General features: G+C 54.8%; 42 protein-coding genes and 1 pseudogene. 31 read left to right on the forward strand and 12 right to left on the reverse strand.

Annotated features, from left to right (window positions below):
- Positions 1-316: 316 nt before the first annotated feature.
- Genes tauA through tauD form a run of 4 tightly spaced genes read left to right on the forward strand, consistent with a single transcriptional unit; the run spans position 317 to position 3735 of the window.
- Positions 317-1282, forward strand: a complete 966-nt coding sequence (tauA, locus tag KCR01S_RS18910) for a taurine ABC transporter substrate-binding protein (protein WP_061284622.1) — start codon at positions 317-319, stop codon at positions 1280-1282.
- Positions 1283-1292: 10 nt separating this feature from the next.
- Positions 1293-2060, forward strand: coding sequence for a taurine ABC transporter ATP-binding subunit (gene tauB, locus KCR01S_RS18915; RefSeq protein ID WP_061284623.1), 768 nt, complete (start codon positions 1293-1295; stop codon positions 2058-2060).
- Positions 2057-2884, forward strand: a complete 828-nt coding sequence (tauC, locus tag KCR01S_RS18920) for a taurine ABC transporter permease TauC (protein WP_061284624.1) — start codon at positions 2057-2059, stop codon at positions 2882-2884. Before tauB ends, tauC begins: the two co-directional genes overlap by 4 nt.
- Positions 2881-3735 carry a taurine dioxygenase gene (tauD, locus tag KCR01S_RS18925; protein WP_061284625.1) on the forward strand — a complete coding sequence of 285 codons (855 nt, stop codon included), beginning with the start codon at positions 2881-2883 and terminating at the stop codon, positions 3733-3735. Before tauC ends, tauD begins: the two co-directional genes overlap by 4 nt.
- Before the next feature lie 160 nt (positions 3736-3895).
- On the opposite strand, the gene olsF is transcribed toward tauD, so the two are convergent.
- Positions 3896-5614, reverse strand: a complete 1719-nt coding sequence (gene olsF, locus KCR01S_RS18930; RefSeq protein WP_061284626.1) for a bifunctional ornithine lipid synthase OlsF — start codon at positions 5612-5614, stop codon at positions 3896-3898.
- Between the two features lie 119 nt (positions 5615-5733).
- Positions 5734-6708, reverse strand: a complete 975-nt coding sequence (hemB, locus tag KCR01S_RS18935; RefSeq protein WP_035895610.1) for a porphobilinogen synthase — start codon at positions 6706-6708, stop codon at positions 5734-5736.
- A gap of 499 nt (positions 6709-7207) precedes the next feature.
- Between hemB and KCR01S_RS18940 the strand changes: the two genes are divergently transcribed.
- On the forward strand, positions 7208-7834 hold the full coding sequence (locus KCR01S_RS18940) for a helix-turn-helix domain-containing protein (RefSeq protein ID WP_061284627.1): 627 nt from the start codon (positions 7208-7210) through the stop codon (positions 7832-7834).
- Here the strand turns inward: KCR01S_RS18940 and ampH are convergent.
- Positions 7831-8988, reverse strand: coding sequence for a D-alanyl-D-alanine-carboxypeptidase/endopeptidase AmpH (gene ampH / locus KCR01S_RS18945; RefSeq protein WP_061284628.1), 1158 nt, complete (start codon positions 8986-8988; stop codon positions 7831-7833). The genes KCR01S_RS18940 and ampH overlap by 4 nt on opposite strands.
- 332 nt (positions 8989-9320) lie before the next feature.
- Between ampH and sbmA the strand changes: the two genes are divergently transcribed.
- Together sbmA and KCR01S_RS18955 are read left to right on the forward strand one after the other, a co-directional pair.
- Positions 9321-10544, forward strand: coding sequence for a peptide antibiotic transporter SbmA (gene sbmA / locus KCR01S_RS18950; RefSeq protein WP_061284629.1), 1224 nt, complete (start codon positions 9321-9323; stop codon positions 10542-10544).
- Between the two features lie 38 nt (positions 10545-10582).
- On the forward strand, positions 10583-11683 hold the full coding sequence (locus tag KCR01S_RS18955) for a DUF1615 domain-containing protein (RefSeq protein ID WP_112203368.1): 1101 nt from the start codon (positions 10583-10585) through the stop codon (positions 11681-11683).
- Here KCR01S_RS18955 and KCR01S_RS18960 read toward each other — a convergent pair.
- Positions 11680-11982, reverse strand: a complete 303-nt coding sequence (locus tag KCR01S_RS18960; protein WP_061284631.1) for a DUF2755 family protein — start codon at positions 11980-11982, stop codon at positions 11680-11682. The genes KCR01S_RS18955 and KCR01S_RS18960 overlap by 4 nt on opposite strands.
- A 251-nt stretch (positions 11983-12233) precedes the next feature.
- Here KCR01S_RS18960 and KCR01S_RS18965 point away from each other — a divergent pair, with 251 nt between their 5' ends.
- On the forward strand, positions 12234-12431 hold the full coding sequence (locus tag KCR01S_RS18965) for a DUF2754 family protein (protein WP_052283929.1): 198 nt from the start codon (positions 12234-12236) through the stop codon (positions 12429-12431).
- A 91-nt stretch (positions 12432-12522) separates the two neighbouring features.
- Here the strand turns inward: KCR01S_RS18965 and ddlA are convergent, their stop codons facing one another.
- A complete protein-coding gene (gene ddlA, locus KCR01S_RS18970; protein ID WP_061284632.1) occupies positions 12523-13623 on the reverse strand; it encodes a D-alanine--D-alanine ligase in 1101 nt (366 codons plus the stop codon).
- A 275-nt stretch (positions 13624-13898) separates the two neighbouring features.
- Between ddlA and KCR01S_RS18975 the strand changes: the two genes are divergently transcribed.
- The 4 genes from KCR01S_RS18975 (at position 13899) to KCR01S_RS18990 (ending at position 17592) form a co-directional block, all read left to right on the forward strand.
- Positions 13899-15098: a multidrug efflux MFS transporter gene (locus KCR01S_RS18975; protein WP_061284633.1), complete on the forward strand. Its 1200-nt coding sequence runs from the start codon at positions 13899-13901 to the stop codon at positions 15096-15098.
- Positions 15099-15388: 290 nt separating this feature from the next.
- Entirely contained in the window at positions 15389-15649 is a 261-nt protein-coding gene (locus tag KCR01S_RS18980) for a sigma-S stabilization anti-adapter protein IraP (RefSeq protein WP_061284634.1), read from the forward strand.
- A gap of 99 nt (positions 15650-15748) precedes the next feature.
- The gene (gene phoA, locus KCR01S_RS18985; protein ID WP_061284635.1) at positions 15749-17158 is read left to right on the forward strand and encodes an alkaline phosphatase; all 1410 of its coding nucleotides are present in this window, start codon (positions 15749-15751) and stop codon (positions 17156-17158) included.
- A 95-nt stretch (positions 17159-17253) separates the two neighbouring features.
- A complete protein-coding gene (locus KCR01S_RS18990) occupies positions 17254-17592 on the forward strand; it encodes a PsiF family protein (protein ID WP_061284636.1) in 339 nt (112 codons plus the stop codon).
- 55 nt (positions 17593-17647) lie between these two features.
- Here the strand turns inward: KCR01S_RS18990 and proC are convergent, their stop codons facing one another.
- Positions 17648-18457, reverse strand: a complete 810-nt coding sequence (gene proC / locus KCR01S_RS18995; RefSeq protein WP_061284656.1) for a pyrroline-5-carboxylate reductase — start codon at positions 18455-18457, stop codon at positions 17648-17650.
- A 136-nt stretch (positions 18458-18593) separates the two neighbouring features.
- On the opposite strand from proC, the gene KCR01S_RS19000 reads away from it, so the two are divergent.
- The 4 genes from KCR01S_RS19000 (at position 18594) to ppnP (ending at position 21301) form a co-directional block, all read left to right on the forward strand.
- The gene (locus tag KCR01S_RS19000) at positions 18594-19046 is read left to right on the forward strand and encodes a YaiI/YqxD family protein (protein WP_061284637.1); all 453 of its coding nucleotides are present in this window, start codon (positions 18594-18596) and stop codon (positions 19044-19046) included.
- 272 nt (positions 19047-19318) lie between these two features.
- Positions 19319-19843, forward strand: a complete 525-nt coding sequence (aroL, locus tag KCR01S_RS19005; RefSeq protein WP_061284638.1) for a shikimate kinase AroL — start codon at positions 19319-19321, stop codon at positions 19841-19843.
- Positions 19844-20261: 418 nt separating this feature from the next.
- Complete coding sequence (locus KCR01S_RS19010) at positions 20262-20939, forward strand: AroM family protein (RefSeq protein WP_061284639.1); 678 nt, start codon at positions 20262-20264, stop codon at positions 20937-20939.
- 77 nt (positions 20940-21016) lie between these two features.
- Complete coding sequence (gene ppnP, locus KCR01S_RS19015) at positions 21017-21301, forward strand: pyrimidine/purine nucleoside phosphorylase (RefSeq protein ID WP_061284640.1); 285 nt, start codon at positions 21017-21019, stop codon at positions 21299-21301.
- Between the two features lie 40 nt (positions 21302-21341).
- On the opposite strand, the gene rdgC is transcribed toward ppnP, so the two are convergent.
- Entirely contained in the window at positions 21342-22253 is a 912-nt protein-coding gene (gene rdgC / locus KCR01S_RS19020; RefSeq protein WP_052283951.1) for a recombination-associated protein RdgC, read from the reverse strand.
- Positions 22254-22340: 87 nt separating this feature from the next.
- Here rdgC and mak point away from each other — a divergent pair, with 87 nt between their 5' ends.
- Positions 22341-23243 carry a fructokinase gene (gene mak / locus KCR01S_RS19025; RefSeq protein ID WP_061284641.1) on the forward strand — a complete coding sequence of 301 codons (903 nt, stop codon included), beginning with the start codon at positions 22341-22343 and terminating at the stop codon, positions 23241-23243.
- A gap of 65 nt (positions 23244-23308) precedes the next feature.
- Here the strand turns inward: mak and sbcC are convergent, their stop codons facing one another.
- Together sbcC and sbcD are read right to left on the reverse strand one after the other, a co-directional pair.
- Complete coding sequence (gene sbcC, locus KCR01S_RS19030; protein WP_061284642.1) at positions 23309-26449, reverse strand: exonuclease subunit SbcC; 3141 nt, start codon at positions 26447-26449, stop codon at positions 23309-23311.
- Positions 26446-27648, reverse strand: coding sequence for an exonuclease subunit SbcD (gene sbcD, locus KCR01S_RS19035; protein WP_061284643.1), 1203 nt, complete (start codon positions 27646-27648; stop codon positions 26446-26448). Before sbcD ends, sbcC begins: the two co-directional genes overlap by 4 nt.
- A 190-nt stretch (positions 27649-27838) precedes the next feature.
- Between sbcD and phoB the strand changes: the two genes are divergently transcribed.
- The 5 genes from phoB to malZ all read left to right on the forward strand — a co-directional run bounded on the left by phoB (position 27839) and on the right by malZ (position 35043).
- A complete protein-coding gene (gene phoB, locus KCR01S_RS19040) occupies positions 27839-28528 on the forward strand; it encodes a phosphate response regulator transcription factor PhoB (RefSeq protein ID WP_061284644.1) in 690 nt (229 codons plus the stop codon).
- A gap of 21 nt (positions 28529-28549) precedes the next feature.
- Entirely contained in the window at positions 28550-29845 is a 1296-nt protein-coding gene (gene phoR / locus KCR01S_RS19045; RefSeq protein ID WP_061284645.1) for a phosphate regulon sensor histidine kinase PhoR, read from the forward strand.
- Positions 29846-30256: 411 nt separating this feature from the next.
- Entirely contained in the window at positions 30257-31576 is a 1320-nt protein-coding gene (gene brnQ, locus KCR01S_RS19050; protein WP_061284646.1) for a branched-chain amino acid transporter carrier protein BrnQ, read from the forward strand.
- 140 nt (positions 31577-31716) lie between these two features.
- Positions 31717-33069 (forward strand): proline-specific permease ProY, encoded by a 1353-nt coding sequence (proY, locus tag KCR01S_RS19055; RefSeq protein ID WP_052283905.1) that lies wholly within the window; start codon positions 31717-31719, stop codon positions 33067-33069.
- Between the two features lie 159 nt (positions 33070-33228).
- Positions 33229-35043 carry a maltodextrin glucosidase gene (gene malZ / locus KCR01S_RS19060; RefSeq protein WP_061284647.1) on the forward strand — a complete coding sequence of 605 codons (1815 nt, stop codon included), beginning with the start codon at positions 33229-33231 and terminating at the stop codon, positions 35041-35043.
- On the opposite strand, the gene KCR01S_RS19065 is transcribed toward malZ, so the two are convergent.
- On the reverse strand, positions 35037-35939 hold the full coding sequence (locus tag KCR01S_RS19065) for a LysR family transcriptional regulator (RefSeq protein ID WP_061284648.1): 903 nt from the start codon (positions 35937-35939) through the stop codon (positions 35037-35039). The two genes, malZ and KCR01S_RS19065, sit on opposite strands and share 7 nt — an antisense overlap.
- Before the next feature lie 272 nt (positions 35940-36211).
- Here KCR01S_RS19065 and KCR01S_RS19070 point away from each other — a divergent pair, with 272 nt between their 5' ends.
- The 3 genes from KCR01S_RS19070 to KCR01S_RS19080 are packed head-to-tail and all read left to right on the forward strand — an operon-like array spanning position 36212 to position 39341.
- Positions 36212-36853: a hydrolase gene (locus tag KCR01S_RS19070; RefSeq protein WP_052283902.1), complete on the forward strand. Its 642-nt coding sequence runs from the start codon at positions 36212-36214 to the stop codon at positions 36851-36853.
- Positions 36854-36909: 56 nt separating this feature from the next.
- A complete protein-coding gene (locus tag KCR01S_RS19075) occupies positions 36910-37452 on the forward strand; it encodes an antibiotic biosynthesis monooxygenase (RefSeq protein ID WP_061284649.1) in 543 nt (180 codons plus the stop codon).
- A 20-nt stretch (positions 37453-37472) separates the two neighbouring features.
- Positions 37473-39341, forward strand: a complete 1869-nt coding sequence (locus KCR01S_RS19080; RefSeq protein WP_061284650.1) for an amidohydrolase — start codon at positions 37473-37475, stop codon at positions 39339-39341.
- Between the two features lie 87 nt (positions 39342-39428).
- Here KCR01S_RS19080 and KCR01S_RS19085 read toward each other — a convergent pair whose 3' ends face one another.
- Positions 39429-40031: a peroxiredoxin C gene (locus KCR01S_RS19085; RefSeq protein WP_052283898.1), complete on the reverse strand. Its 603-nt coding sequence runs from the start codon at positions 40029-40031 to the stop codon at positions 39429-39431.
- Positions 40032-40202: 171 nt separating this feature from the next.
- On the reverse strand, positions 40203-40784 hold the full coding sequence (gene acpH, locus KCR01S_RS19090; protein WP_061284651.1) for an ACP phosphodiesterase: 582 nt from the start codon (positions 40782-40784) through the stop codon (positions 40203-40205).
- Between the two features lie 91 nt (positions 40785-40875).
- On the opposite strand from acpH, the gene queA reads away from it, so the two are divergent.
- From queA to yajD, 6 genes and pseudogenes are all read left to right on the forward strand, one after another.
- Entirely contained in the window at positions 40876-41946 is a 1071-nt protein-coding gene (queA, locus tag KCR01S_RS19095; protein ID WP_061284652.1) for a tRNA preQ1(34) S-adenosylmethionine ribosyltransferase-isomerase QueA, read from the forward strand.
- Positions 41947-41999: 53 nt separating this feature from the next.
- Positions 42000-43127, forward strand: coding sequence for a tRNA guanosine(34) transglycosylase Tgt (tgt, locus tag KCR01S_RS19100; RefSeq protein WP_052283895.1), 1128 nt, complete (start codon positions 42000-42002; stop codon positions 43125-43127).
- 22 nt (positions 43128-43149) lie between these two features.
- On the forward strand, positions 43150-43482 hold the full coding sequence (yajC, locus tag KCR01S_RS19105; RefSeq protein WP_061284653.1) for a preprotein translocase subunit YajC: 333 nt from the start codon (positions 43150-43152) through the stop codon (positions 43480-43482).
- 27 nt (positions 43483-43509) lie between these two features.
- On the forward strand, positions 43510-45357 hold the full coding sequence (gene secD / locus KCR01S_RS19110) for a protein translocase subunit SecD (RefSeq protein ID WP_072277189.1): 1848 nt from the start codon (positions 43510-43512) through the stop codon (positions 45355-45357).
- A 10-nt stretch (positions 45358-45367) separates the two neighbouring features.
- Positions 45368-46339 (forward strand): protein translocase subunit SecF, encoded by a 972-nt coding sequence (secF, locus tag KCR01S_RS19115; RefSeq protein ID WP_061284655.1) that lies wholly within the window; start codon positions 45368-45370, stop codon positions 46337-46339.
- Between the two features lie 113 nt (positions 46340-46452).
- Positions 46453-46610: pseudogene (yajD, locus tag KCR01S_RS24415) on the forward strand (HNH nuclease YajD); the annotation flags it as partial.

A 46610-nucleotide genomic window follows, 5' to 3' on the forward strand; every position in this document is an offset into this window, starting at 1 on the left:
ACCGCGGGGCCGCGGGGATTATTAAGGGGGGCGCGGCGTCCCCCTTAGCCCGTTCACTGGGGAAGTTATTTCATTTTCTGCCAAACATAAAGTGAACGGAATTTTGCGCTTAACTGACATAAATTAAGCCTAATAGCCCCAACTTTTACCGCAATTCCCCCACCCAAAAACAGCCCGCGAAATCCCACGCCACGACTATCCTTTGCCGCTTTTTTTCTAAAAACGAAATGGAATTAACAAGCACTTTTAATTCCTTTATCAACCCCCCTTTGCCACGAAATACTGCCCACATAACAAGACATGGGAGCAGGACATTATGGCAATCGCATCGCGTTTCACCCTTATCGCCGCTACGCTGGCGCTGTTGGCTTTCCAGGCGCAGGCCGTGGACGTCACTATTGCGTATCAAACCTCCGCAGAGCCGGCCAAAGTGGCCCAGGCGGATAAAACTTTCGAAAAGCTCAGCGGGGCGAAACCGGATTGGCGCAAGTTTGATAGCGGCGCCAGCATCGTGCGGGCGTTGGCCTCCGGCGACGTGCAGATTGGCAACCTCGGCTCAAGCCCGCTGGCGGTCGCCGCCAGCCAACAGGTGCCGATTGAAGTCTTCCTGCTGGCCTCGCAATTGGGGAATTCCGAAGCGCTGGTGGTGAAAAAAGCGATTACCAAACCGGAAGATCTGATCGGCAAGCGCATCGCCGTGCCGTTTATCTCTACTACCCACTACAGCCTGCTGGCCGCGCTCAAGCATTGGGGCATCAAGCCGGGCCAGGTACAGATTCTGAACCTTCAGCCGCCGGCGATTATTGCTGCCTGGCAGCGCGGAGATATTGATGGAGCCTATGTGTGGGCGCCGGCCGTCAACGAGCTGGAAAAAGACGGCACCGTGCTGACCGATTCGGCGAAAGTGGGCGAGTGGGGCGCGCCGACCCTTGATGTATGGGTGGTACGTAAAGCCTTTGCCGAGAAACACCCTGAGGTGGTGAAAGCCTTCGCCAAAAGCGCAATTGATGCGCAGCGCGGTTATATCGATAACCCGGATAAATGGTTGGCCCAGCCGGAGAACATTAGCAAGCTGTCGCGTCTGAGCGGCGTCCCGGAGTCCGACGTGCCGGGGCTGGTGAAAGGCAATACCTATCTGACCGCTGAACAGCAGGCACAGGCGCTGAATGGCCCGGTCAACAAGGCGATTGTCGATACCGCGCAGTTCCTCAAAGAGCAGGGCAAAGTGCCTAACGTGGCGACGGACTACAGCCAGTACGTTACCGACCGTTTCGTGAAGTAAGGGGGCTGTGATGCTGCAAATCTCGCATCTTTCCGCCGATTACGGCGGTAAACCGGCGTTGGCGGATATCAATCTTACCGTCGACAGCGGCGAATTGTTGGTGGTGCTGGGGCCGTCCGGCTGCGGCAAAACCACGCTGCTGAACCTGATTGCCGGATTTGTGCCTTACCAGCACGGCAGCATCACCCTGGATGGTAAGCGCGTGGATGGACCGGGCGCTGACCGCGGCGTGGTCTTTCAAAATGAAGGGCTGCTGCCGTGGCGCAACGTACAGGACAACGTGGCGCTGGGATTACAACTGGCCGGCATCGGCAAGGCTGAGCGCCGGGAAACCGCCGCGCAGATGCTGAAAAAAGTCGGTCTTGAAGGGGCGGAAAAACGCTTTATCTGGCAGCTTTCCGGCGGCCAGCGTCAGCGCGTCGGTATCGCCCGTGCGCTGGCGGCTAACCCGCAATTGCTGCTGTTGGACGAACCGTTTGGTGCCCTAGACGCGTTTACCCGCGAACAGATGCAGACGCTGCTGCTTAAGCTGTGGCATGAGACCGGTAAAAAGGTGCTGCTGATTACCCACGATATTGAAGAAGCGATTTTTATGGCCACCGAACTGGTACTGCTGTCACCGGGTCCGGGCCGGGTGCTGGAGCGTTTGCCGCTCGATTTTGGCCGGCGTTTTGTCGCCGGAGAGGCCTGCCGCAGCATTAAGTCCGATCCGCGTTTTATCGAACAGCGCGAGTACGTGTTAAGCCGGGTGTTTGAGCAACGGGAGGCCTTCTCATGAGCGTGGTGATTAACGATAAACCGCGTCAGCGCACGCTGAAGCTGCGCTGGCCTTTTTCGCGTCATTTGACGCTGAGCCTGACTACCCTGACGGTATTGTTGGCTATCTGGTGGGCGGTGGCCGCCGCCCAGTGGATTAGCCCGCTGTTTCTGCCTGCCCCTGGGCAGGTGCTGCAAAAACTGATTGCCATCGCCAGCCCGCAGGGCTTTATGGACGCCACGCTGTGGCAGCATCTGGCGGCGAGCCTGGCGCGTATCGTGGTGGCGCTGCTGGCGGCAACGATTATCGGCATCCCGGTGGGAATTGCCATGGGTTTAAGCCCAACGGTGCGCGGCATTCTTGACCCGCTGATCGAGCTGTATCGTCCGGTGCCACCGCTGGCTTATTTGCCGCTGATGGTTATCTGGTTTGGCATTGGCGAAACCTCAAAAGTGTTGCTGATTTATCTGGCGATTTTCGCGCCGGTTGCCATGTCGGCGCTGGCTGGCGTGAAGAGCGCACAGCAGGTGCGCATTCGCGCGGCACAGTCGTTGGGCGCTAGCCGGACGCAGGTGCTGTGGCTGGTAATTTTGCCGGGCGCACTGCCGGAAATTTTAACCGGGCTGCGCATTGGTTTGGGCGTGGGCTGGTCAACGCTGGTGGCCGCCGAACTTATCGCCGCCACTCGGGGTTTAGGTTTTATGGTGCAATCTGCCGGGGAATTTTTGGCCACCGACGTGGTGCTGGCAGGGATTGCGGTGATTGCGATTATCGCTTTCGGTCTGGAATTAGGGCTACGCGCGCTTCAGCGCCGTCTGACCCCCTGGCATGGAGAAGTACAATGAGTGAACGTCTGGCTATTACCCCGCTGGGGCCGTACATTGGCGCGCAAATTTCCGGGGCGGATTTAACCCGCCCGCTGAGCGATAACCAATTTGAACAACTGTATCATGCGGTACTGCGTCATCAGGTGGTGTTCCTGCGCGAGCAGTTGATCACCCCTGAGCAGCAGCGCGAGCTGGCGCGCCGCTTTGGCGACCTACACATTCACCCGGTCTATCCGCATGCGCCGGGCGTGGAAGAGATTATCGTGCTGGATACCCATGACGATAATCCGCCGGATAATGACAACTGGCATACCGATGTCACCTTTATCGATACCCCACCGGCGGGGGCGATTCTGGCGGCCAAAGAGCTGCCGTCAACCGGCGGCGATACGCTGTGGACCAGCGGAATAGCCGCCTACGAGGCGCTCTCCGCACCGTTTAAAGCGCTGCTTGGCGGCCTGCGCGCCGAGCACGATTTCCGTAAATCATTCCAGGAATATAAGTACCGGAAAACGGAAGAAGAGCATCAGCGCTGGCTGGAGGCGGTGGCGAAGAACCCGCCGCTGTTGCATCCGGTGGTGCGCACGCATCCGGTGAGCGGCAAGCAGGCGCTGTTTGTGAATGAAGGTTTCACTACCCGAATTGTGGACGTCAGCGAGAAAGAGAGCGAGGCGCTGCTGAGTTTCCTGTTTGCCCATGTCACCAAACCAGAGTTCCAGGTACGCTGGCGCTGGCAGCCGAACGACGTGGCTATTTGGGATAACCGGGTGACGCAGCACTATGCCAACGCCGATTATCTTCCGCAGCGGCGCATTATGCACCGGGCGACGATCCTCGGAGATAAACCTTTTTACCGCGCGTCATCATGATGATCCTCTCTCCCAAATTGGGAGAGGGAAAAGCGCCGCTATGCTTCACATCGTGAGTTTCAGATTGAGATACCCGGGCGACCACCGGGTTTGGCGTCCCTCCAGGAACCCAATCCCGGCGTTTATTCTCATCGCATGGCTTACGTGAACGGTGTTATCGCTATGCTGACTTTGCTTCGTCCAGATGCGTGCCAATATAGCGCTGATAGCGGTTGGCCTTCAGATAAGTTAAATCCACCAGTACCAGCCCATCTACGCAGTTGTTGAAATCCGGATCGCTACCAAAATCGATAAACTGCACGCCGCCCGGTTCGCACACTTCGGAGTATTGTTTATACAGCGGGGGAATACCGCAGCCGAGGTTGCCGAGCAGCGACTTCAGCCGCGTCAGATCTTCGCTGTAATCTTCACCGCCAAACTGCGCTAATACGTCGGGCAACGACGCTGGGTACGGGCGACGTGATTCCGCCAGCGGGTGGCTGGCGGGGAACCATAGACGATAAAAGGCGACCAGCAGATCCCGCGCCGCAGGCGGCAGGCCACCGGAAATCGACACCGGGCCGAATAGATAGCGATAGTGCGGATAGCGCGCCAGGTAGGCCCCAATTCCGGACCATAAATAATCTAGCCCGCGACGTCCCCAGTAGCGTGGCTGAATAAAGCTACGTCCTAGCTCAATGCCGTGCTGGAGGATATCGTCCATGCGTTCATCGTAGTGGAACAGGCTGTAGCTATAAATGCCGTCCAGCCCGCGCTTTTCCAACTGCATAGCGGTAGGCATAAAGCGGTAGGCACCCACAATTTCCAGGTCCTCTTCATCCCATAAAATCAGATGCAGGTAGTCATCATCGTAGGCGTCGACGTCGCGGCGTTTGCCGCTACCTTCGCCTACTGCCCGAAAGGCGATCTCCCGCAGACGCCCCAGCTCGCGCAGCAGCGGTGCATCATCCTGACCATTGCGCTGCCATAAATAAATGACTTTACCGTCCGCCGTGCGTCCCAGACATTCGGCCTGATTCAGCTCACGCTTGACCTGCGCGCGGGGCTCGGGGCGGGCGATGGCGCTTTCGGTTCGAAAGATGCCCGGCAGATTTTTGCCCAGCAACAGTACGTGGCGGTAGCATTTGTCAGCCATCTCGCGGGGCGTAGATTGCGGGTTAAACCAGGCGGACCATGCGATCTGCTGGCCAATATTCACCGGCAGGCTACCGTTGCGGCGGCGGAACATTTGCTGCATCAATAACAGCAGCGGCAGATGCGAGGATACCAGCGTACTGGCATAAAACAGGGCGCTATTGCGTGCGTCAATCCACGCGGGCAGCAGCGGGGCGCGATATTTGGCGGCGAGCTTAATAAAGCCAGAGTGCCATTTTTTATCGCGAATACCGCGTCGGGTCAGCCGCGAGACCTCGCCCGCAGGGAAGAAGATCAGCACGCCACCGTTTTGAAGCTGGTGGTCCATTTGCTGGAGCGCTGATTTTGCCGTGCGGCCATTAATGTTATCGACCGGGATAAACAGGGCGCTCAGTGGTTCAAGGTGGGTCAGCATGCGGTTAGTGACGACTTTTACGTCGCGACGTACGCGGGATACCGCGTAGAGTAATGCCAATCCGTCGAGTGTGCCGGTGGGGTGGTTGGCAATGATGACCAGCGGGCCCTGTTCGGGGATCTGTTCCAGATTTTGTACCGCAACATCACAGTGGATATTCAGGTGCTCCAGAACCTGTTCGACCGCATCTAAACCCTTTAGATGACGATGCCGCGCAGCAAACTGTTGAAACTCTTCTTCATGCAGCAGTTTTTTGAGTAGTTTTTTTTGCCAGGGGGTTGGCCTTGCCTGAGGCCACAGGTCATCGATGACATTGTCGAGACTAAACATAGCAGCTCCTCCTCTGTCCTGCTTTGACAGTAGAAGGGGGATATGTCGGTTATATGGCGGTTTGGTGACGTTTTGTGAAAGATGAAAACGCCCCGCGAGCGCAGGGCGTTGAGAGGCGATTAACGTAGGATTTTTTTCTCGGCCAAATCGAGGGCGAAATAGCTGAAGATGAGGTCGGCGCCGGCGCGTTTGATGGCGCCAAGGCTTTCCAGTACCACTTTTTCTTCATCAATTGCCCCGGCCTGAGCGGCAAATTTGATCATCGCGTATTCACCGCTGACCTGATAAGCGCCAATTGGCAGCTCGGTGCGTTCGCGAATATCGCGCAGGATATCCAGGTACGCGCCAGCAGGTTTCACCATCAGGCAATCTGCGCCCTGAGCTTCGTCCAGCAGCGACTCGCGAATCGCTTCACGGCGGTTCATCGGGTTCATCTGATAGGTTTTACGGTCGCCTTTCAGCGCCGTTCCCGCCGCTTCGCGGAATGGGCCGTAGAAGGAGGAGGCGAATTTGGTGGAGTAGGACATGATCGCGGTGTCGGTGAAACCGGCTGCGTCCAGCGCCTGACGAATTGCCTGAACCTGACCGTCCATGGCGGCTGAAGGCGCGATGAAGTCCGCACCGGCGGCGGCCGCAACCACTGCCTGCTTGCCGAGATTCGCCAGCGTCAGGTCGTTATCGACGCCATGATCGCACAGCACGCCGCAGTGGCCGTGAGAGGTGTATTCGCAGAAACAGGTATCGGACATGACGATCATTTCCGGTACGGTTTGTTTGCAGATACGGGACATACGCGCCACCAGGCCGTCTTCTTTCCAGGCGTCGCTGCCGGTGTCATCGGTATGGTGGGAGATACCAAAGGTCATCACCGAGCGAATGCCGGCGTTGGCAATACGCTCAATTTCGCGTGCCAGATGTTTTTCCGGAATACGCATCACGCCTGGCATGGCTTCGATAGCTTTGTAATCGTTGATCTCTTCTTCAACAAAGATCGGCAACACCAGGTCATTTAAGCTCAGTGTTGTCTCTTCAAACATAGCGCGCAGCGCAGGGGATTTGCGCAGGCGACGGGGGCGATGGAGTAAGTCTGTCATGGTATGCCTGATTTTTGTGAAACAAGGAGGCGTATTGTAACTGAATCATCGGCTGAATGTTTTACTAAAGTGGTGGTTAAGGTATTGGCCGGTGAGAGTCATCGTCGTCGAATTTAACCATCCGCCGGGATAACGGCAACAGCGGAGATAAATTAATTCAGATGATTGTTTGCGGTGAATATCGTGATGTTCTCTGGAGGGACGAAATGTCTTTAAAATAAATTTGTTGAATGTGTCGGTGATAATTATATATTTGACGGTATGTTCTGTCTCGCGAAATCACAGTTAACGGGCATCGTATATTGCCGGTGTTAGAAATCCTGAAACGAATATTTAATAAACTATAATTGAACTGCTTATTATGCTCGTTGCATACTCCTTGCGCTCAGTATGAAGGTTCTTGTTGAATCCCCTCGTATGCAGGGACGGTAACTTCCCTGTATGTTTTCTTCTCAATGCTCATCATGATGACGAGCATTTTTTGCACGGATTGCATAGCATGCCCACTTTGAGTAAACCGCTCAGTGAGTTTTATTCGCTCGACAAAGAGCTATCTCAACAGGGGACAAGATTTACTCTGTCCGCCGGTGCCACGTTTCTTCCCCCGAACCGCATATTAAATGACGCCACGATTGTGATTCAGCACGGCACGGCCTCTTTGCATCGCAATAATAATCACATTCTGTATGGCATCGTCCAGGGGCCGGTGATTTTTGGCCTCGCGGCGGGGGTTAGCCAAATTCACAATGAATATATGCTGACCGCAGAAAGCGATTGCCGAGGGTATTATCTTGCGGCCAATGAGACGTTGGAGTGTCTTGAAAATCACCAGCTTTGGCGCGAGGCGTTTTATTGGATGGGCTGGCAAACCCGCATGTTAGAACTGCGCGATAAACAGCTGATTGGCACTAACCATTATCACCAGATTCGTTCAACCCTATTTATGATGATGGAGTGGGACGCGGAAATCCGTGAACGTATCGGTGTCCTGAATTATATCCAGCAGCGAACGGGAATTTCTCGCTCGGTGATTGCCGAGGTGCTTTCCGCACTGCGGAAAGGGGAATATATCCAGATGAATAAAGGCAAACTCGTCAGCGTGACGCGTTTGCCTGATGATTATTAAGACGCCGGAATCACCGCGGATTTATTGCCACTGAGTTCGGTCACCAGATCGTTAATACCATCGCTCATATTCACGAAGCGGGTCAGCGGTGAGCGCGTAATCACCACGAATGCCCCCACGTTTGACTGCGGGATCATCGCCATATAGGTAATAAAGCCGCCGCCGCCGCCGGTTTTCTGAATAATGCCCGGGCGACCATTTTTCGGTGCCATATAAACCCAACCGAGGCCCAGCGCATCAGCGCGGCCCGGCACATCCATACCGATGACGCGGGTAAGCTGGCTGCGTTTGTAGACCAGCGTCTGCATCCGGTCAGCCTGATTGCTACGATGATAGAAATCGGATGAAAGATACTGCTGCATCCAACGCATCATATCGCCAGGCGTGGAGTAGACCCCACCGCTGCCCATCGCCGCCAGCGTGTTATTGCACGGACTCGCACCTTTTTCTGCCACCATCAACCGCCCGCACTGATCGGGAGACGGCGTAAAGGTGGTGTCCTTCATCCCCAGCGGACGGGTTATCTGTTCTTCAAACAGCTGCGGATAGGGCTTGCCCGCGGCATTGCCCAGCGCATCGGCAAGCAGATCGAACGCTAAATTAGAGTAGCTGGCCTGAGAGCCCGGAGCGGCATGCAGTTTTGCCGTTGAGAGGTAGTTCCAGCGCTGCGACTGTGTCGGCCAGACGAAAACCGGGCGATGCGCCGCGCCGCCGGGCTGCTCGCGAGGCAGGGCACTGGTATGAGTCGCCAGATTCACCAATGTAATTGGGGTGCCGTTATATGTCGGGACGCGGGAGCCAGGCGGCGCATATTTACTGAGCGGATCGTTGAGCTTCACCACTCCCTGATCGAGCAGCTTCACCAGCATTTCGCTGGTCATCAGTTTGCTCAGCGAGGCAATGCGGATGACTGAATCAAGCTGCGGGTGAACATTGTTGCCTGGTCGGGTTTCGCCAAAGCTGCGGAACACCCGCTGGTTGCCATCAATAACGACCAGGGCCATGCCGGTTGCGCCGCTGCCGTAAAAAATATGGTTGGCATAGCGGTCAGCGATATCGGACGCAAACGCCGGGCTGGTAATAGGCTGTGCAGCCTGCACCGAGGTCAATGACGCCACGCAGAGCGCGGCAGAAAAAAGCAGACTACGTTTCAACGGAGGCATCCATGAATTGAAATGGGAAAGTAACGCGTATTTATACTAAAAATACAACGAATCGGCACCTGGCGCAGCGCCATTAAACGGTATGATAGCGGGAAAAACGTAACCGGGCGTAAATGCGAGGATTATTCATCAGCGGGATTGCACGCTTTTGTGATCCAGCGCGTATGATAAGCCAGGTGGCGTTGCCGCGAACTCTGCCAGAATTTTCCGGTCTGATTGCCCAGAAACATTGCCTAATACCTCTTTACGGTAAAAATTTTCCGTAACGGTATTCTGTGGTCACAGCATGAAACAAAACCATAAGAAGTTAGCAGGAGAGCACTATGTTTAAGTCTTTTTTCCCAAAGCCAGGACCTTTTTTCCTCTCGGCGTTTATTTGGGCACTGGTCGCCGTCATTTTCTGGCAGGCAGGCGGTGGGAGTTGGCTGCTGCGTTTGACTGGGGCAAGTCACGATATTCCGATTAGCGCTGCCCGATTTTGGTCGCTGAACTATCTGGTTTTTTATGCTTATTACCTGATTTGCGTCGCGCTGTTTGCCGGATATTGGTTTATCAGCAGCCCGCATCGCTGGCAGTATTGGTCCATTCTGGGTACCGCGCTAATTATCTTTGTCACCTGGTTTATGGTCGAAGTCGGGGTAGCGATAAACGCCTGGTATGCTCCATTCTACGATCTCATTCAGACGGCGCTCGCGTCGCCGAACAAAGTCTCGATTAACCAGTTCTATCAGGAAATTGGCATTTTCCTCGGCATCGCGCTGATTGCCGTTGTCATTGGCGTACTGAATAATTTCTTCGTCAGCCACTATGTGTTCCGCTGGCGTACGGCGATGAACGAGCATTACACGGCCCATTGGCAGCATCTGCGCCACATTGAGGGTGCCGCTCAGCGTGTGCAGGAAGACACCATGCGCTTTGCTTCGACTCTAGAGGATATGGGTACCAGCTTTATTAACGCCATCATGACCCTGATTGCGTTCCTGCCGGTGCTGGTTACGCTCTCCGCACATGTCCCCAATTTGCCGATTATCGGTCACGTTCCTTACGGTTTGGTGATTGCCGCTATCGTCTGGTCGCTGATGGGGACCGGGATGCTGGCGGTGGTCGGGATTAAGCTGCCGGGGCTGAACTTTAAAAATCAGCGCGTTGAAGCCGCCTACCGTAAAGAGCTGGTTTACGGTGAAGATGATGCCAACCGCGCCACACCGCCAACGTTGCGTGAGCTGTTCAGCGCGGTGCGCCAGAACTATTTCCGCCTCTATTTCCACTACATGTACTTCAATATCGCGCGTATTTTGTATTTGCAGGTAGATAACGTTTTCGGTTTGTTCCTGCTGTTTCCGTCAATTGTTGCCGGTACGATTACGCTTGGTCTGATGACGCAGATAACCAACGTTTTCGGCCAGGTGCGCGGCTCTTTCCAGTATCTGATCAGCTCCTGGACCACGCTGGTGGAACTGATGTCTATCTACAAACGTCTGCGCAGCTTCGAGCGTGAACTGGATAATAAAGATCTGCAAGATGAAGTCGTGCAGCCACAGAGCTAAACGACAACCGTTTATTTTGATAAGGACAGCTCATGGCGATGGCCAAAACGCGTTACTGCGCTTTACCCCTTACGTTGTTGGCGGGGGCATTGCTGAGCGCCTGTACCAGCCAGCAGGCCCCGCAGATGAAAGCGGGAGAGAAGCCGGTGGATGTGGCAAGCGTGGTGCGGCAGAAGATGCCCGCTAGCGTGAAGGACCGGGACGCCTGGGCGCAGGCGCTGGCGAAAACCTTCGAAAGTCAAAAGCTGGCTCCGACCGAGGAAAATATCTGTTCGGTGCTGGCGGTCGCGCAGCAGGAGTCGAACTATCAGGCTGACCCCGCGGTGCCGGGGTTGAGTAAAATCGCCTGGCAGGAGATCGACCGCCGCGCTGAAAAGATGCATATCCCGGTCTTTCTGGTTCACACCGCGCTGAAAATCAATTCACCAAACGGCAAAAGCTACAGCGACCGCCTGGACAGTGTGAAAACGGAAAAACAGCTCAGCGCGATTTTTGATGACTTTATCGGCATGGTCCCGATGGGGCAGAAGCTGTTTGGTTCCTTGAATCCGGTGCATACCGGCGGGCCGATGCAGGTGAGCATTGCCTTCGCTGAAGGGCATCAGGACAACTATCCGTGGAAGATGGACGGTACCGTGCGTCAGGAAGTCTTTACGCTGCGCGGTGGCCTGTGGTTTGGCACCTATCATCTGCTGAACTATCCGGCTAACTATACCGCGCCGCTCTATCGCTTTGCTGACTTTAACGCTGGCTGGTATGCCAGCCGTAACGCGGCATTCCAGTACGCGGTGAGTAAAGCCACCGGCGTGAAGCTGGCCCTGGACGGCGATGTTGTGCTGTACGGCAGCGATGAGCCGGGAAGCACCGAAACGGCGGTCAGAAAGCTGGCGGATAAACTGTCGCTGAGCAACAGCGAAATTCATAACCAACTGCGCAAAGGCGACAGCCAGGCGTTTGAAAATACGGCTCTGTACAAAGGGGTTTATAAGATTGCCGAGCAGAAGGCGGGTAAGGCGTTAGCCAGAGAAATGTTGCCGGGAATTCAGTTAGAAAGCCCGAAAATCACCCGTAAGTTAACGACCGCATGGTTCGCAAAACGGGTTGATGAGCGTCGGGCTAAGTGTATGGCTATCCATTAATTCCGATGACGCAGGCGGCGCACCAGCGATACCACACCAAGGATTGCGCAGCCTGCCAGGAAAGGCACAACGCCGAAAAGCGTGCCCACACCTAAACCAATTTCCACCCGCGGACGGCCGCTATCCTGCATTTGCATCAAATGTTCATATACGCCGGGCGCGTGTGCGACCAGAGATAACAGCTGCGCGCCCACTGAAAAGCAGAGTAAGACAAATAGCGCGTAGGCCAGGTTGCCAGAGGTGGAGGACGTCCTCTTCTTCCCGGTAAAAATGCGTTTTGAGAAAGTGAAATCTGTCATGGGTACCTCCAGATAACGTGATTGCGACGATTTCGTGATACAGAGGGAGTGTGGCAGTAGAAGGGTGTTGTCAATATCGGATTTATGCTAAATTTTGAGCAGGAATAATCCTGGTTTTTAAGCGTAACGTGGTTCGGCATTGGTCTCATTTTTACTTCTGCCGCCAATCACGTTCACCTCCGTAATTGTTGTTTACCCCACAGACGCCGCCGAGGGTTTATGGCATCATCATTTTTTTTACTGGAGCCGCTATGAACCTGCCTGCAAAAATTCGCCGCGATTGGCACTATTACGCGTTTGCGATCGGTCTGATTTTTATTTTAAACGGGATTGTGGGCCTGCTTGGCTTCGAAGCAAAAGGTTGGCAAACCTATGCGGTAGGGCTAGTGACTTGGGTCATCAGCTTTTGGTTGGCGGGCTTTATCATTCGCCGTCGGGAAGAGGATTAATGCTTTTACGAAACGACCCGGTAACGTCATACGATGCCGGGTCGCGGTCCGGTTCTGCCTGGTCGCCAAATGCGAACCAGGCTGAGGTTATTTACCCGTTCATCGATGTTTTCAGCGCTTTATCGGCCTGATGACGCTCCAGCGCCAGTTCAATCAGTCGGGTAATCAGTGAGGTGTAGTCCAGCCCGCTGGCCTGCCACAGTTTTGGATACATGCTGATGTTGGTAAAGCCTGGCAGGGTGTTGATTTCATTAATCACCACCTCGTTTTCAGCGGTGAGGAATACATCAACGCGTGCCATCCCGCTACAGCCCAGCGTCTGATAAGCGTCAATTGCAACCTGGCGAATTTTATCGTTCACATCGGCGGCGATCGCCGCAGGAACCACGACTTTGGCCCCATTGTCGTCAATGTATTTGGTGTCGTAAGCGTAGAACTCGCTGTTCAACACAATTTCACCGCAGGTACTGGCTTCAGGGAAATCATTACCCAGCACCGCGCACTCGATTTCACGGCCTTTAATCCCCTGTTCCACCACGACTTTATGGTCAAACTCGAAGGCCAGCGCCACCGCTTTTTGGTACTGTGCGGCATCGTTGACTTTGCTGACGCCAACGGAAGACCCCTGGTTTGCCGGTTTCACAAACAGCGGCAGGCCGAGTTTTGCTTTTAATTCATCAAAGGTGAAGCTGTCGCGGTTGCGGCGCGTCAGGGTGACGAACGGGGCGATGGCAAGTCCCGCGTCGCGCAGCAGACGCTTGGTCACGTCTTTATCCATACAGGCGGCGGAACCTAACACGTCAGACCCGACAAACGGCAGGTTAGCCATGCGCAGCATGCCCTGCAGGGAGCCATCTTCGCCTAGCGTACCGTGAACAATCGGGAAAATGACGTCAATGGCGTCCAGCGGCTGTCCGCTGGCGGCGTCGATCATTTGATGATGTTCTTTGCCCGGAATATGGGCCAGCGTCGTGTCTGAAGGGCGCAGGGCGATACGGGCAGGATCCTGTGCGTTTAACAGATAGTTCTGCGCATCGCTGATGTGCCATTGCCCTTGCTTATCGATACCCAACAGCACAACATCGAAGCGCGTTTTATCGATCGCTTCGACGATATTCTTAGCCGACTGTAGGGAGACTTCGTGCTCCGCTGATTTACCACCAAAAACAATGCCCACCCGCAACTTCGCCATTTCTATTTCCATCCGTTCCAAACGCAAAGCACATAACATACCACGGGCATGATAGGGCATCTGCCTTTTCCATCCCGTATGACGTGAATAACCCGTAGAGTGTAAGCATAACTCACCGCAAGATGGCTTTTTTATCGTGATATATGTCACACAAATCGCTTAGCTGGCTTATAAAATTCTGAAATAATCGATTAAGCATCTCTGACAATACTGAGAGAAAGGCATCTTGCTAACCTGTCTACCTGTTCCCGTAAACTGAATGAATGCGCGTAGTGATGGAATCCTGGAAGGTTAATCTTATTTCGGTTTGGCTCGGTTGCTTTTTTACCGGCCTGGCGATCAGCCAAATTTTGCCGTTTTTACCGCTGTACGTTGCACAGCTGGGGGTGACATCGCATGAGTCGCTCTCGATGTGGTCTGGGTTAACCTTTAGCGTGACCTTTCTGGTATCGGCGATTGTTTCGCCGATGTGGGGGAGCCTGGCGGACCGTAAAGGGCGCAAGCTGATGCTGCTCCGTGCCTCTTTAGGGATGGCGATTGCCATTTTGCTTCAGGCTTTTGCGACCAACGTCTGGCAACTGTTTATCCTGCGCGCGGTGATGGGCTTAACCTCCGGTTATATCCCCAATGCGATGGCGCTGGTGGCTTCACAGGTACCGCGTGAGCGCAGCGGTTGGGCGCTGAGTACGCTATCGACGGCGCAAATCACCGGGGTGATTGGTGGGCCGCTGCTCGGTGGTTTTCTCGCCGATCATGTCGGCCTGCGAATGGTCTTTTATATCACCGCATTCTTGCTGCTGGTAAGCTTCCTGATCACGCTTTTTCTGATTAAAGAGGGGCCGCGCCCATCGTTCAATAAAAGCGAAAAACTCAGCGGTAAAGCCGTATTTGCCTCTCTACCGTATCCGGGATTGGTGATCAGCCTGTTTGTTACCACTATGGTTATTCAGCTGTGCAATGGCTCAATTAGCCCAATCCTCGCGCTGTTTATTAAATCGATGTCGCCGGACAGCGGTAATATTGCGTTTTTAAGCGGTATGATTGCCGCCGTGCCGGGCGTGTCGGCGCTCATTTCGGCGCCCCGTTTGGGCAAACTTGGCGATCGTATTGGTACCGCGCGCATTTTATTAGCGACGCTGATTTTTGCAGTTGTGCTCTTTTTTGCCATGTCATTTGTCACCACGCCGCTGCAGCTCGGTATTCTGCGCTTTATTCTTGGCTTCGCTGACGGCGCAATGCTGCCGGCGGTACAGACGCTGCTGCTAAAATATATTAGTGAGCGCGTCACCGGGCGCATTTTTGGCTATAACCAGTCGTTTATGTATCTCGGCAACGTGGTTGGACCCTTAATTGGTGCTTCAGTCTCGGCAATGGCCGGATTCCGCTGGGTGTTTATTGTGACTGCGGTGATTGTCCTGATTAACCTTTGGCAATTGGCGGTGATGCTGCGGCGGACTCAACCGGTACGCCAGTAATATCCAGCCAGCAAGGGAATAAATACCGTCGTGTTTATTCCCTCTGGCTGGCGGTATTATCTATAATTTAATGTAATATTATGCGAGCAAAACGTTTCGCTTGCGATTTTCGCAAGTAATTCCATGATATCAATAAGGATTATATTTTTATCTGTTTCTCTTGCAGAATTGTCTGGATATTGTAATTCTATTCTTGGTTGCTACAGGGGAATGGAACCGTATGTTTTATCGGTCTATTTAATTTCAGGGCCTGCGTCCTGCCCATCGCTGTCATACAAGGAAAACGCGCGATGAAAAATTTCATTGCAGAACTGCTGGTGAAGCTGGCTGAAAAGGAAGATGAAGCAAACGCATTGCGTATTCAGGTCGATGCGCTGGAAGTGGTGGTTACCACGCTATTACAGCATATGAAACACAACCCTACGTCGGCGCTGGACAGTGATATAGCGGCCACGCTGAATAAGCTGAAACCCTCAGAGCATGCGCCCGATGATAATAACGAATTATTATATAATCATGTGAAGCGGTTATTTTTATCCCCCAAAGATTAGTAGGTATTACGTTTTTTAGCGCTGTCATTAAACTGTCACGCTCTTTTCTTACAGTCTCCGTGTTTCATTTTTTAAGTATTTGTACATGGAGAAACTAACGTGAAATACAGCGCAATCTTTGCCGCATTATTACCTCTGTTATGCCTACCTGCCGCTCAGGCAGAAACTTCTGCTAGCGTGTTAGATAACCGCGCCGCGCACGGGGATATTACCCAGCCGGGCGGTGCCCGCCGTTTATCCGCCGATCAAACGGATGCCATTCGCGCTTCGTTAAATAATAAACAGGCGAAAAACGTTATTTTGCTGATTGGCGATGGAATGGGCGATTCCGAAATTACCGCGGCACGTAACTACGCCGAAGGTGCGGGCGGTTTCTTTAAGGGGATTGATGCATTGCCGTTGACCGGCCAATACACCCACTACGCGCTGAATAAAAAAACCGGTAAGCCTGATTATGTCACCGACTCTGCGGCGTCGGCCACTGCCTGGAGCACCGGGGTGAAAACCTATAACGGTGCGCTTGGCGTCGATATCCATGAAAAAGACCATCAAACAATCCTTGAGCTGGCAAAATCCGCTGGGCTGGCGACCGGCAACGTTTCGACAGCTGAACTGCAGGATGCGACTCCCGCTGCGCTGATTTCGCACGTGACCTCGCGAAAATGCTATGGCCCAAGCGTGACCGCGGAAAAATGCCCAACTAATGCGCTGGAAAAAGGCGGTAAAGGATCCATTACCGAACAGCTCCTGAACGCGCGGGCAGATGTGACGCTGGGCGGCGGGGCAAAAACCTTTGCTGAAACAGCAACCGCAGGCGAATGGCAGGGGAAAACCCTGCGCGAACAGGCGCAGGCGCGCGGCTACCAACTGGTGAACGACGCGACTTCACTGGCTGCTATTTCTCAGGCGAACCAGGATACACCGCTGCTGGGCTTGTTCTCTGAAGGTAACATGCCGGTGCGCTGGGAAGGGCCAAAAGCCACGTACCACGGTAACATCGATAAAGCCGCCGTCACCTGTACGCCTAATCCAAAGCGTGATTCCAGCGTGCCGACGCTGGCGCAAATGACGGATAAAGCCATTTCACTGCTGAGCAGCAACGAGAAAGGTTTCTTCCTGCAGGTTGAAGGGGCATCCATCGACAAACAGGATCACGCGGCAAACCCATGCGGCCAGATTGGTGAAACGGTTGATCTGGATGAAGCGGTACAAAAAGCGCTGGAGTTTGCCAAGAAAGAGGGCAACACCCTGGTCATCGTCACCGCCGACCATGCTCACTCTAGCCAGATTATCCCACCGGAAACCAAGGCTCCTGGGCTAACGCAAGCGCTGAACACCAAAGATGGCGCGGTGATGGTGATGAGCTATGGCAACTCGGAAGAAGAGTCGATGGAACACACCGGCACTCAACTGCGTATTGCGGCTTACGGTCCACATGCGGCGAACGTGGTGGGGCTGACTGATCAGACCGATCTCTACTACACCATGAAGGCGGCTCTCGGGCTGTAATCATTCACCACCCGATGGCATTTTTTTGCCGTCGGGTTGGTAAAATCCCTGCCAGCGACCAGACTTACCGTGATCTCTCACAAAAGGATGGTGTTATGAAAACAACATTAATGGTCACTTTGCTGTGCGGTTTGTTTGCGGCGTCCGCGGCTTCTGCGGCGACCACCGCGGCCACGGCGGCGGAGAAAACCCTGACTCCGCAGCAGCAGCGTATGAGCAGCTGTAATCAACAGGCAACCGCCAAAACCCTGAAGGGCGATGAGCGTAAAACCTATATGAGCACCTGTCTGAAAGGCGCAGGGGCCGGTGCTGACGGTAAAACGCTAACGCCTCAGCAGCAGAAAATGAAGGATTGTAACGCGCAGGCGGCTCAGAAGACCTTAAAAGGCGATGAGCGCAAAACCTTTATGAGTACCTGTCTGAAAAAAGGTTAATTGATTTTCTGTGGCAAGCGAGTGAGGCCCGACAGTGATTGCCGGGCCGTAATGCTTAAGATTTGCTCATTTTCTCGGATTTTTCCATGCATTTTGCCATCGCTTCGATGACGGCAGAGCGGAAGCCTTTCTCTTCCAGAACCCGCACGGCTTCAATCGTGGTACCGCCCGGCGAGCAGACCATATCCTTCAATTCACCCGGATGTTTCCCGGTTTCCAGCACCATTTTCGCGGAGCCCATCACCGCCTGAGCGGCAAATTTATAGGCCTGTGCGCGCGGCATACCGCCGAGCACGGCGGCGTCGGCCATGGCTTCAATAAACATGAAGACGTAGGCCGGTGCGGAACCGCTGACGCCAACGACCGGGTGGATCATCGGCTCGGCAATCTCTTCGGCCGCGCCGAAACAGCGGAAAATATTCAGCACATCGGCGATGTCTTCTGGCGTTACCAGAGCGTTTGGCGTGACCGAGGTCATCCCCGCGTTGACCAGGGATGGCGTATTTGGCATCGCCCGCACGATTTTACGATCGTGGCCCAGCGCGCGCGCCAGTTGCTCCAGAGTAATCCCGGCGGCGATAGAAACCACCAGCGAGTCTTTATTGAGGCTGGAGGCGATTTCACTCAGCACCTTCACCATAATGCCCGGCTTCACCGCGCCGAAGACGATATCAGCAACCTGCGCCACTTCCTGCGCGCTCTGCGAAGCATTGATACCGAACTCATCGCGCAGCGCGGCGACTTTATCCGGTGATGGGGTATACACCCAAATCTGCCCAGGAAGTACCTGTCCGCTCGCAATCAGGCCGCCAAGAATGGCTTTTCCCATATTACCGCAGCCAATGAAGCCAATTTTCTTCTCCATCATGTCTCTCCCTCTGTCTGTTTTTTTTCGTAGTGTACTGTTATAGGCGATTCCCGGCGATGGGTAACGTACTTTTACGACTTTATTACCTTACCGTATAATCGCCCTTTAAGAATGAGCGCAGGCAGGAATAATAATGACGATTTGGGTTGATGCGGACGCGTGTCCTAATGTGATTAAAGAGGTGCTGTACCGCGCCGCAGACCGTACGCAGATTGAGCTGGTGCTGGTGGCAAACCAGTATTTGCGCGTCCCTCCGTCGCGTTTTATCCGCGCCATGGTCGTGCCGCAGGGCTTTGATGTGGCCGATAACGAAATCGTCCGCCTGTGTCAGCCGGGCGATCTGGTGGTGACGGCGGATATTCCGCTGGCGGCTGAAGTACTGGAAAAGGGCGGTGCGGCGCTGAATCCTCGCGGGGAGCGCTATAGTCATGCCACTATTCGTGAGCGCCTAACGCTGCGTGATTTTATGGATACCATGCGCTCCAGCGGTATTCAAACCGGCGGTCCGAGCGCGCTTTCGCAGCGCGATCGCCAGCAGTTTGCCGCTGAACTTGATAAGTGGCTGCTGGCGGTAAAGCGCGGCTGACAGGATTTCTGTCATCAGAATGTGCTACCTTTGCCGCGTTATCCGGCTTGTCAAAACAAGCCTCTTTCATGTACTGTTAGCGCAACGCTTTGTGGCATCTTTTTTTTACGCCTGAAAATGCCACTCTATCAGCCTATGAAGGCTATGGGTCCTTCAGTAAAGCTCTTGTCGTAATTTAAAGTTTACACTTACTTGTGTACTAGTTTGGTGGTATTATTTACGCTTCATATGCACATCCCGCAATTTTGCGTCATCAAGGGGAACTCCAGGCAATGACACAGCCTATTTTTCTTATCGGAGCCAGGGGCTGCGGAAAAACAACAATAGGCCAAGCGCTGACTCACGCCTGCGATTTCCACTTTGTTGATACTGATTTGGCGTTACAACAGCGTTCCGGTATGACCGTTGCCGACATTGTGGCGGCCGAAGGCTGGGCCGGATTCCGTGCACGGGAAACGCAGACGCTTATCTCGGTAACGCAACCGAATACGGTGGTAGCCACCGGCGGTGGAATTATTCTGGCCGCTGAAAACCGCGAGTTTATGCGCCAGCACGGCGTGGTGATTTATCTCAATGCCCCGGTTTCTGTTCTGGCAAGCCGCCTGGAAGCGTTTCCAGAAGCGGAACAGCGCCCGACCCTCACCGGCAAGCCTATCAGCGAAGAGGTTGCCGATGTGTTAGCCCAGCGCGATGCGCTGTACCGCGAAACGGCCCACTATATTGTTGATGCTTCCTCCACGCCGGATCAGGTTGTCGCCCTCATCCAGAACGCTCTGCACCTGGCAACCGCCATCTAGCAGGGCGGGTCTCTTTACTTCCTCTTCCTTATTTACGAATACGCTTGATTCTCTGCGTTCCTCGCCGCTGTAGATGACTCATTGTCGATACGCTGCAGCGGTAAGAGAGGGATTCTCGTGCTGCTGGCTTGGTTCATTGATTCGGCTGAATGAGCGCCGCTAACGTGACGATGGCTGACATAAAACGCAGTCTATAACCCTCTTTATTTCATGGTTATGGTGGGCGTAAATCACATTTATCGTTTATCTTTAATGTTATAGAGAAGTTAAAATTAAACCATATCAGGAGAGTACTGGAAATTACCGGAATCTTTACATTCCAGCATCGGGATGAACTGCTACGCTTCTGAGCGGTGTTTTTCATCCATCCAGGTGGCTATTTGTAAAGTAAGCAATTGAGAAGCAGAAGGTAGATAACATGAGTGCAACCATGGCGATTCTTACGATTGGGGTGGTGCCCATCAGTGAAGTATTGCCGCTTTTAACCGAGCACATCAGGGAAGATCAAATTACCCACATTACTCTACTGGGCAACATGAGTCGTGCGGACGTTATGGAAGAATATGGGCCTGAGCCCGGTGAAGAGCGTCTGTTAGTTCTGTTAAACGACAACCAATTTGTTGAGATTTCGCGTCTGAAGGTCGAGCATGCCCTACAGGCGGTGATTGAAGTACTGGACAATCAGTCCTATGACGTCATTCTGTTGCTGAATACGTTCAAACTTCGCAGTATGACGGCGCGCAATGCGATACTGCTGGAGCCGCAGCGAATTATCCCACCGCTGGTAGCCTCTATCGTTGAGGGACATCAGGTCGGCGTGTTGGTGCCTATTGAGGCCATTCTTAAAGCCCAGAAAGAAAAATGGCAGATGCTGCCGACGTTACCTTACTACGCGCTGGCAAATCCCGTTCGCGACAGCGATCAGCACCTGATTTCAGCCGGCACTTCGCTGCTGGAGCAGGGCGCTGACGTACTGGTTCTTGACTCGCTGAGCTATCACCAGCGCCATCGCGACCTATTACAAAAGGCGCTGGATGTGCCGGTTCTGTTATCGAATGTGCTGGTCGCCCGACTGGCGGCAGAATTATTATGTTAAGCGTATGAATTTGCGTGACAGGCTTCTGTTCGCAACCCTATATTGGTTTTTTACGCTAAGACAATAAGGGCCTGTTTATGCTTCAAAGCAACGAGTACTTCGAAGGGAAAGTGAAATCCATTGGCTTTACCAGCAGCAGCACCGGTCGTGCCAGCGTGGGCGTGATGGTTGAAGGCGAATACACCTTTGGCACCGCGCAGCCAGAAGAGATGACCGTGGTTAGCGGCGAGATGAATGTGCTGTTACCGGGTGAAATCGAATGGAAAGTGTATACCGCAGGGGAAGTGTTTAACGTGCCGGGCAACAGCGAATTTAATCTGCAGATCGTTGAGCCGACGTCTTATCTGTGTCGCTATCTGTAATATTTTCCCTTCCTGCTAAGGCAGGAAGGGAATTTACCGCTTAGCGCTGAGCCTCACCGCCTAAGCCTTCTACCAGACTTTTAATCAATGCCGCCAGTTCGCCGGTCATCAGAATAAAGTCGGCGTCGAAACGCTGAGCGTAATCGTCCCTGTCGATATCTTCGTTTTGATCGCGCAGTTCGTCGCAGAACTTCAGGCGCTTAATCGAACCGTCGTCGCACATCACGAACTGAATACGCTGCTGCCAGTCCAGCGCCAGTTTGGTCACCAGCTTACCGGCCTCAATATGCGCCGCAATTTCATCGCAGATCAGATCTTGTTTCTTGGCGCGGATCACGCCGCCGTCTTCGAGGATCGCTTTCAGCTCGGCTTCATCCAGAATCTGGAAACTTTGCGCGGCGCTTCCGGAACGCACCCATTCGGTGAGCGTCAGCTCGATTGGATTTTCCAGCGTCAGCGGTACGACTGGCAAAGAACCCAGGCTTTTACGCAGCAGCGCCAGCGTATCTTCCGCTTTTTTGGCGCTGGCACAATCAACCATGATCAGATCGTTGACGGTATCGATCCACATCATCGTCTGGCTGAAGCGGCTAAAGGCGCGCGGCAGCAGGGAGTGCAGGACTTCGTCCTTCAGGGAATCTTTTTCCGTTTTCTTCAGCTTGCGGCCCTGATCGGCTTCCAGCTTCTGGATCTTGGCTTCCAGCGCTTGCTTAATCACAGGCGAAGGCAGGATCTTCTCTTCTTTACGCGCGCAGATGATGATCTGCCCGTTGACAGAGTGCGTCAGTGCGTCGCTGTGTGAGCCCATCGGCGGTACCCAGCCGGTTTTTGCCATATCCTGGCTGCCGCAGGGGGTGAAGGTCATCTCAGCGAGCTGCTTTTCCATCTCTTCCGCGCGCAGCGAGATGTCGCGGCTAAGACGATAAACCATTAAATTTTTGAACCACAGCATGATAATTTCCACGGTGTTATCGTTATATAGGCGGGCAATGATAACGAATTGTCCACGGCCTTGCATTGTTTTAAACAGGAGCGACGAATGCGAATTGGGATTGATTTGGGGGGGACGAAAACAGAGGTTATCGCGCTCGGTGACCAAGGCGAGCAGCTGTATCGTCACCGCCTGCCGACGCCGCGAGATTATCGGCAAACCATTGAGAATATTGCACATCTTGTTGCTTTGGCTGAAGAAGCTACCGGCAAAATTGGCACGGTTGGCATCGGGATCCCTGGCTCGATTTCACCCTATACCGGGGTCGTCAAAAACGCTAATTCGACCTGGCTTAACGGCCAACCGTTTGATAAAGATTTGAGCCAACGCCTCAATCGTGAAGTGCGTCTGGCGAACGACGCCAACTGCCTGGCCGTATCCGAAGCGATCGATGGGGCGGCAGCTGGCGCACAGACGGTATTTGCCGTCATTATTGGGACCGGCTGCGGTGCGGGCGTAGCGATGAACGGGCGCGTACATATTGGCGGGAACGGTACGGCGGGCGAGTGGGGGCATAACCCGCTGCCGTGGATGAATGACGACGAGCTGCGCTACCGCGCTGAAGTGCCGTGCTACTGCGGAAAACAGGGATGTATTGAGACGTTTATCTCCGGCACCGGATTTGCCACCGATTACCAGCGTTTAAGCGGCAATCCGCTCAAAGGCAGTGAGATTATGCGGTTAGTTGAAGCAGGCGATGCGCTGGCAGAGCAAGCGCTGGCCCACTATGAACAGCGGCTAGCGAAGTCGCTGGCGCATGTCGTCAATATTCTCGACCCGGACGTGATTGTGCTGGGCGGCGGGATGAGTAATGTTGAGCGTCTCTATAGGACGGTACCGTCACTGGTGAAAGAGTGGGTGTTCGGCGGTGAATGTGAGACGCCGATTCGCAAGGCGCTGCACGGCGACTCCAGCGGCGTGCGCGGGGCAGCATGGCTGTGGCCGCAGTAATATCATAGTATCTATCCCCCGCGGACAGACGGGGGAAAACCTCCGGCGCTCACCGGAGGTTGGCTTTACTCGATGGCAAACATTTTATCCAGGCGGCTATACCCCAGCCCGTTGATCTTCTTAACCTTGATCTGCACCGGAATGCGCTCTTTCATGGCTTCAACGTGGCTTATCACGCCGATGATTTTACCGCTGGCGTTGAGCGTATCCAGCGCATCGAGCGCGGTATCCAGCGTTTCGCTGTCCAGGGTGCCAAAACCTTCATCAAGGAACAGTGAGTCGATGCGGGTTTTATGGCTGACCAGATCCGAAAGCGCCAGCGCCAGCGCAAGGCTGACGAGGAAGCTTTCGCCACCGGAGAGGGTGCGGGTATCGCGCACCGCATCGGCCTGCCAGGTATCAACCACTTCCAGCTCCAGCGCATCGCTGGCCTTACGCTGGAGTAAATAGCGGCCGTGCAGGCGACTCAATTGCTCGTTTGCCAGCCATACCAGATTATCCAGCGTCAGCCCTTGGGCGAATTTGCGGAATTTATCGCCCTCTTTTGAACCAATCAGCGCATTAAGATGCGCCCAATCTTCCAAAGTGGCGTTGGCCTTTTCAATCTCAAGGAACAAAGACTGTTGCTGCTGACGGTTGCTTTCATCCTGCTTCAACTGCTGACGGAGTTCGCCCTGGCGCTGGCTGTTTTCGCGCAGTTGCTGAGCAAGCTGTTGCAGTTGGGTCTGGGTATCGGAAAGGGTGATCTCCGGCGTCAGCGTTTCCGGGCGTAGCGTCAGGTGTTTTTGCAGAGCTTCTTGCACCTGGGTTACTCGCGTCTGATGCTGCTGGTGTTGGGTTTCCAGCGTCTGTTTCAGGTGTTCCAGGCGTTGACGCTCATCGGCGTCGAGCAGTGCGGCAAGGAAATCATCGCGATCGGTGAAGTGTGAGTCGGCAAGCGCTTGATTAAATTGCTGCTCGGCCTGCTGCAGGCGCTGCTGCTCCTGGGTTTCTTGCTGTTGCAGCGTATGCAATTGGCTCTCCAGCGCGACGCAGTCGTGGTGTACCTGCTGCCAGCCGTCAAGGTTGGCGTGACTGCCATCATCGGCATGCTGTGTCGGTGGCAGCGTCTCCAGCAGCGGCTGGATGTGGGCCAACTGTTGCTGCGTTTGCTGACTCTCTTTTTGCTGCTGCTGCCAGGCCTCGGTTTGCGCTTCACGCGCGGCAAGCCACGCGGCTTCTTCCCCGGTTGCTGGTCGCGTCAATCCCCACGCCGTGAGCGCGTGAATTAACGCCTCGTCGCGCTGCGTCAGCTCTTCAGTCAGGTGCGTTTTCTGCGCCTGAAGTTCCCGGATTTGGCCCTCAAGCGCCTGGCGCTGGCTATGCTGATAGCGCTGCTGTTCGGCATCGTCCTGTTCGGCGAGCCAGCGGCCAATATCGTCGGCGGGCTGAAGTGAAATGGCTAAACGCTGCGTGACATCCTGCCACTGCAATGTAAGTGCTTGCTCCTGCTGGGAAAGTGATGCCAGCTCGTCATTTTCTTTCTGCTGCTGTTTTTGTAGCGCCTCCTGCTGGCCGCGCAGGGTGGCGCCATCTTCCGCCAGACGAGCCACCTCTTTTTCCAGCGCATCGCGGCGGGCTTTGTTGGCGTCAGGAACCAGCGCCTGATACTCCGCCAGCGCGGGATGATCGGTAGAACCGCAGAGCGGGCAGGCAGCGCCAGGCTGTAATCGCGCGCGCTCTGCTTCCAGCCGCACGATGGTGGCCTCCAGCTCACAGAGAGCTTTCACATCCTGAAGCTGCTGCTTTTTGTCTTTATACACCTGGCGCAGTTGGGTCAGCTCGGCCGTGATTTTTTCCAACTGCTGCTGGCGCTGCTGCCCGGCGTCAATCAACTGCTGGCGGCGGCTTTGTAGCGGAATAAAGCGCGTGTGCAGGCTACTGAGCTGCTGGCGCAGTGGGCGGGTGGCGGTATGGTGAGCCATCTGCGCCGCCACCTCTTCCGGCGTCAGGGTCAACGCGGAGAGAGGGAGTTGGGCAAGCTGTGTTTCCTGCTCCTGCACGCGCTGCTGCAAAGCCTGCAGCTGGGCGCGATCGCGCGTTTGCTGAGCAAAGGCGCTGCGCCAGCCGGTGAGTTCTCCCTGCCAGCGCTGAATATGTTCATGCTCTTCGAGCCAGCGCTGCCGCTCGGCCTGCGTTTGCTGCAGGGCGAGTGCCTGACGTTCCGCGGTAAAGCGAATGCGGTCGCGCAGGGCACAGGCGTCATGTAAGCGAGTATTCACTTGCAGAACCAGCTGATGGGTTTTGGCGACCGTAGCCGTTTGTTCCTGCATCTGCGTCCAGCGCGGGCGTAGCGCTTCAGCGGGTTGAGCACGATTGAGCGCTGCAAGCTGCGGCTGGGCGGCAGCCAGCGCCTGCGCGGCGTCGGCCAGCGCTTGTTGGTTTTTATGGCCGTCTTGTTCCAGTTCGGCCTGTCGCGCCAGCCACTGCTGATGCTGCGTCGTCAGAGCCTGCTGCTGCTGCCACTGTTTTTCGTCAGAAGTAAGCGCCTGCAAACTTTGTAGTAGCGCCTGCTGCTGCTCTTCGCTTAACAGCACCACGCCGCTGGCCTGTGCCTGCAGTTTGTCGAGTTCGCCGCGTGCGTGTTTATGTTTTTCAAAGACCTGGGCGGAGATCTGGCCGTAAATTTCGGTGCCGGTGAGCTCTTCGAGCAGCTCGGCGCGCTCTTTTGGCTTGGCGTTGAGAAAGGCGGCAAACTGACCCTGCGAGAGCAGCATCGAGCGGGTAAAGCGGCCATAGTCCAGCCCGCTGAGGGCGGCGGTCATCTCCAGCTTATCTTTAACTTTATCGGCCAGGATCTGCCCATCGGCACAGCGGGCCAGCTCAACGCGCGGTGCCTGCAGATTGCCGTCCGGCTGATTACGCGCGCGGTTCTGGCTCCAGAAGGCGCGATAGGCCACGCCCTGAACCTCAAATTCGACTTCCGCCAGGCACTCGGCGGTATCGCGTGTCATGAGATCGTTTTGCGACTGGGAGACCGTATTGAGGCGCGGTGTTTCGTGATAGAGCGCGAGGCAGATAGCGTCAAGCAGGGTGGTCTTCCCCGCACCGGTCGGGCCGGTAATGGCAAACAGGCCGTTGCTGGCAAACGGCTCCTGGGTAAAGTCAATTTTCCACTCACCCTTGAGCGAGTTGAGGTTTTTCAGGCGTAGGCTGAGAATTTTCATGGCTGTTGCTCCTCGCCCAGGCCGTGTAGCGTTTCATTAAACAGCGTTTGCAGGCGTTGCCGCTGTGGTTCTTCCAGCGTTTCCAGCGCCAGCCGGCGGTGGAACACCTCGTCGACGCTCAGTTCGCTTAAGGTTTCGCGTTCGAGACTGGCCAGAATACGCTGGCGCTGTTCGCGGCTGCGGCGCACCAGCAGCACCTCGACCGGTAGATCGTCGGTAATGACCTGAATTTTGCGCTGAATATCGTGCAGGTATTCGTCGCTGGTTATCTCAATATCGACCCAGGTGGCCGGTTCGGCATCCGCATGGCGCCATTCGGCTAACTGTGCGCTGATACTGTCAAAATCGCCCTTAATCACCGCCAGCGGCTGTGTGACCGGGACCAGGAGCGGTGCGACTTCATCCAGCTTGCCGTCAGCAAACGTCACCAGGTTAACGCTTTTGCTCTTGCCGGTTTCATCAAAGCTCAGGGCGATTGGTGAACCGCTGTAGCGGATATGCTCGCTGCCGCCGATTTTCTGCGCCCGGTGGATATGTCCAAGGGCGATATAGTCGGCGGGCGGGAAGTTTTGTGCCGGAAATGCGTCCAGTGTGCCAATATAAATGTCGCGTACCGCGTCACTTTTGCTGGCGCCAACGGTGGTCAGATGGCCGCTGGCGATAATCGGTAGCGGCCGGTTGGCGCGCAGTGCACAGGCCTGCAGGTACTGCTGCTGATAGTAGTCAGTGATGCTTTCCAGCACCTGACGCTGCTTTTCGCTGCCGGAAAGCCCGGCCTGGCTGGTAATAATGTCGCGCGGGCGTAAAAACGGCACCGGGCAGAAAACCGCACCGGGGGTGCCGTCGCGTTGGTTCAGAATAAACGGTTGGTGTCCGGCGCTGGCGATGACCGTGGTGTTGAGAAACGACAGAATATCGCGCGATTCGTTTAGCGTGGCGACTGAGTCATGGTTGCCCGCCAGTACCACCAGATGGCAGCCGGTTTGCTGTAGATTAACCACAAATCGGTTGTACAGCTCGCGCGCATAGCTCGGCGGCGAACCGGTGTCGAAGATATCACCCGCGACAATAATGGCGTCGACCTTTTCCGTTTCGGCGGTGGTCAACAACCAGTGCAGAAAGGCGTCATGTTCGGCGGCTCGGCTTTTGCTGTAGAAGTTCTGGCCAAGGTGCCAGTCCGATGTATGGATAATGCGCATAGCGGTTCCGTTAAAGATGACGTAAAGGTGATTATAAACATTCACCTGGGCCGGGGTCGATGCGTGAGATCGCCTTGTGTCATAAACGATGAAAGGCGATCATCTGCCGGTCATGTTTTTCATAAATCTGTCATAAATCTGACGCATAATGGCGCCGTATATAATACTGATGTCTAAAACAGGGCAAATAATGGCAAGACGTATTCTGGTCGTTGAAGATGAAGCGCCAATCCGCGAGATGGTGTGTTTCGTGCTGGAACAAAACGGTTTTCAGCCGGTGGAAGCGGAAGATTACGATAGCGCTATCAGCAAGTTGAACGAACCCTGGCCCGACCTGATTTTGCTCGACTGGATGTTACCGGGTGGTTCAGGGCTGCAATTTATTAAACATCTCAAACGTGAAGCGCTCACCCGTGATATACCGGTAATGATGCTAACGGCGCGCGGTGAAGAAGAAGATCGCGTCCGTGGGCTGGAGACCGGCGCGGATGATTACATCACGAAACCATTCTCACCAAAAGAGCTGGTTGCCCGTATCAAAGCGGTCATGCGTCGTATTTCACCGATGGCGGTGGAAGAGGTGATTGAGATGCAGGGGCTGAGCCTTGACCCTACCTCGCACCGGGTGATGACCGGTGAAAACCCATTGGATATGGGACCAACCGAATTTAAGCTACTGCACTTCTTTATGACGCACCCGGAACGTGTTTACAGCCGTGAACAGCTGCTGAACCACGTTTGGGGGACCAACGTCTATGTTGAAGATCGTACCGTTGACGTGCATATTCGTCGTCTACGCAAAGCGCTGGAACACAGTGGTCATGACCGCATGGTGCAAACCGTCCGCGGCACGGGTTATCGTTTTTCCGCCCGTTTTTAATTTTTGACAGGAGTGTGACCCGTGCTGGAACGGCTGTCATGGAAAAGGCTGGCCCTGGAGCTACTGCTATGTTGTCTCCCGGCCGCGGTGCTGGGAATGGTGTTCGGTCATCTGCCGTGGTTTTTACTGGTGGCGGTGACCGGATTGTTGGTCTGGCATTTCTGGAATTTACTGCGGCTCTCCTGGTGGTTATGGGTTGATAGAAGTATGACGCCGCCGCCGGGACGCGGCAGCTGGGAGCCCCTGCTGTATGGGCTAAACCAGATGCAGCTGCGAAATAAAAAGCGCCGCCGCGAACTGGGAGGCCTTATCAAACGCTTTCGCAGCGGTGCGGAATCGCTGCCGGATGCGGTGGTGCTGACCACGGAAGAGGGGGCCATTTTCTGGTGTAATGGCCTGGCCCAGCAGATGCTGGGGCTACGTTGGCCCGATGATAGCGGGCAAAACATTCTTAACCTGCTGCGTTACCCCGAATTTACCCAACATCTCAAAAAACGCGAATTTCTCAAACCGCTGCACCTGGTGCTCAACAGCGGGCGTCACCTTGAAATACGCGTCATGCCCTACACTGACCGGCAATTGCTGATGGTGGCGCGTGACGTCACGCAAATGCACCAGCTGGAAGGCGCGCGCCGCAACTTCTTCGCCAACGTCAGCCATGAACTGCGCACGCCGCTAACCGTGCTGCAAGGTTATCTGGAGATGATGCAGGAGCAGACGCTGGAAGGGTTGCCGCGGGAAAAAGCGCTGCATACCATGCGTGAGCAAACGCAACGTATGGAGGGTCTGGTCAAGCAACTGCTGACGTTGTCTAAAATCGAGGCATCGCCGGTGCTGTCGCTCAATGAAAAAATTGATGTCCCTCTCATGCTACGGGTCGTCGAGCGGGAAGCGCAAACGCTGAGCCACAATAAGCATCAGCTGCATTTCGATATCGATCAGAATCTGAAGGTGCTCGGTAACGAAGAGCAGCTGCGTAGCGCGATGTCGAACCTGGTGTATAACGCCGTCAACCATACGCCGGAAGGCACGGCTATCACCGTGCGCTGGCAGCATGCGCCGCACGGGGCGTTATTTAGCGTTGAGGATAATGGCCCGGGGATCGCGCCCGAGCACCTGCCGCGGCTGACGGAACGTTTCTATCGGGTGGATAAGGCGCGTTCAAGGCAGACGGGCGGGAGCGGTTTAGGGCTGGCGATTGTCAAACATGCGGTGAATCATCACGACAGTCGATTGGATATCACCAGTACGCTGGGGAAAGGTTCCTGCTTCAGCTTCCTGCTGCCGGAACGTTTAATTGCCAAAAATGACGGCTGATCGCCAGCTTGTCAGTTTAACTTTCCACAGACCAGCTTCGGCTGGTCTGTTTGCTTTGCAGTCAATGAAACGCTGCGTGATTAACGAACGTGTGGTTGTTTTTTGTTCGCATGATTAGCCGGGTGTTTTTCCTAAATCCAGTTAATAACTCTATGTATAAATTCACTATCAATATAATCATCTGGTTTTACGATCCCGTGTTGCTTTAAAACGTTATAAGCGTTTAAATTGGCCCCCATGCAGTCGTTATCAGACTGCTTATGCGCGGTAAATCAAAAAACTATTCTTCTCTACACCGCGAAGGGAGCATATCCCGCTGAGTTTGCTGCTGGTTTCCTCTGCATCATTCCACAGGCACTGGCACGATAAATTTATGTTTTACAACACCACACCCACAGGCAGTAGTTACATATGACCCATCAATTGAAATCGCGTGACATCATCGCTCTGGGCTTTATGACCTTTGCGTTGTTTGTTGGCGCAGGCAACATCATTTTCCCTCCTATGGTTGGTTTGCAGGCAGGCCCTCACGTCTGGACCGCAGCCATTGGCTTCCTGATTACCGCTGTAGGTCTGCCGGTGCTAACCGTGGTCGCGCTGGCGAAGGTCGGCGGTGGCGTTGATAGCCTGAGCACGCCGATTGGTAAGGTTGCGGGTATTCTGCTGGCGACCGTGTGCTACCTTGCCGTGGGGCCGCTGTTTGCCACCCCGCGTACCGCGACCGTGTCGTTTGAAATTGGTATTGCGCCGCTGACCGGTAACGGTGAGCTGCCGCTGTTCATCTACAGCGTTATCTATTTCGCGCTGGTCATTCTGGTATCCCTCTATCCCGGTAAGCTGCTGGATACCGTGGGTAACTTCCTGGCACCATTAAAAATTCTGGCGCTGATTGTGCTCTCCGTTGCCGCTGTTATCTGGCCTGCAGGCCCGATCAGCCACGCGATGGAAGCCTATGAGACCGCTGCGTTCTCCAACGGTTTCGTCAACGGCTATCTGACCATGGACACCATGGGAGCCATGGTATTCGGTATCGTTATCGTTAACGCCGCGCGTTCCCGTGGTGTGACCGAAGCGCGTCTGCTGACCCGCTACACCATTTGGGCTGGCCTGATGGCGGGCGTAGGTCTGACGCTGCTGTATCTGGCGCTGTTCCGTCTGGGTTCCGACAGCGCGACCCTGGTTGATCAAAGCGCGAACGGTGCGGCAATCCTGCATGCTTACGTTCAGCACACCTTCGGCGGTGCGGGTAGCTTTATGCTGGCGGCTCTGATCTTTATCGCATGCCTGGTGACGGCTGTTGGCCTGACCTGCGCCTGCGCCGAGTTCTTTGCGCAGTACCTGCCGTTCTCCTATCGTACGCTGGTCTTTGCGCTGGGCCTGTTCTCCATGGCGGTGTCGAATCTGGGGCTGAGCCACCTGATTCAAATCTCCATTCCGGTGCTGACGGCTATCTATCCACCGTGTATCGCACTTGTGGTACTGAGCTTTACGCGTAATTGGTGGCATAATTCCAGCCGCGTTATCGCACCACCGATGTTTATCAGCCTCGTTTTTGGTATCCTTGACGGTATCAAAGCCTCTGCTTTCGCTGACGTATTGCCGGGTTGGACTGCCCGCTTACCAATGGCGGAGCAGGGTCTGGCATGGCTGATGCCGACGATTGTGATGGCGGTTCTGGCTATTGTCTGGGATCGCATGGCAGGGCGTCAGGTGACATCAAGCGCACATTAATTCGTACGGCGCTTTAAAGGTGTTTAACCACGGAACGTGATGTTCCGTGGTTTTTTATTTTGGGTACTTTAGCCTAAGTCTTTCAGGCCGTTTTTGTGGGCGGCGTGGAGATGATGGGTCTGACATGGCACTGAGAAACGATGGAAAACAACAAGCTGAAGCGCGGGCTAAGCACCCGACACATTCGCTTTATGGCCCTCGGGTCGGCAATTGGTACTGGGCTGTTTTATGGTTCTGCCGACGCCATTAAGATGGCCGGGCCAAGCGTACTGCTGGCCTATATTATCGGCGGCGTTGCCGCTTATATCATCATGCGTGCGCTGGGCGAAATGTCCGTGCATAACCCGTCTGCCAGCTCCTTCTCGCGCTACGCCCAGGAAAACCTCGGGCCGCTGGCAGGCTATATCACCGGCTGGACCTACTGCTTTGAGATCTTAATCGTCGCTATCGCCGACGTGACCGCCTTTGGTATTTATATGGGTGTCTGGTTCCCGGCGGTGCCGCACTGGATATGGGTGCTGAGCGTGGTGCTGATTATCTGCGCCATTAACCTGATGAGCGTCAAGGTGTTCGGCGAGCTGGAGTTTTGGTTCTCCTTCTTTAAGGTTGCCACCATTATCATCATGATTGTGGCCGGTTTTGGCATCATCATTTGGGGCATCGGCAACGGCGGGCAGCCGACGGGCATTCATAACCTGTGGAGCAACGGCGGCTTCTTTAGCAACGGCTGGCTAGGCATGGTGATGTCCTTGCAGATGGTCATGTTTGCCTACGGCGGCATTGAAATCATCGGCATTACCGCCGGTGAAGCGAAGAACCCAGAAGAGTCGATTCCGCGTGCGATTAACTCCGTACCGATGCGTATTCTGGTGTTCTATGTCGGCACCCTGTTCGTGATTATGTCGATTTATCCGTGGAACCAGGTGGGAACCGATGGCAGCCCGTTCGTGCTGACCTTCCAGCACCTCGGCATTACCTTTGCCGCCAGCATCCTTAACTTCGTGGTGCTGACCGCTTCGCTTTCCGCGATTAACTCCGATGTTTTCGGCGTAGGTCGTATGCTGCACGGTATGGCTGAGCAGGGCAGTGCGCCTAAATTCTTCGCCAAAACTTCACGCCGCGGGATTCCGTGGGTGACGGTGATGGTGATGACCATTGCGCTGCTTTTCGCGGTGTATCTGAACTACATCATGCCGGAAAACGTCTTCCTGGTGATTGCATCGCTGGCGACTTTCGCCACGGTGTGGGTGTGGATCATGATCCTGCTTTCTCAGGTGGCATTCCGTCGCCGCCTGTCGGCTGACGAAGTCAAAGCGCTGAAGTTTAAAGTGCCGGGCGGCGTGACGACTACCGTCGTAGGTCTTATCTTCCTTGTCTTTATTATCGGTCTGATTGGCTACCACCCGGACACCCGTATCTCGTTGTACGTGGGCTTCGCGTGGATCCTGCTGCTGCTGGTCGGTTGGATGTTTAAAACGCGCCGTAGCCGTTAATTTTCACCTGGTTACCCTGAAAACCCGGCTTCGCAGCCGGGTTTTTTTATGTCCGAAATCTGCGCCCCCGTCCTCCTCCCTACAAAAAAGTACAAAAGATGAGTAGGGTGAAATGGACGTATGGCAAGGTGGGCACATTTTGAAAATAGGGGATAGACGATGTTGAACGCCTGGCACCTGCCTGTTGCTCCCTTTATAAAACAGCAGCAGGACAAACTGATAATCACCCTTTGGCTGCGCGGCGACGATCTGCCGAAGCGGGTCACGATGCGCGCGGAAGTGGATAACGAAGAGCTGGCGCTGCCGATGCGTCGAAGCAGTAAATCGCCCGCGCCAGACGTCGTGCAGTGGCGCGGGGAGATAGCGCTACGGGAAGGGCAACCGCGCCGCCGCTACGGCTTTAAGCTGCTGTGGGATGACCGTCAGCTATGGTTTGCGCCAAAGGGCTTTAGCGAAATACCACCGGCTAAACTGGAGCTCTTTGCCTATGACAGCCCGGACGCTGGCCCACAGTGGGTGGCCGACCAGGTGTTTTATCAGATTTTCCCCGACCGCTTTGCCCGCAGCCCGTCGCGCAGCGAACAGCAGGATAAGATCTATCACCACCACGCGGCAGGCCACGATATCGTTCTGCGCGACTGGGATGAACCACTCACCGGTGAAGCGGGGGGTTCCACTTTCTACGGCGGCGATCTCGACGGTATCAGCGCGAAGCTGCCCTATTTGAAAAAATTGGGCGTTACCGCGCTATACCTGAATCCGGTCTTCACTGCCCCCAGCGTACACAAATACGATACTGAAGATTATCGTCAGGTCGATCCGCAGTTTGGTGGCAATGAAGCGCTGCTGCGCCTGCGTCATAACACCCAGCGCGAAGGAATGCGCATGGTGCTCGACGGCGTCTTTAACCACAGCGGTGATACCCACGGCTGGTTTGACCGTCATAACCGCGGAGGCGAAGGCGCCTGCCATCATCCCGAATCACTGTGGCGCGATCGCTATAGCTTCTCGGCTGATGGGAAAGCGCTGGACTGGCTGGGGTACGCCAGCCTGCCAAAGCTGGACTATCGTTCCGACGCGCTGGTGCAGGAAATCTATGGCGGAGAAGACAGCATTGTCCGCCACTGGCTGAAAGCACCGTGGAACATGGACGGCTGGCGGCTGGATGTGGTGCATATGCTGGGGGAAGCGGGCGGCGCGAAGAATAATCTCAAGCATGTTGCCGGTATTACCCAGGCGGCTAAAGCCGAACGTCCGGACGCCTACGTGCTCGGCGAACACTTTGGCGATGCGCGGCAGTGGCTTCAGCAAGATGCGGAAGATGCAGCGATGAACTACCGCGGTTTTACCTTCCCGCTGTGGGGTTTTCTAGCCAATACCGATATCTCTTACGATCCGCAAAAAATCGACGCCCAGACCTGCGTAGCCTGGATGGAAGAGTATCGTGCTGGGCTGTCGCACCAGCAGCAGCTACGGATGTTTAACCAACTCGATAGCCACGATACCGCGCGTTTTAAATCGCTACTCGGGCGTGATGTCGCACGGTTGCCGCTGGCGGTCGTCTGGTTGTTCAGTTGGCCCGGCGTACCGTGTATTTACTACGGTGATGAGGTGGGGCTGGACGGTGATAACGATCCGTTTTGCCGTAAGCCATTCCCGTGGGATGAAAAACAGCAGGACGCAGAGCTGCTGGCGCTTTATCAACGGCTGGCGGCGCTACGCAAGGCGACACCGGCGCTGCGCCACGGTGGTTGCGAAGTGCTGTACGCCGAAGGCGACGTGGTGGTGTTCGTGCGTGTGCTGGGCGCCGAGCGCGTGATGGTGGCCATTAACCGCCGCGCGGCCTGCGAAGTGGTGCTACCTGACTCGCCGCTGCTGAACGTTAAATGGCAGCGTAAAGAAGGGGCGGGACAGGTGGCGGATGACGTGCTGGCCCTGCCGGCTATCTCCGCCACGGTATGGGTGGGTCATTGATAAAGATGGGCAATTTCCGCGCTGGCGAGCAGCGTTTCACGCCACCAGCGCTGTGCCAGACCATCCTGGCCGTTACGCCAGGCCATGTAGGCAACATCTTTTTGTCGAAATGAGATGACGGTTTTCTCCACCAGTTCACCGGTCGCCAGCCACGGGCTGGCAATATGACGGGGGAGAAAACCGCAGCCGAGTCCGGCGCGCAGCAGCATGACTTTACTCTGGAAATCATCGACGCGCATTTGCGGCTGCTCATCCATCAGGTTAGTTTGTAACGGATGGCAAAATCTGGCGCTGTCGCTGATGACTATCGCCCGGTGTAGGCACAGTTGTTCGTTGGTGAGCCCTTCCGGTGCGCTGGCCAGCGGGTGATTAGGCGCGACGACAAACACGTTATCCATCGTGCCGAGCATTTTGTATGACCAAGCGGCGGAGGTTGGCGGTTCGTTTATCGCGCCGAGAATAATATCCGCGCCGTTATGGGTTAGCTCCTCCCACGAACCGGCTAAAGTGTGGTGAGTGAAGTTCAGCCGTGTTTGCATGTTCAGCGCGTAGAATGCCTCAATGCTGGGCAGCAGCGCCGAAAAGGGAAAGGAATCATCAAGGGCGATCGCTAACTCTTTTTCCCAGCCGGAGCTGAGCTGCACCGCCTGTTTTTCCAGATCTTTTGCCGCATTGAGCAGTAAACGTCCCTTCTCCAGCATCATTCGCCCGGTATCGGTGAATTTTGCCCGATGTCCCGACCGATCGAGCAGCTCAATGCTGAGGTCGTTTTCGAGTTTCTGAATCATATAGCTCAGTGCCGCAGGGGTTTTAAATAGCGATTCGGCGGCGGCAGCGAAGGAGCCGTGTTTGTCGAGAGCGTCGAGGATGAGCAAAACGTCCAGGTTGATGCGCATAGGCTTAAAATATCCAGAAAAATTAACCCCTCCGTTGTACCGAATGCGTAAAAACAAAGCCAGTGAATAAATTAGATATAACCGGCGCATTTTTTTGATGTTGCATAAGATATATCGCATATAGAAATTATTATTGTCACAGGATGGTAAGTTTTCTTTAATAACTCGTTAGAAATTTCCCGCTATACTCAACAAGCTTTCTGATTCAGGATCCTGCTACTGACGGCAGCTTAAACCGTTTTCTTTTAACTTATTGATTGAGAAGGTGTGTTATGTCTATTCGGGAACTGATTGACCCTCAAAACTCCGCGCTAATTTTTATTGATCATCAGCCACAAATGTCATTTGGTGTGGCGAATATTGACCGCCAGACTCTCAAAAATAATACCGTTGCGTTAGCTAAGGCCGGGAAAATATTCAATGTTCCGGTGATTTACACCTCTGTCGAAACCAAAAGTTTTAGTGGCTATATTTGGCCAGAATTATTAGCGGTTCACCCTGACGTGAAACCGATTGAACGTACCTCGATGAACTCCTGGGAAGATGCGGCTTTTGTGAAAGCGGTGAAGGCGACTGGGCGTAAAAAACTGATTATTTCCGCTCTGTGGACGGAAGTGTGCCTGACCTTCCCGGCGCTGATGGCGCTGGAAGAGGGCTTTGAAGTGTACGTGGTCACCGACACTTCCGGCGGCACTTCCGTTGATGCTCACGAACGCTCCATCGACCGTATGGTGCAGGCCGGTGCGGTACCCGTTACCTGGCAACAGGTGCTGCTGGAGTACCAGCGCGACTGGTCTCGTAAAGAAACCTACGACGCAGTCATGGATCTGGTACGTGAACACAGCGGTGCCTACGGTATGGGCGTGGATTACGCGTACACTATGGTGCACGGCGCACCAGAACGTAAAGCCTAAGGCCTGGATGCTGGCGGGTTCGCCCGCCAGCTTGCGACAGCAAGGAACCCTCCGCCATGACGCAAAAGCATGTCACGCTGGTCATTACTCACGTCATCCAACCCGAACACGTTGCGCTTTATGAAGCCTGGCTTGGCGAGATTATGCCGATTGCCGCCAGCTATCCCGGCCATCTTGGGGCGAACGTCATCCGCCCGGTCGATGGCCAGACGGCGTGGAATATTATTATCCGTTTCGACACCCTTGAGCATCTCTACGCCTGGACGCAGTCCGATGTACGGCAAAAGCTGGTGGATGAGATAACGCCGCTGCTGGGTGAAGGCGATCATACTGAAGTGCGCACCGAAGCCGCGTTTTGGTTCACCCCACCCGCCGTCAACGTGCGTCAGCCAAAGCGCTGGAAACAGTTCCTGATAACCCTGTTGGTGATTTTTCCCAGCACCAATCTGGTCCCTGCCATTACCGGCGCGCTGCTGCCGTCGATGAAGGGAACCCTGTCGCTGCATTTTATTAATGATGCTTGTGTGGTCGCGCTGGTGGTCTGGCTCTGGATGCCCATCGTGACCCGCCTGTTTGCCGGCTGGCTGAAAAAAGCCTGAACCGGCATAAGGAGAACGAAATGCCACAAACAGCCACACTGATTTTAACTCAGGGGCAGATCCACACTCTCGACGCTAAGCAACCCCGCGCCGACGCGGTGGCCATTGCCAACGGCAAGATTTTAGCGGTCGGTAGCGATGCGCAAATGATGTCCTATGCGGGTGAGGGCACACAAATTATCGATCTGCACGGCCACACGGTGATCCCGGGACTCAACGACTCCCACCTGCACCTGATCCGCGGCGGGTTGAACTACAACCTCGAATTGCGCTGGGAAGGGGTTCCGTCGCTGGCGGATGCGCTGCGTATGCTCAAAGATCAGGCCGATCGCACGCCGTCACCGCAGTGGGTACGGGTGGTTGGCGGCTGGAGTGAATTCCAGTTTGCCGAACGCCGCATGCCGACGCTGGAAGAACTTAATGAAGCGGCGCCAGATACCCCGGTATTCGTGCTGCACCTCTACGATCGCGCGCTGCTGAACCGCGCGGCGCTGAAGGCGGTTGGCTATACCAAAGAGACGCCGGCACCGGCGGGCGGCGAAATTGTTCGCGATAACAACGGTAACCCGACCGGAATGCTGATCGCCAAACCGAACGCGATGATCCTTTACTCCACGCTGGCCAAAGGCCCAAAACTGCCGCTGGAGATGCAGGTGAACTCGACTCGCCAGTTTATGCGCGAGCTGAACCGACTGGGGCTGACCAGCGCCATTGATGCCGGCGGCGGCTTCCAGAACTACCCGGAAGACTACGAGATTATTGAGCAACTGCACGCCAACAAGCAGATGACCATTCGCATCGCCTACAACCTGTTTACCCAGCGGCCAAAACAGGAGATCGAGGATTTCGAACGTTGGACCGATATGCTCAAACCGGGGCAGGGGACCGACTTCTATCGTGCCAACGGTGCGGGTGAAATGCTGGTCTTCTCGGCGGCGGATTTTGAAGATTTCCTCCAGCCGCGTCCCGACCTGCCGCCGGGCATGGAAGATGAACTGGAGCGCGTGGTGCGCCATCTGGTCGAACACCGCTGGCCGTTCCGCCTGCACGCTACCTATGATGAGTCCATCAGCCGCATGCTGGATGTCTTTGAGAAGGTTAACCGCGATATTCCGTTCAACGGCCTGCACTGGTTCTTTGACCATGCGGAAACCATCACCGAGCGTAATATTGAACGCGTGAAGGCGCTGGGTGGCGGTATTGCGGTACAGCACCGCATGGCATTCCAGGGTGAGTATTTTGTCGACCGTTACGGTAAAGATGCGGTGAAACACACGCCGCCTGTGGCGAAAATGCTGGAGCTGGATGTACCGGTTGGTCTGGGCACCGATGCTACCCGCGTGGCGAGCTACAACCCGTGGACCGCGCTGTACTGGCTGGTGTCCGGGCGTACCGTAGGGGGGATGGCGATGTACGATGATGAAAATCGCCTGCCGCGTGACGTGGCCCTTGAACTGTGGACCGCCGGTAGTGCCTGGTTCTCCAGCGAACAGGGTAAGAAAGGGCGCATTGAGCAAGATCAGTTGGCCGATCTGGTCGTGCTGTCGAAAGACTACTTCAACGTGCCGGAAGAAGAGATCAAAGGCATTGAGTCAGTGATGACCATCGTCGACGGTAAGGTGGTGTATGCCGCCGGGCACTTCACGCCGCTGGCGCCGCCGGCGATTCCGGTAGTGCCTGATTGGTCGCCGGTGGTGAAAGTGCCGGGACATTACTGCTCGGCCCCTCCGGGAACCGAACGCATCGGCGCCGTGGTACAGATGCACCAGTGCTGCGGTAGCTGCGGGGTGCACGGTCATCAGCACGATCTCGCCCGTCAATCCGGAATTCCGGTCTCGGATGACCGCGCTTTCTGGGGCGCCTTAGGCTGCTCCTGCTTCTCGTTCTAACGCCACGCGTAGGCTCGATTGCTCGGCCTACTGGCAATAAAAAAGGCTCGCATTATGCGAGCCTTTTTTTTACGAAACGTCAGCCAATTACAGGCTAGAGACGTTTTCGCTCAGGTATTTAGCAACGCCGTCTGGAGACGCGTTCATGCCTTCTTTACCTTTTTCCCACTGCGCCGGGCACACTTCGCCGTGCTGCTCGTGGAACTGCAGCGCATCAACCATACGCAGCATTTCGTCGATGTTACGGCCCAGCGGCAGGTCGTTAACCACCTGGTGACGAACAACGCCGTTAGCGTCGATCAGGAAGGAGCCGCGCAGCGCAACGCCTTCGTCAGGGTGTTCGATGCCGTAAGCCTGCTGAATTTCGCGCTTAACGTCAGCAACCATTGCGTATTTCACTGCACCGATGCCGCCTTTGTCGACAGGGGTGTTACGCCATGCGTTGTGGACGAATTCGGAGTCAAAAGAAACGCCAACCACTTCAACACCGCGCTTCTGGAACTCTTCGTAACGTTTGTCGAAGGCAATCAGCTCGGATGGGCAGACGAAGGTGAAGTCCATTGGCCAGAAGAACAGTACCGTGGCTTTACCCTGGGTGTGCTGTTTGAAATTGAATTTCTCAACGATTTCACCGTTGCCCAGTACCGCTGCTGCGGTGAAGTCAGGCGCTTGACGAGTAACCAGAACCATGGGGTTCTCCTTTTGATTTATAGGGTTAATGGAACGCAACGCGGGCAAGTATAGGGACTGACCGCGGGGAACACAAAAAGACTGTGACGATTAATTAGATAGGTTTTGGCTATTGATAATTTATTTTTGCCAAAGGATTAAGCATAGCCATTCTACCGCGCGATGCAAGCGCTACAGCGTTTTGTTTTTTGCCTGCATCATCATCTGCGGATAAAACTGCCAGAAGCGCGTCTCCAGTTGGTCGTAGTGCGTATCCAGGTCATGCCAGGAGTCACGCAGGGCATCCAGCTTTGGACGGCGGCTGGCCATGCCGTTTAGCACGCGCTGGATAAAATCCATTTCGCGATAGCGCTCAAGCCAGCGCTCGGACCACAGATGCTCGTTGAGCACGATAAAGCGTTCGGGCGCCTGCGGCAGAATAGTATTGACCTGCGTATGGGCGTAACGGACGAATTCCGGCAGCGCGATATCCGGGGAAATTTGCGCCCAATGGCGAGATAAAAAATGATCCCACATCACATCCAGCGTAATCGGAGCTACCCGCCGCGTCTCGGGACGGAACCACTCGCGGGCCTCTTTGACCTGCGGCAGATTGTCGGTCATGACGTCGATGCGCCGGTGCATATGAATGCCGTCAACCACCGCCGGTGGATAATCCTGCTCGGGATTACCGCGGACAAAATCCGCCAGCAGATTCCCCGACAGGGAGCTGTCAGCCAGGTGAGCAAGATGCAGATGAGCGAGAAAATTCATTGTTTGCTATTTATCCAGAGGGGTAAGGGTTGCAGGGACGACGCCCCGGCACTAGACTACCCGCCTCATTATTAAGCCCAGAGTCACAGTCATGCGCGTTACCGATTTCTCCTTTGAACTACCCGAATCCCTGATTGCCCACTATCCGCAAGCCGAGCGCAGTAGCTGTCGCTTGTTGTCTTTGGACGGGCCGACGGGCGCGCTGACGCACGGTACTTTCACCGATTTGCTCGATAAGCTCAACCCTGGTGACCTTCTGGTCTTTAACAATACCCGGGTGATCCCCGCGCGCCTGTTTGGCCGCAAAGCCAGCGGCGGCAAGATTGAAGTGCTGGTCGAGCGTATGCTGGATGATAAACGTATTCTGGCACATATTCGCGCTTCTAAAGCGCCGAAGCCGGGCGCCGAGCTGCTGCTGGGCGACGATGAAAGTATCAAAGCGACGATGGTTGCGCGCCACGATGCACTGTTTGAGGTCGAGTTCGACGACGAACGCAGCGTGCTGGATATCCTCAACGCCATCGGTCATATGCCGCTGCCGCCGTACATCGACCGTCCGGACGAAGACGCTGACCGCGAGCTGTATCAGACGGTGTATAGCGAGAAGCCGGGTGCCGTTGCCGCCCCGACTGCCGGTCTGCATTTCGACGAACCGCTGCTGGCGAAGCTGCGTGAAAAAGGCATCGAAATGGCATTTGTCACCCTGCACGTGGGCGCAGGTACCTTCCAGCCGGTGCGTGTAGACAGCATTGAAGACCACATCATGCACTCCGAATATGCGGAAGTGCCGCAGGATGTGGTGGATGCGGTTCTGGCGGCCAAAGCGCGCGGTAATCGCGTGATTGCGGTAGGTACGACCTCCGTGCGTTCGCTGGAAAGCGCCGCACAGGCAGCAAAAGATGAACTGATTGCGCCGTTCTTCGGTGACACGCAAATCTTTATTTTCCCAGGTTATCAGTATCAGGTGATTGATGCGCTGGTGACCAACTTCCACCTGCCGGAATCGACGCTGATCATGCTGGTATCGGCGTTTGCTGGTTATAAAAACACCATGAACGCCTATCATGAAGCCGTAAAAGCGGAATATCGCTTTTTTAGTTACGGTGATGCCATGTTTATCACGTACAATCCGCAGGCTATTTCTGAGCGTGTCGGGGAATAAGTTTCCGGCATGAGTGTTTAACGTCGGACTGTTTTTCTGACGCAGGAGTTATGATGAAATTTGAACTGGACACCACAGACGGTCGCGCCCGCCGCGGCCGCCTGGTTTTTGACCGTGGCGTAGTAGAAACCCCCGCTTTTATGCCGGTGGGCACCTACGGCACCGTGAAAGGCATGACGCCGGAAGAAGTTGAAGCCACCGGCGCACAAATTATTCTCGGCAACACTTTCCACCTGTGGCTGCGCCCGGGCCAGGAAATCATGAAGCTGCACGGCGATCTGCATGATTTCATGCAGTGGAAAGGACCCATCCTGACCGATTCCGGCGGTTTCCAGGTCTTCAGCCTGGGGGATATCCGTAAAATCACCGAGCAGGGCGTACACTTCCGTAATCCGATCAACGGCGATCCGATTTTCCTCGATCCAGAAAAATCGATGGAGATTCAGTACGATCTCGGCTCCGACATCGTGATGATTTTCGACGAATGTACGCCATACCCGGCGGACTGGGATTACGCTAAGCGCTCCATGGAGATGTCTCTGCGTTGGGCCAAGCGTAGCCGCGACCGTTTTGACGGTTTGGGCAACAAAAATGCGCTGTTTGGCATCATTCAGGGCAGCGTTTACGAAGATTTACGTGATATCTCCGTGAAAGGTCTGGTGGACATCGGCTTTGATGGCTACGCTGTCGGCGGTTTGGCTGTGGGTGAGCCGAAGGAAGATATGCATCGCATTCTGGAGCATGTCTGCCCGCAAATCCCGGCGGACAAACCGCGTTACCTGATGGGCGTGGGTAAACCAGAGGATCTGGTTGAAGGCGTGCGTCGCGGTATCGATATGTTTGACTGCGTCATGCCGACGCGTAACGCCCGTAACGGTCATCTGTTTGTGACTGACGGTGTGGTAAAAATCCGCAATGCGAAGCACAAAAGCGATACCAGCACGCTCGACGCTGAGTGTGATTGCTACACTTGTCGCAATTATTCACGTGCATACTTGCATCATCTTGACCGTTGCAACGAAATATTGGGCGCGCGCCTCAATACCATTCATAACCTTCGCTACTATCAGCGCTTAATGGCTGGTTTACGCAAGGCTATCGAAGAGGGTAAATTAGAGAGCTTCGTGACCGATTTTTACCAACGCCAGGGGCGTACGGTTCCACCTTTGAACGTTGATTAATTTTAATAATGAGGGAATTTGAATGAGCTTTTTTATTTCTGATGCGGTAGCGGCAACAGGTGCTCCGGCGCAGGGTAGCCCGATGTCTCTGATTCTGATGCTGGTTGTGTTCGGTCTGATTTTCTATTTCATGATCCTGCGCCCACAGCAGAAACGTACCAAAGAACATAAAAACCTGATGAACTCCATTGCGAAAGGCGATGAAGTCCTGACGAACGGTGGCCTGGTTGGTCGTGTGACTAAAGTAGCAGAAACTGGCTACATCTCTATCGCACTGAACGACACCACTGAAGTGGTTATCAAACGTGACTTCGTAGCTGCCGTTCTGCCGAAAGGCACCATGAAGGCGCTGTAATATTCCGTTTTCCCAAAGGGAACTGCCGTGTTAAACCGTTATCCTTTGTGGAAGTACATCATGCTGGTCGTCGTCATTGTCGTCGGCCTGCTTTACGCACTTCCCAACCTGTATGGTGAGGATCCGGCTGTTCAAATCACTGGCGTGCGCGGCGTCGCCGCCAGTGAGCAAACGCTGATCCAGGTCCAGAAAACGTTACAAGAAGAAAAAATTACCGCTAAGTCTGTGGCACTGGAAGAGGGCGCTATTCTTGCGCGCTTCGACACCACCGACATCCAGCTGCGCGCGCGTGAAGCGTTGATGAGCGTACTGGGTGACAAATATGTCGTGGCGCTTAACCTTGCTCCGGCAACTCCGCGCTGGTTGGCTGCGATTCACGCAGAGCCAATGAAGCTCGGTCTTGACCTCCGCGGCGGCGTTCACTTCCTGATGGAAGTGGATATGGATACCGCACTGGGCAAGCTCCAGGAACAAAATATCGATAGCCTGCGCAGCGATCTGCGTGAAAAAGGCATTCCTTATACTACCGTTCGTAAAGAAGACAACTACGGTCTGAGCATCACTTTCCGTGATAGCAATGCCCGCGATCAGGCTATCTCTTACCTGAGCAAGCGTCATCAGGATCTGGTGATTTCAAGCCAGGGCAGCACCGCGATGCGTGCGGTGATGACCGATGCGCGTCTGAGTGAAGCTCGCGAATATGCGGTACAGCAGAACATCAACATTCTGCGTAATCGTGTAAACCAGCTGGGCGTGGCTGAGCCGGTTGTTCAACGCCAGGGTGCAGACCGTATTGTGGTCGAGCTGCCGGGTATTCAGGACACCGCGCGTGCCAAGGAAATCCTGGGCGCAACCGCGACCCTGGAATTCCGTTTGGTTAACAGTAATGTCGATCAGGCTGCTGCCGCATCTGGCCGCGTACCGGGCGATTCAGAAGTGAAAAATACCCGTGAAGGCCAGCCGGTTGTGCTGTTCAAACGTGTGATTTTGACCGGTGACCATATCACTGACTCGACTTCCAGCCAGGACGAATACAACCAACCGCAGGTTAACATTTCGCTCGATAGTGCGGGTGGTAACATCATGTCTAACTTCACCAAGGACAACATTGGTAAACCGATGGCGACCCTGTTTGTGGAGTATAAGGACAGCGGTAAGAAAGACGCCAACGGCCGTGCAGTACTGGTGAAACAAGAAGAGGTGATTAACATCGCCAATATTCAGTCCCGACTGGGTAACAGCTTCCGTATTACCGGTATCGGCAACCCTAACGAAGCGCGTCAGCTGTCGCTGCTGCTGCGTGCGGGTGCGTTGATTGCGCCAATCCAGATTGTTGAAGAACGTACCATCGGCCCAACTCTGGGTATGCAGAACATCAAGCAGGGCCTGGAAGCATGTCTGGCCGGTCTGGTGGTCTCTATCCTGTTCATGATCTTCTTCTATAAGAAGTTCGGTCTGATTGCGACCAGCGCGCTGATTGCGAACCTGGTACTGATTGTCGGGATTATGTCGTTGCTGCCGGGCGCTACGCTGAGTATGCCGGGGATTGCGGGGATCGTCTTAACCCTTGCCGTTGCCGTCGACGCCAACGTACTGATTAACGAGCGTATCAAAGAAGAGCTGAGTAACGGTCGCTCTGTCCAGCAGGCTATCAATGAGGGCTATGCCGGCGCGTTCAGTTCCATCTTCGATGCGAACATTACGACGCTGATTAAAGTCCTGATCCTGTATGCGGTCGGCACCGGGGCAATTAAAGGGTTCGCGATTACTACCGGTATCGGTGTGGCGACGTCGATGTTTACCGCGATTGTCGGTACACGTGCCATCGTAAACCTGTTGTATGGCGGCAAGCGCGTCAAAAAGCTGTCAATCTGAGGAGTGCGAAGTGGCACAGGAATATACTGTTGAACAATTGAACCACGGCCGTAAAGTCTATGACTTTATGCGCTGGGACTACTGGGCTTTCGGCATCTCAGGTTTCCTGCTGATTGCGGCCATCGTGGTGATGGGCGTACGCGGGTTTAACTGGGGTCTCGATTTCACCGGTGGTACGGTGATTGAAATCACGCTGGAAAAACCGGCGGAGATGGACGTGATGCGCGATGCGCTGGAGAAAGCGGGCTTCGTTGAGCCGCTGCTGCAGAACTTCGGCAGCAGCCATGACATCATGGTGCGTATGCCGCCAACTGAAGGTACGGACGGCGGACAGGTTCTGGGTAGCAAGGTGCTGAGTGTGATTAACGAAGCCACCAACCAGAACGCGGCCGTGAAGCGTATTGAATTCGTTGGGCCAAGCGTAGGTGCCGATCTGGCACAAACCGGTGCGATGGCGCTGATGGTGGCGCTGATCTCAATCCTCGTTTACGTTGGTTTCCGCTTTGAGTGGCGACTGGCGGCGGGGGTGGTTATCTCGCTGGCGCACGACGTGATCATTACCTTAGGGATCCTGTCGTTGTTCCATATCGAGATTGACCTGACGATCGTGGCATCTTTGATGTCGGTCATCGGCTACTCGCTAAACGATAGCATCGTGGTATCTGACCGTATTCGTGAAAACTTCCGCAAAATTCGTCGCGGGACGCCATACGAAATCTTTAACGTGTCGCTGACTCAGACGCTGCACCGTACGTTGATTACGTCCGGTACCACGTTAGTGGTTATCCTGATGCTGTACCTCTTCGGTGGTCCAGTACTGGAAGGCTTCTCGCTGACCATGCTTATCGGTGTTTCCATCGGTACCGCGTCGTCTATCTACGTAGCCTCGGCGCTGGCGCTGAAGCTGGGTATGAAACGTGAGCACATGCTGCAGCAAAAAGTGGAGAAAGAAGGGGCGGATCAACCGTCTATTCTGCCGTAAGCGAGCGTTATTACGTGATTGAAAAAAGCCGTAACACCCAACCCGTGTTGCGGCTTTTTTATTGCATCTTATTATTCTAATTAAGCCCGAATATTGCTTTGTGAGGAGTCATCATGGCTATCATCCCGAAAAACTACGTCCGGCTGGAAAGCGGCTATCGCGAAAAAGCGCTGAAGCTGTTTCCGTGGGTTTGCGGCCGCTGCTCGCGTGAATTTGTTTACTCAAATCTGCGTGAGCTCACGGTTCACCATATGGATCACGACCACACCAA

It is taken from the genome of Kluyvera cryocrescens NBRC 102467 (assembly GCF_001571285.1).
Lineage (GTDB): Bacteria > Pseudomonadota > Gammaproteobacteria > Enterobacterales > Enterobacteriaceae > Kluyvera > Kluyvera cryocrescens.

Excerpts from the sequence above, each read along its gene's own strand:
- tauA (WP_061284622.1), top strand. The coding sequence starts at position 317 with ATGGCAATCGCATCGCGTTTCACCCTTATCGCCGCTACGCTGGCGCTG.
- tauB (WP_061284623.1), top strand. The coding sequence starts at position 1,293 with ATGCTGCAAATCTCGCATCTTTCCGCCGATTACGGCGGTAAACCGGCG.
- tauC (WP_061284624.1), top strand. The coding sequence starts at position 2,057 with ATGAGCGTGGTGATTAACGATAAACCGCGTCAGCGCACGCTGAAGCTG.
- tauD (WP_061284625.1), top strand. The coding sequence starts at position 2,881 with ATGAGTGAACGTCTGGCTATTACCCCGCTGGGGCCGTACATTGGCGCG.
- olsF (WP_061284626.1), bottom strand. The coding sequence starts at position 5,614 with ATGTTTAGTCTCGACAATGTCATCGATGACCTGTGGCCTCAGGCAAGG.
- hemB (WP_035895610.1), bottom strand. The coding sequence starts at position 6,708 with ATGACAGACTTACTCCATCGCCCCCGTCGCCTGCGCAAATCCCCTGCG.
- KCR01S_RS18940 (WP_061284627.1), top strand. The coding sequence starts at position 7,208 with ATGCCCACTTTGAGTAAACCGCTCAGTGAGTTTTATTCGCTCGACAAA.
- sbmA (WP_061284629.1), top strand. The coding sequence starts at position 9,321 with ATGTTTAAGTCTTTTTTCCCAAAGCCAGGACCTTTTTTCCTCTCGGCG.
- KCR01S_RS18955 (WP_112203368.1), top strand. The coding sequence starts at position 10,583 with ATGGCCAAAACGCGTTACTGCGCTTTACCCCTTACGTTGTTGGCGGGG.
- KCR01S_RS18960 (WP_061284631.1), bottom strand. The coding sequence starts at position 11,982 with ATGACAGATTTCACTTTCTCAAAACGCATTTTTACCGGGAAGAAGAGG.
- KCR01S_RS18965 (WP_052283929.1), top strand. The coding sequence starts at position 12,234 with ATGAACCTGCCTGCAAAAATTCGCCGCGATTGGCACTATTACGCGTTT.
- ddlA (WP_061284632.1), bottom strand. The coding sequence starts at position 13,623 with ATGGCGAAGTTGCGGGTGGGCATTGTTTTTGGTGGTAAATCAGCGGAG.
- KCR01S_RS18975 (WP_061284633.1), top strand. The coding sequence starts at position 13,899 with ATGGAATCCTGGAAGGTTAATCTTATTTCGGTTTGGCTCGGTTGCTTT.
- KCR01S_RS18980 (WP_061284634.1), top strand. The coding sequence starts at position 15,389 with ATGAAAAATTTCATTGCAGAACTGCTGGTGAAGCTGGCTGAAAAGGAA.
- KCR01S_RS18990 (WP_061284636.1), top strand. The coding sequence starts at position 17,254 with ATGAAAACAACATTAATGGTCACTTTGCTGTGCGGTTTGTTTGCGGCG.
- proC (WP_061284656.1), bottom strand. The coding sequence starts at position 18,457 with ATGGAGAAGAAAATTGGCTTCATTGGCTGCGGTAATATGGGAAAAGCC.
- KCR01S_RS19000 (WP_061284637.1), top strand. The coding sequence starts at position 18,594 with ATGACGATTTGGGTTGATGCGGACGCGTGTCCTAATGTGATTAAAGAG.
- aroL (WP_061284638.1), top strand. The coding sequence starts at position 19,319 with ATGACACAGCCTATTTTTCTTATCGGAGCCAGGGGCTGCGGAAAAACA.
- KCR01S_RS19010 (WP_061284639.1), top strand. The coding sequence starts at position 20,262 with ATGAGTGCAACCATGGCGATTCTTACGATTGGGGTGGTGCCCATCAGT.
- ppnP (WP_061284640.1), top strand. The coding sequence starts at position 21,017 with ATGCTTCAAAGCAACGAGTACTTCGAAGGGAAAGTGAAATCCATTGGC.
- rdgC (WP_052283951.1), bottom strand. The coding sequence starts at position 22,253 with ATGCTGTGGTTCAAAAATTTAATGGTTTATCGTCTTAGCCGCGACATC.
- mak (WP_061284641.1), top strand. The coding sequence starts at position 22,341 with ATGCGAATTGGGATTGATTTGGGGGGGACGAAAACAGAGGTTATCGCG.
- sbcC (WP_061284642.1), bottom strand. The coding sequence starts at position 26,449 with ATGAAAATTCTCAGCCTACGCCTGAAAAACCTCAACTCGCTCAAGGGT.
- sbcD (WP_061284643.1), bottom strand. The coding sequence starts at position 27,648 with ATGCGCATTATCCATACATCGGACTGGCACCTTGGCCAGAACTTCTAC.
- phoB (WP_061284644.1), top strand. The coding sequence starts at position 27,839 with ATGGCAAGACGTATTCTGGTCGTTGAAGATGAAGCGCCAATCCGCGAG.
- brnQ (WP_061284646.1), top strand. The coding sequence starts at position 30,257 with ATGACCCATCAATTGAAATCGCGTGACATCATCGCTCTGGGCTTTATG.
- proY (WP_052283905.1), top strand. The coding sequence starts at position 31,717 with ATGGAAAACAACAAGCTGAAGCGCGGGCTAAGCACCCGACACATTCGC.
- malZ (WP_061284647.1), top strand. The coding sequence starts at position 33,229 with ATGTTGAACGCCTGGCACCTGCCTGTTGCTCCCTTTATAAAACAGCAG.
- KCR01S_RS19065 (WP_061284648.1), bottom strand. The coding sequence starts at position 35,939 with ATGCGCATCAACCTGGACGTTTTGCTCATCCTCGACGCTCTCGACAAA.
- KCR01S_RS19070 (WP_052283902.1), top strand. The coding sequence starts at position 36,212 with ATGTCTATTCGGGAACTGATTGACCCTCAAAACTCCGCGCTAATTTTT.
- KCR01S_RS19075 (WP_061284649.1), top strand. The coding sequence starts at position 36,910 with ATGACGCAAAAGCATGTCACGCTGGTCATTACTCACGTCATCCAACCC.
- KCR01S_RS19080 (WP_061284650.1), top strand. The coding sequence starts at position 37,473 with ATGCCACAAACAGCCACACTGATTTTAACTCAGGGGCAGATCCACACT.
- KCR01S_RS19085 (WP_052283898.1), bottom strand. The coding sequence starts at position 40,031 with ATGGTTCTGGTTACTCGTCAAGCGCCTGACTTCACCGCAGCAGCGGTA.
- acpH (WP_061284651.1), bottom strand. The coding sequence starts at position 40,784 with ATGAATTTTCTCGCTCATCTGCATCTTGCTCACCTGGCTGACAGCTCC.
- queA (WP_061284652.1), top strand. The coding sequence starts at position 40,876 with ATGCGCGTTACCGATTTCTCCTTTGAACTACCCGAATCCCTGATTGCC.
- tgt (WP_052283895.1), top strand. The coding sequence starts at position 42,000 with ATGAAATTTGAACTGGACACCACAGACGGTCGCGCCCGCCGCGGCCGC.
- yajC (WP_061284653.1), top strand. The coding sequence starts at position 43,150 with ATGAGCTTTTTTATTTCTGATGCGGTAGCGGCAACAGGTGCTCCGGCG.